Source organism: Sanguibacter inulinus, assembly GCF_013415325.1.
In the GTDB taxonomy this organism is placed as follows: domain Bacteria; phylum Actinomycetota; class Actinomycetes; order Actinomycetales; family Cellulomonadaceae; genus Sanguibacter; species Sanguibacter inulinus.
The window spans coordinates 1-43,361 of the sequence record NZ_JACBYE010000038.1 but is presented as its reverse complement, the minus strand read 5'-3'; the positions used below and the strand labels follow the sequence as shown (position 1 = coordinate 43,361).

Below are 43,361 nucleotides of genomic sequence, written 5' to 3'. Positions count from 1 at the left end.
GCCCCCGTGCCCGCCGACAGCGCCCCGGCCCTGCGCCCTGCGCTCGACCTCGGCTCCGGTGTCGTCGAGCTGACCCGCACGATCTGCGACATCCCGTCGGTCAGCGGTGACGAGCGCGCGATCGCCGACGCCGTCGAGCAGGCTCTGCGCGCCTACCCGCACCTCGAGGTGGTCCGCGACGGAGACGCCGTCGTGGCACGCACGCAGCTGGGGCGCGACGAGCGCGTCGTGATCGCCGGCCACCTGGACACGGTGCCGGTCGCCGACAACCTCCCGGTCCGCGTGGTGGGCGAGGGTCTGCACGCCGAGCTCTGGGGACGTGGGACCGTCGACATGAAGGGTGGGGTCGCCGTCCAGCTCGCCCTGGCCGCCGAGCTCGAGGCCCCGACCCGCGACATCACCTGGGTGTTCTACGACCACGAAGAGGTCGACTCGGCCCTCAACGGTCTCGGCAGGATCGCCCGGACCCGCCCCGAGCTGCTCGCCGGTGACTTCGCCGTGCTCTGCGAGCCGACGGCCGCGGGCATCGAGGGCGGGTGCAACGGGACGCTGCGCGTCGAGGTCCGTGTCCCGGGGGAGGCAGCCCACTCCGCCCGCTCCTGGATGGGCACGAACGCGATCCACGGTGCCTCCGAGGTGCTCGCGCGCCTGGCCGCCTACGAGCCCGCCTCGACCGAGGTCGAAGGGCTCGTCTTCCGCGAGGGCATGAACGCCGTCGGCATCCGCGGTGGGATCGCCGGGAACGTGATCCCCGACGAGTGCGTGGTCACGGTCAACTTCCGCTTCGCGCCCTCGCGCAGCCTCGAGGAGGCCGAGCAGCACACCCGCGACCTTTTCGAGGGCTTCCAGGTGACCGTGACCGACGCCGCGGCCGGTGCCCGCCCCGGGCTCGATGCGCCGCTCGCCGTCGACTTCACCGAGGCGGTCCTCGAGGTCACCGGGGGAGCCCCTGCCCCCAAGTACGGCTGGACCGACGTCGCCAGGTTCTCGGCCCTCGGTGTCCCGGCGGTCAACTTCGGCCCGGGGGACCCCGTCCTCGCCCACAAGGACGACGAGCACTGCCCGGCCTCGCAGATCCAGCTCTGCTACGAGGCCCTGCGGACCTGGTTGGTGCGCTGAGCCCGAGGGCCCGTGCCGTGCCTGGAGAGCGTTCACGGGGTGTCTGCGCGATGGTCACCCGACGCTCATCCGCGGGCGGCGGCGTCACGCCTGGTGAGGCAGGCGTCAGCACGTAGGCTCGGAGCATGACTGACGAAGGACTGGCACAGACCGGGAAGGGTTACCGGAAGGGTCCGGTGATCCTGCGGGGCGAGCAGATCCCCGCAGAGACGACAGACCAGCGCCTGCTCGACAGGCAGCACGACACCGAGTGGGTGCACTCCGACCCGTGGCGGGTCATGCGCATCCAGAGCGAGTTCGTCGAGGGCTTCGGTGCCCTCGCCGAGGTCGGCCAGGCCGTCAGCGTCTTCGGCTCGGCACGCACGCCCGTCGACCACCCGGACTACGAGCTCGGCGTCCAGGTGGGCCGCGGGCTCGTCGACCGTGGCTACGCGGTCATCACCGGTGGTGGTCCGGGCATCATGGAGGCCGCCAACAAGGGTGCCCGTGAGGCGGGCGGTCTCTCCGTGGGGCTCGGCATCGAGCTGCCCTTCGAGCAGGGGATGAACGAGTACGTCGACCTCGGCGTGAACTTCCGCTACTTCTTCGCCCGCAAGACGATGTTCGTCAAGTACGCCTCGGGCTTCGTGGTGCTCCCCGGCGGTTTTGGCACGCTCGACGAGATGTTCGAGGCACTCACCCTCGTCCAGACGCACAAGGTGACCGAGTTCCCGATCGTCCTCGTGGGCTCGGACTACTGGTCCGGTCTGTTCGACTGGCTGAGCACAGCTGTCCTGGACCGCGGCATGATCCACGCGAAGGACCTCGCGCTCTTCTCGATCGTCGACGACGCCGACGAGGCCGTGCGGATCGTCTGCGACCGCAACGAAGAGCTCCGGGCCCGTGAGCAGGCGGCTGCCGACGAGGCCGCTGCTGCCGAGTCGAGCGACGAGCCCGCCGACGAGGCCGCGCGCCCGGCGGCGGGGTGACCGGCGCGACGGTCCCGCCGCGCGCCGCGACGCTCGTGCTGCGGGGCCGCGAGGTCGGCGGCGAGGCGGCCGCGATCATGGCCATCGTCAACCGGACGACCGACTCGTTCTACTCCGGAGCCCGGCAGGCTGACGACGTCGACGCCCTGCGGGCTGTCGAGCGTGCGAGCACCGAGGGCGCCCAGATCGTCGACGTCGGCGGGGTGCGGGCCGGCACCGGGCCCGAGGTCACGGTCGAGGAGGAGATCCGCCGCACCGTCCCCTTCGTGGCACGCGTGCGTGCTGAGTTCCCCGACATGCTCGTCAGCGTCGACACCTGGCGTGCCGAGGTGGCGCGCGAGGCCGTCGGAGCCGGGGCCGACCTCGTCAACGACACCTGGGCCGGGCACGACCCGCACCTGGTCGAGGTCGCCGGGGCGCTCGGCGCCGGGATCGTCTGCTCGCACACCGGCGGGGCTGTCCCGCGGACTGACCCGTTCCAGGTGGCCTACCCGCTGCCGCACGACGCCCCCGACGACGCCGACCCCCGGGACGGCGTCGTCCACGACGTCCTCTCGACGCTCGCGGCCGCCGCGCGGCGGGCCGTGGCCTGCGGTGTGCCCCGCGAGTCTGTGCTCGTCGACCCGACCCACGACTTCGGCAAGAGCACCTGGCACTCCCTGCACCTGCTGCGCAGCACAGGCCGCCTGACAGGGCTGGGATTCCCCGTCCTCATGGCTCTCTCCCGCAAGGACTTCGTGGGGGAGACCCTCGACCTCCCCGCCGAGGAGCGGCTCGAGGGGACCCTTGCCGCGACAGCGCTCGCAGCCTGGATGGGCGCCACGGTGTTCAGGGCCCACGACGTCCGTGCGACCCGCAGGGCTCTCGACATGACGGCCGCGGTCCGCGGCGACCTGCCCCCGGCCCGCGTCGTCCGCGGGCTCGGCTGAGACGCGGGCGCAGCTCTGCAGAAGCCGTCCAGACGGCTTTACCCACAGGTGACCTGTGGGTCGCGGCGTGGCGTGAGGGCACGAGGGCGCAGGTCACACCCGGCGTGAACTAGAATATGGCTCTGAGACACACGGCGGTATCGACGGAAATGGAGAGCCACCAATGGCTGCGATGAAGCCCCGTACGGGTGACGGTCCCCTCGAGGTCACGAAAGAAGGCCGCGGGATCGTCATGCGCGTGCCTCTCGAAGGCGGAGGCCGCCTCGTGGTCGAGCTCAACGCCGTCGAGGCGAGCGAGCTGGGCGAGGCCCTGAAAGCAGTAGTGGGCTGACTCTTGGCTCCTCGCTCTACGTTCTCTGCTGCGTCCCTGGCCCGTGAGGGTGTCGGACGAGCAGTGCCTGAGGTCGTCCTCGCCGAGGGGACCCTCACGAGCTGCACCTTCCTCGACGACGTCGAGGCCGTAGCCGTCGCCGTCGGCTCACCTGTCGACGGCGACGACGAGCTCCAGCCGCGCGCCGGCACGGTCGACGCCTCCCTGCTCTACGGCATCGACCTCGCCGAGCTGGCCGAGCGCGCCGCGTTCTCCGGTGCTGCCGGCACGACCCACACCATCGACCTGCCACGGGTCCACGTCGGCTCCGCCGCGTCGCTCCCGTGGGCCGGTCTCCCGCACCGCATCGTGTTCGTCGGGGTGGGCCGCGAGACGACGAGCGACCTCCGGCGCGCCGGCGCGGCGCTGGCCCGGGCTGCCCGGGGACTCGGTCGTGTCCTCACGCCGCTCGCCGCGACGCCTCACGGGTCCGCGACCCGTGCCTTCGTCGAGGGGTATCTCCTCGGTGCGTACGTGCCCGTCAAGCTCTCGGCCGAGGCACCGGCTGACGGGCCGGCGCGCGAGCTCGTGCTCATCGGGGACGGCGACCAGTCGGCCCTCGACAGCGCCGTCCAGAGCGCCTGGGCCACCTGGTTGGTCCGGGACCTCGCGACGGTCCCCTCCAACATCAAGTCACCGGAGTGGTTCGCCGACCGCGCAGTCGACCTGGCGACCGCCGAGGGACTCACCACGACGGTCCTCGACGTCCCGGCTCTCGAGGCGCAGGGCTTCGGCGGGATCCTCGCCGTCGGCCGCGGCTCGTCGCGCCCGCCCCGCCTCGTGACCGTCACCTATGCCCCTGTCGACGGCGGCAGCGGTCAGCACGTGGTCGTGGTCGGCAAGGGCATCACCTACGACACCGGTGGTCTGTCCATCAAGCCGCGCGAGGCGATGGTCCCCATGAAGACCGACATGGCCGGGGCGGCCGTCGCTCTCGCCGCCGTGCTGGGAGCCTCGCGCTCGGGCAGCCCTCACTCTGTGACAGCCGTCCTGCCGCTCGCCGAGAACCACGTCGGGGCTGGCTCGTACAGGCCTGGTGACGTGCTCCGGCTCTTCGGCGGCACGACTGTCGAGATCGCGAACACCGATGCCGAGGGGCGTCTGGTCCTCGCCGACGCTCTCGCCTTCGCCGACGCGACCCTCGACCCTGACGTCCTGGTCGACGTCGCGACACTGACAGGTGCGGCGAGCGTCGGGCTGGGGCGCGGTCACGCAGCCCTCTTCAGCGCCGACGACGCTCTCGTCGCAGCGCTCGAGGCTGCGGGTCGCGAGACCGGGGAGCCCGTCTGGCACATGCCGCTCGTCGAGGACTACGCACCCGCTGTCGCCTCGACCGTCGCCGACCTCCGCCACGTCCCGGCCGACCCTCCGGGCGGGGGAGCGGTCACCGCAGCGCTGTTCTTGCGCTCCTTCGTCGGGGAGCGTCGCTGGGTGCACCTGGACATCGCGGGCCCCTCGCGGGCTGCTGCCCGCAAGCACGAGGTCTCGGCCGGAGCCACGGGGTACGGCGCCCGCCTCGTGCTGCGGCTGCTCGAGACCCTGGACTGACGGGCTGGCACCCCGGCATCCCGGCTCACCAGCCCTGCGGATGCAGGATCCCCGCAGCGCAAGAGCGCCCCTGCCGAGCTCGGCGGGGGCGCTCTTGGTCGTCCTGAGGTGAGGTCGTCTGAGGTCCGGGTCGTCTCAGACCAGGGTCGTCCCAGATCCGGGTCGTCTCAGGTCAGGCTCTCGTCGAGCGCTTCACGGAGACGAGCAGCCCGTCGCCGACGGGCAGCAGCGTCGAGAGCATGTGCTCGTCGTCCCGGACCGCTCGGCCCACGTCGCGGATCGCCGTGGTGACCTCGTCCCGTCGGGCGGGGTCGGCCACGCTGCCACCCCAGAGGGCGTTGTCGACCACGAGCATCCCGCCCTCGCGCAGCAACCGCCGGGCCTGCTCGACGTACAGCGCGCAGCTGGTCTCGGCGGCGCTGACCAGCACGAGGTCGTAGGCGCCGTCGGTCAGGCGCGGCAGGACGTCGAGCGCGCGACCAGAGATCGCCCGGGCGCGGGTGGCCCGGATCCCGGCCTCGGCGAAGGCGGCCTTCGCCGCTCTCTGGTGCTCGACCTCCACGTCGATCGTGGTGAGGACACCGTCGGGGAGCATCCCGCGGAGCAGCGCGAGGCTCGCGACACCCGTGCCGGTCCCGACCTCGACGGCCGAGCGCGCGCCGAGGGCGGCCGCCAGGACGGTGAGGGTCGCGCACGAGCCCGGGAGCATGCTGTGGCACCCGAGCTGGGCTGCGCGTCCACGGGCGCGCAGCAGGACCTCGTCCTCGGCGACGAAGTCCTCGGCGTAGGCCCAGCTCTGAGCTCGGTCGGCGGAGATGATGCCTCCAGGGTTGTCGTGGCCGGTGGTGTGACGTCTCAGATCGTACCGTCGAGACAGGACGCCGTGCCGTGAGCGCGCCGTCTCCTGTGCGAAGCAGGTGAAGGTTCATGCACCGGTGCGACACGCGGGCTCCGCCCTGGGACACTAGAGGGGTGCACGAACCCCACGACCATCCCACGCCCGAGGCCACGGGCACCGCAGCAGTCGACCCGGGCTGGCAGCCGCCCAGCTGGGAGTCTGTCGTGCGCGACCACTCAGCGCGCGTCTACAGGCTCGCGTACAGGCTGACGGGCAACCAGCACGATGCCGAGGACCTCACGCAGGAGGTCTTCATCAGGGTGTTCAGGTCGCTGAGCAGCTACACGCCAGGGACCTTCGAGGGCTGGTTGCACCGCATCACGACCAACCTGTTCCTCGACCAGGCGCGACGCCGCCAGCGCATCCGCATGGACTCGATGGGCGACGACTCCTCGACGTACCCCGCGCGCGGGGAGCTCTACGACCCCGTCCGCGGCTACGAGCACGCCAACCTCGACCACGACGTGCAGCGCGCCCTCGACGCGCTCGCCCCCGAGTACCGTGCCGCGGTCGTGCTGTGCGACATCGAAGGCCTCTCCTACGAGGAGATCGCGGTCACCCTGGGCATCAAGCTCGGGACGGTCCGCTCGCGCATCCACCGCGCTCGCTCCCAGCTGCGGCTGGCCCTCGCTGACCGTGCCCCGCACCGGCACGTCGTCGCTGGTGAGGACACGACCCCTGCTGACGGCACCTTCGTGCTGCACGGCGGTGCGAGGGCAGCAGGCGGAGCTGCGTGAGCGCGCACCTCGGCGAGTGGGTGAGCGCCCTCGTCGACAACCAGCTCGGCCTCGCCGACCGCGAGCGGTGCCTCGCGCACGTGGCAGCCTGCCCGCAGTGTGCCCGCGAGGTCGACGAGGCGCGGAGCGCGCGCCGCACGCTCTCCCTCGGCATCGCTGACGTCGAGCCCGCCCCAGACTTCATGAGCCGCCTGCTGGCCATGTCGGAGCCCGCCGCGCCCACGGCCGGCGAGGAGGTCGGCTTCGCCACGGCAGGTGCCGTCGAGCAGCGGTCCTCCGACGCGTCCAGCCTGGTCCCGCACGAGCCGCTCCCACCCCGCTGGCGTGCGCTGTGCGGTGACGTCGAGCCGAGGGGAGCGCGACGCGGACGCGCGGTCGTCGCGCTGATCCTCGGCAGCAGCATGGTGGCCGTCAGCCTCTTCACGCTGGGCGACCGGCCAGTCGTGGCACCCGACCGACAGCAGAACGACGCTCTCTCGGCGCTCGCAGCAGCTGCCCAGCTCCGCACCTCCGACGACCTCGTGCTCGACACGGCCTCAGGCGTCCTGGCCGACAGCCCGGGCTCGGGCGCGGACGACCACGAGGTCCTCGAGTGGATGTCGCAGCAGGGCTGGCCACGACCAGAGAGCCTGCCGGACGCCGTGACAGTCCAGGCGCTGCGCTTCACAGGAGCCGACGAGGACGTGCTCGAGGTCGACCTCGAGACGCCTTTCGGCGACGTGGTGGTCCGTGAGCAGCACGGCCGGCTCGATCAGGACAAGGTCTCAGACCTCAGGACCCTCGACGCAGGTGGGGCCCCGGTCTACGTGGTCTCGGAGTCGCCTCTGCACCTCGTGTGGCAGTCGTCGGACACCGTGGTCGACCTCGTGGCGCCCGGCTCTCTCGACGACGTGCTACAACTTGTGTCGACCTTCCCGGTCGACGAGTACGACGAGGGATTCCAGGCGCGCGTCGGGCGTGGGTGGACGACACTGACAGGAGTGCTCTCGTGACAGGTCCGAGGACAGACGACCACGGCAGCCACGACCACGGCGCAGACGACGACCGCGCGGACGGCCACGGCGCAGGCACGCGCAGCACCGACGAGGCGGCCGCCCCGACCCGGGCTGTCCCGCCGGTCCCGCTGCCCCCCGCGCACGCCGCTCCCTCGTACACCCCTGGTCAGGAGGGTGCGCAGGCCCGGGTCGACCACTCGCGCTATGCACCACCGGGGGCTGCGTCGACAGCCGCAGCCGGTGCAGCTCAGCAGCCCCAGGCTTCCGCGGACGACCGCGCCCGTGAGGCCGACCGCGCGGCGGTGTCCTTCGAGGCACCCGCGGGCAGCGAGGGCCCGGGGGCCCCGGCTGCGTCCGGGGCGGGCCTCGAGGGGCAGCCGTCCGTGCCGGCACCTGCTCCGGTGGCAGACCCGCTCGGTCCGCCCTCCTACGCTCCGGGTGCGACCCCGAGCGCCCACTGGTTCGACCAGGCACGGGCTGACCAGGCCGACCAGGCCGGCCGGGAGAAGTCTGCTGAGGCCTCGACGCTCTCGGGATGGCCGACCACCGACGGACCGCACGGTCGTCGACGAGGCCTCGGGTCTGCTGCGGTGACGGGGCTGCTCGTCGGGGCTCTGCTGCTGGGCGCCGTCGGCGGGATCGTCGGAGAGCGCGTGTGGGACTCGGTCTCCGGACCGTCGTCCCAGCCGCTGCCCACGGTCTCGGCGGACCCGAGCATCACCAGGCCCGACGGGTCGATCGCGGACATCGCGGCGACTGTCGCGCCGAGCGTGGTCTCTCTCTACGTGTCGGGACCCGACGGTCAGTCGACAGGCTCGGGTTTTGTCATCCGTGAGGACGGCTACATCCTCACCAACAACCACGTGATCGCGGGTGCGGTCGGGAACGGCGAGATCCGGGTGACCTTCGTCGACGGCTCTGAGTCTACGGCGACCCTCATCGGGCGCACGGCCGACTACGACCTCGCCGTCGTCAGGGTCGACCGCGAAGACCTGGTCCCGCTGGTGCTCGGAGACTCCGAGGCCGTGGCAGTCGGCGACCCCGTCATCGCGATCGGCGCACCGCTCGGGCTGGACGGCACCGTGACCACGGGCATCATCAGCGCCCTCAACCGACCGGTGTCTGCGGGCGACGTGACAGACCAGGCCTTCATCAACGCGCTCCAGACAGACGCAGCGATCAACCCGGGCAACTCGGGTGGTCCGCTCGTGGACGCCTCGGGTCAGGTGATCGGCATCAACTCCGCGATCGCCCAGCCGCCGGGCACCCTCACGAGCGCGGGGAACATCGGTCTCGGTTTTGCCATCGGCTCCAACCAGGCGCGACGCACGGCGCAGGAGATCATCGACACGGGGTCCGCCAGCTATCCGATCATCGGTGTGCTGCTCGACTCCTCCTACGACGGTGAGGGCGTGCAGGTGGTCCAGGACGCCCAGGGCGGGCAGGAGCCTGTCACCCCGGGCGGCCCGGCCGAGGCCGCAGGCCTCGCTCCCGGCGACGTGATCCTCTCGGTCGACGGACGCCCGGTGACCCAGTCCGACGAGCTGATCGTCGCGATCCGTGCGAAGGCCCCTGGAGACACCGTCGTGCTGAAGGTACGCTCGGGCGATGACGAGCGAGACGTGTCGATAGTGCTCGACAAGGCGACGAGCGGCGAGGGCTGACGTGTTCGGAATCAACGGCGGAGAGGCCATCATCATCTTGGTGGTCGCCATCCTGGTGATCGGGCCCGAGCGCCTGCCCAAGTACGCCGAGCAGCTCGCGGGACTGGTCAAGCGCGCCCGCGTGCTCATGGCGGACGCCAAGGAAAAGGTCAGCGAAGAGCTCGGTCCTGAGATCACCGACGTCGACTGGGCCCAGCTCGACCCCCGTCGTTACGACCCACGACGGATCGTGCGTGACGCGCTCCTCGACGACACACCCCCCACGCCCAAGACACCGCCGAAGATGTCGAAGACGCCGAACCCCACGAAGGCTCCCGGTACGCCGGCCCCTGCCGGCGGCGCGGGCTCGGAGAGTGCAGGCACCCAGGCTGCCGAGACCGCCGTCGGTGCTGCGACCGCTGCTGCCGCGGTGGCGAGCGCAGCAGTCCGTGCGGAGCGTCCGTCCGACGCCCAGACGGCCCAGGCTGGAGCCGCCCGGTGGCCCGAGCCGCAGCCCGTCCTGGCTGCCGGGGAGGCCGCACCCTTCGACACCGAGGCGACCTGATCGCGATTCGGTAAAGGCCGTGCTTCCTGCCAGAATGAGCAGATGGCCAACGACGTGCAGCGCCCACGGATCCTGTCGGGCATGCAACCTACGGACGACTCGCTCACCCTCGGCAACTACATCGGTGCCCTGACGCAGTGGGTGGCTCTCCAGGACTCGTACGACACGCTCTACATGATGGCGGACCTCCACGCCCTCACGGTGAACCCGGAGCCCGCACGGCTGCGTGAGCGCACGCGCCGCACCCTCGCCCAGTACCTCGCGGGCGGGGTGGACCCGGAGCGCTCGACGCTCTTCGTCCAGTCGCACGTCCCCGAGCACGCCGAGCTCGCCTGGATCTTGTCGTGCCAGACGGGCTTCGGCGAGGCCAGCCGCATGACGCAGTTCAAGGACAAGGCAGCGAAGCAGGGCACCGACGGCACGACTGTCGGCCTCTTCACCTACCCGGTCCTCATGGCGGCCGACATCCTGCTCTACGACGCGGAGCGGGTCCCCGTCGGCGAGGACCAGCGTCAGCACCTCGAGATCACCCGGGACATCGCCGAGCGTCTCAACACGCGCTTCGGGCACGACACCGTCGTGGTCCCCGAACCGCACATCGTCAAGGCCGTCGCCAAGATCTACGACCTGCAAGAGCCCACCTCGAAGATGAGCAAGTCGGCCACCGGCAAGGGCACCATCTGGCTGCTGGACGACCCGAAAGTCTCGGCCAAGCGCATCAAGTCGGCCGTGACGGACGACGAGGCCGTCGTCCGCTACGACCCGGCCGCCAAGCCCGGTGTCTCCAACCTGCTGACGATCTTCTCGGCGCTCACGGGCCGCACCATCCCCGACCTCGAGACCGAGTACGCGGACAAGCAGTACGGGCACCTCAAGGTCGACCTGGCCGAGGCCGTCGTCGAGTTCCTGACGCCTTTCCAGGAGCGCGTGGACTCGTACCTGTCCGACCCCGCCGAGCTCGACAGGGTGCTCGCTGCCGGGGCGCAGAAGGCCCGCGAGATCGCGAGCACGACGCTCGCCCGCGTCTACGACAGGGTCGGGCTGCTCCCCGCATCGGGGTCGCGGTCGTGAACCTGCCCGAGCGGCTGGGTGACCAGCGACGTATCGGCGTCTCGGTCGAGATCCCTGCGCCCTTCGGGGCGCAGCTCCAGGAGGCTCGCCGCAGGGCTGGTGACCCGCTCGCCGACCTCATCCCGCCGCACATCACGATCCTCGGCCCGACGGTCCTCGACCCGGGCCTCATGCCTGCTGTCGACGCCCACCTCGCGGCTGTCGCGGCGGCCGCGGAGCCCTTCGTCGTCAGGCTGCGCGGCAGCGGGACCTTCCGTCCGGTGTCTCCCGTGGTCTTCGTCCAGGTGGCCCAGGGGATCGCCGAGTGCGAGTCTCTCGAGTCGCGTGTCCGGTCGGGGCCGCTCGCCCAGGACCTCCGTTTCAACTACCACCCGCACGTCACCGTCGCGCACGAGGTGCCCGACGAGGCCCTCGACGCGGCCTTCGAGGCGATGGCGGGCTACGAGGCGACCTTCACAGTCGACGCCGTCTCGCTGTTCGAGCACGGCGACGACAGCGTCTGGCGTCCTGTGCGCGCCTTCCCGCTCGGCACCGCCTAGGACCTCGCAGGACCTCGAGGGGGCCCGGCCGTGCTGCCCCCGGATGCCGCTGAGCAGCCGACCTCATAGGCTCTGCTGGTGACCACCACCTCGAAGGACATCAGACGACCGGGGGAGGTCGCGACGGCGGAGCCGACGGAGCAGGACCTCGAACCGTCCGGCACGGACCGGCGCGCGGACAGTGAGGACGAGCGCGACGCCTCCGCGCAGAGCCCCAGCCTCATGGAGCGTGTGCAGGCGCTCCTCGCCTGGTGGAAGACCACCCGCCTCGCGCGTGCTCTGGCCCGCTACGGGCAGGTCAACGGTGCGCTGCTCTGCGGCGGGATCGCCTATTCGGCCATCTTCTCCGTCTTCGCGGGGCTGACCATCGGGTTCACGGTGTTCATGAGCGTCCTCGGCTCGAACGACGAGCTGCTCGACTCGGTCATCGAGTCGGTGAACTCCGCGCTGCCCGGCATGCTGCAGACGACTCCCGGTGACGAGACGACAGGCCTGATCAGCCCAGACTCCCTCGTCACCTCAACCTCGCTGAGCGTGGCGAGCATCGTCTCGGTTGTCGTGCTGCTCGTCTCCGCGATCTCGTGCATGGGCGCCGTCCAGGTGTCGGTCCGCGCGATGTTCGGCCTGCCGCCCGGGGTGGGCAACCCGGTGCTGGTCAAGCTGCGTCAGCTGGGCGGCTTCGTGGTCATCGGGATCGCGGTCCTGGCCTCGGCCGTGATCGGCATCGTGGTCGGCTCGGTGAGCACCTGGGTCCTCGACCTCCTCGGTCTGGAGGGCACCGGACGCTTCTTCCTGCCCGTCCTCGGGCTCGTGGTCGCCTTCCTCGTGGACGTCGCCACCTTCGTGCTCATCGTCCGCCTGCTGTCTGCTGTGCACCCCCCGCGCCGCGACCTGCTGCTGGGCGCTGTGGTGGCTGCTGTGGGCTTCGGTGTCATCAGGTTCCTGGGGACCTCCGTGGTCGCGAGCAGCGCGAGCACCAACCCGGTCCTGGCGTCCTTCGCAGCGATCGTCACGCTGCTCATCTGGATCAACCTGTCCGCGAGGATCTTGCTGACGGCTGCGGCAATCAGCGCAGACCTTCCGCTCGAGCTCCTCGAGAAGGTCTCGGACGTCGAGGCCGCCGAGCAGGCCATCGAGCGCGCGAGGGCCGGTGAGACGGAGCCGGTGTCGGCTGCCGAGGAGCGGCGAGCGGAGGTGCAGGCTGCGTCGGTGACCGTCAGGCGCCGCCTCGTGACCCTCGCTGCCGCCGGTGTCGGCGGGTACCTGATCGGGCGCCGTCGCGGCTGAGCAGCCCAGCGGCTGGGCCTGGCAGGCTCCGCGGTCCGGGGCAGGGTCCGCACCGGGGTGGAAGGCACGCCCGGTCCAGCGACCGGGGACGGCCGCGAGAGCACTCAGACGCAGAAGAGGTCGGCACCCGTGGGTGCCGACCTCTTCTGCATGCTCTGACGCGCTGCGCGCGGGCAGGTCCTTAGAAGGCGCGGGTGATCATCGCCCGCTTGACCTCCTGGATCGCCTTCGTGACCTCGATGCCACGAGGGCAGGCCTCGGTGCAGTTGAAGGTCGTGCGGCAGCGCCACACGCCTTCCTTGTCGTTGAGGATCTCGAGGCGCTGCTCGGCACCCTCGTCACGCGAGTCGAAGATGAAGCGGTGCGCGTTGACGATCGCCGCAGGGCCGAAGTACTGGCCGTCGGTCCAGAACACCGGGCAGGACGACGTGCACGCGGCGCACAGGATGCACTTGGTGGTGTCGTCGAAGCGCTCGCGCTGCTCGGCGGACTGGCGACGCTCGCCCGAGGGCTGGTTCCCCGTGGTGATGAGGAAGGGCATGATCTCGCGGTAGGAGGCGAAGAACGGCTCCATGTCGACCACGAGGTCCTTGATCACCGGCAGGCCCTTGATGGGCTCGACGAGGATCGGCTTGTCGGGGTTGACGTCCTTGAGGAGCGTCTTGCAGGCCAGACGGTTGCGCCCGTTGATGCGCATGGCGTCAGAGCCGCAGATCCCGTGCGCGCACGAGCGACGGAAGGTGACCGACCCGTCGTGCTCCCACTTGATCTTGTGGAGGGCGTCGAGGACACGGTCGGTGCCGTGCGCGGTGACGGTGAACTCGTCCCAGTACGCCTCCTCGCCGTGCTCGGACTCGGGGGAGTAGCGGCGGACCTTGAGGGTCACCTCGAAGCTGGGGATCTCCGGGACCGCGGAGGCGGGGGCCTCGTCGATGGTGGCAGTCATCAGTACTTACGCTCCATGGGCTCGTACCTGGTCTGGACGACGGACTTGCCGCCGAGCATGACCTTGTAGGTGTCGAAGACGCTCTGCTCCGAGAAGACGCCCTCGGTGCCGTCGACGCTCTCGACCGTGGCCGAGTCGTCGAGCGGGCGCCTGTACGCCATCGTGTGCAGCATGAACTTCTCGTCGTCACGGTCGGGGAAGTCCTCGCGGAAGTGACCGCCGCGGGACTCCTTCCGGTTGAGGGCCCCGATGACGACGACCTCGGCGATGTCGAGGAGGAAGCCGAGCTCGAGGGCCTCGAGCAGGTCGGTGTTGAACAGGCGGCCCTTGTCCTGGACCGAGACGTTCTTGTAGCGGTCCTGGAGGGTGCGGATGTCCGCCAGGCAGGTGCGCAGCGAGTCTTCGGTGCGGAACACCTGGGCGTTCGCGTCCATCGTCTCCTGCAGCTCGCGACGGATGTCGGAGACCCGCTCGCCGCTGGGACGGCCGCGCATCTCGTCGAGGGTCGCGATCACCGAGTCGGCAGCGTCCTCGGGGAGGTCGCGGAAGGTCGCGGTCTTGGCGTAGGCGGCGGCCGTGCGGCCGGCGCGCTTGCCGAAGACGTTGATGTCGAGGAGCGAGTTGGTGCCCAGACGGTTGGAACCGTGCACGGACACGCAGGCGACCTCTCCGGCCGCGTAGAGACCGCGGACGACGTCGGTGTTGTTGCGCAGGACCTCGGCGTCGACGTTGGTCGGGATGCCGCCCATCGCGTAGTGCGCGGTCGGGTAGACCGGCACGGGCTCGGTGTAGGGCTCGATGCCGAGGTAGGTCCGGGCGAACTCGGTGATGTCTGGGAGCTTCGCGTCGATGTGCGCGGGCTCGAGGTGGGTCAGGTCGAGCAGGACATAGTCCTTGTTCGGCCCGGCACCACGGCCCTCACGGACCTCGTTGGCCATCGACCGGGCGACGATGTCACGCGGCGCGAGGTCCTTGATGGTCGGGGCGTAACGCTCCATGAAGCGTTCGCCGTCACCGTTGCGCAGGATCCCGCCCTCACCGCGGGCGGCCTCCGAGAGGAGGATGCCCAGGCCGGCCAGACCTGTCGGGTGGAACTGGAAGAACTCCATGTCCTCGAGGGGGAACCCGCGGCGCAGCGCGAGGGCCATGCCGTCACCGGTGAGGGTGTGGGCGTTCGAGGTCGTCTTGTAGATCTTCCCGGCGCCGCCGGTCGCGAAGATGATCGCCTTGGCCTGGAAGATGTGGATCTCGCCCGTGGCCAGGTCGTAGGCGACCACGCCTGTCGCGTTGACCTCTTCGCCGTCCGGGACGTGCCCGGCCGAGAGGTCGTGGTCGACGATGAGGTCGAGGACGTAGAACTCGTTGAAGAACTCCACGTCCTGCTTGACGCAGTTCTGGTACAGCGTCTGCAGGATCATGTGACCGGTGCGGTCGGCGGCGTAGCAGGAGCGGCGGACCGCAGCCTCGCCGTGGTTGCGCGTGTGGCCGCCGAAGCGCCGCTGGTCGATCTTGCCCTCGGGGGTCCTGTTGAAGGGCAGGCCCATCCGCTCGAGGTCGAGGACCGCGTCGATGGCCTCCTTCGCCATGATCTCGGCGGCGTCCTGGTCGACCAGGTAGTCACCACCCTTGACCGTGTCGAAGGTGTGCCACTCCCAGTTGTCCTCCTCGACGTTGGCGAGGGCGGCGCACATGCCGCCCTGCGCCGCACCGGTGTGCGAGCGGGTGGGGTAGAGCTTGGAGATCACGGCAGTGCGGACTTCGCCGGATGCCTCCAGGGCCGCGCGCATGCCTGCGCCGCCGGCGCCGACGATCACGACGTCGTACTGATGGGTCTGCATCGGGGTCGATGCCTCCTCGAGGCGAGTATGAGGTGTGGGTACTACTAGCTGCAGAACGACGCGACGAGGTCGGCGGGGGCGCCGGCCGGGCACGGTTCGAAGGTGAAGATCACGAGGGTGCCGAGCACCGTCGTGGCCACGAAGGCTGTGTAGAGGGCGATCTTGAGCCACATCCGGACCAGGGGGCGCTCGGCGTAGTCGTTGATGATCGTGCGGACACCGTTGGTGCCGTGCATCATCCCCAGCCACAGCATGAGCAGGTCCCAGATCTGCCAGAAGGGCGAGGCCCACTTGCCACCCACGAAGGCGAAGTCGATGGCGTTGACGCCGTCGCCCACCATGAGGTTGACGAAGAGGTGCCCGAAGATCAGCACGAGCAGGACGACGCCCGATCCGCGCATGAACACCCAGCCGTAGAGCTCGAAGTTCGAGCGCGTCGACTTCTGACGCTTGTAGCTGTCGCGCGGGTCGGCGATGGCCGGTGCGGAGCTCATCAGTTACCCCCGAAGACGTGCATGAGGTGACGGGGCAGGAATCCTGCCATGGTCACGACGAACAGACCGATGACGACCCACAGCATCACGCGCTGGTACTTGGGACCCTTGACCCAGAAGTCCACCAGGATGATGCGGATACCGTTGAAGGCGTGGAAGACGATGGCGGCCACGAGGCCGGCCTCGCCGAGACCCATGATGGGCGTCTGGTACGTCCCGATCACGGCGTTGTAAGCCTCGGGGGACACACGGACGAGGGCCGTGTCGAGGATGTGGACGAGCAGGAAGAAGAAGATCAGCACGCCGGTCACGCGATGCGCGACCCACGACCACATGCCTTCGCGGCCGCGGTACAACGTGCCGGCAGGTGCACTGGGCACTGAGCGCCTCCTGTGGCGAGTCAGGGGGGCGGAACTGGCGAGTCCGGGGCTCCCGTTGTGGTGCCGGGCATCGTTACCTGGCGCCGTCTGTCGCTGTCCACTCTAGTGAAAGAACTGTGGTGGTGCGGTCCGTCGCGCCCCCGCACGGAGCACTGGTGCTCCGAATGTGATCTATCTCTCTCTGCGAGACGAGCCGGTCGAGGGCCCCGTGGAGAACTGCGCAGACGACTGCGGGTCCCGCTCGCAGCGCCGTCGAGGTGCGACGCGGGTCACTATGCTCGGACCATGTCATCTCCGTCGAGCCCCAGCACCCCGTTCTACGCCGTGATCCCCGCAGGCGGAGCCGGGACCCGGCTCTGGCCGCTGTCCAGGGCCGACGAGCCGAAGTTCTTGCACGACCTCACAGGGTCCGGTCGCTCGCTCATCCAGGCGACCGTCGACAGGGTCGCGCCGCTGACTGTCCAGGACGGCATCGTCGTCGTCACCGGCACAGCCCATGCGCCGAAGATCGCGGCCCAGCTGCCCGACCTCCCGGCCGAGAACATCCTCACCGAGACCTCCCCGCGCGACTCCATGGCAGCCATCGGTCTCGCGGCCGCCGTGCTGCAGGAGCGCCACGGCGACGTGGTGCTCGGGTCCTTCGCCGCCGACCAGGTGATCGCCGGGCGGGACGCCTTTGAGCAGGCTGTCCGCGAGGGCATCGCGGCAGCAGAAGAGGGCTACGTGGTGACCATCGGGATCGCTGCCTCCCGGCCGTCGACAGCCTTCGGGTACATCCACGGGGGAGAGGCCCTCGGGCTCTCCGGAGCGCCTAGCGCGCGCCACGTGCTCGGTTTCACCGAGAAGCCTGACGCCCTGACGGCCAAGCGGTATCTCGCGACGGGTGAGTACCGCTGGAACGCGGGCATGTTCATCACGCGCTCCTCTGTGCTGCTCGCGCACCTCGCCGAGCAGCGTCCCGAGCTCCACGACGGCCTGCGGACCATCGCCGCGGCCTGGGACACCCCTGAGCGTGACGCTGTCGTCGCCGAGGTGTGGCCCGGCCTCGAGAAGATCGCGATCGACCACGCCGTCGCCGAGCCTGTCGCCGCCAAGGGTGGCGTGGTCGTGGTGCCCGGGACCTTCGGCTGGGACGACGTGGGTGACTTCAACTCCCTCGCCGCTCTGCTCCCGTCCGAGGACGGGTCGGGTTCGAAGGTCCTGGGCGACCCGGGCCTGGTGATCCGCGTGCAGAGCGCCGGGTCGGTCGTCGTGCCTGGCGGCAAGCGCGTCGTGACGGTGCTCGGGCTCGATGACGTGGTCGTCGTCGACACTCCCGACGCACTCCTCGTCACCACCCGTGCCCGCGCGCAGCAGGTCAAGGAGATCGTCACCGAGCTGCACGACCGAGGACTCGACGAGCTGCTGTGATGGTCTGGCCGCGAGGGGGCCACGGTCGGTCATCCACACCCTGACTATCCAAATGTCCGAATCCTGCTAAGGTCCCTCAAACGGACATTCAGGATCAGGGGGCGGCATGCGTGTGGGATGGCGGATCGACAGCGCGGGCGTAGACGAGGTGATCGCGCGCACCGACGCCGACGCCAGGTCGCTGAGCAGCGAGCTCGGGACGGTCGCAGCGACCCTCGAGCAGGTGATCGGACAGCTGGACGACGTGGTCGGTGCCGCGCTCCGACGGTTCGACGAGCGGTGGCACGAGTCGGCTGAGGCTGTCGATCGCAGGACCGTCGCCGTGGTCGAGACGGCGCGGGCCGTGGTCCGGGACCATCTCTCGACGGACGAGGAGATGGCGGGCAGCTTCCATCGCGGCCTGCGGGGCGATGAGGTTATCGGCCGCCGCTTCGCCCCGAGGATCACGCAGTGACCAGGGCCTCTCTCGTGGGACTGCGGGAGGGCGGTTTCTTGGCTCTGGACGCGTCGGCGATCTCCGACGGAGCCGTGGACCTTCGCCGAGCCGCTGGACGCGTCGGTGACGACGGCGCACAGGTGTCGAACGGGTGGAGAGCCCTGACCGACGTCTACCAGTCGCCGGCCGCGACGGGACTCGTCACGGAGATGGAGCCTGTCGGGCAGGTGGCCTCTGAGATGTCCGGGGCGATGCAGTCGGCCACCGTTGCCCTCGACGACTACGCCCGAGCCATCAGCTCGCTGCAGGCCAGGCACCACTCTGTCGCCGTCGACGCGGGAGTCTTCGCGCGAGCGGCAGCCGCCAGCCCCGACTGGCGGATCGAGCCCACGCTCCGCGCTCAGCAGTCCTCGCTCCAGCGGTCTGTGGCGACCTTGGAGCGCGACTTCGACGACGCGCGACAGCAGTGCGTCGCGGTGCTCGACGGGATCGTGGCTCCGGCCGTCCAGACGACGGGCTCCTTCGCGAGGCCGGGGCAAGGGCCAGAGGGTGAGGGTAGGCCGGGAGACGGTTGGTGGGATCCTCGGCACCTGTTCACGAGCTCGTCGCTCGACGCCATGTCGCCTGCCGAGGTGAACGCGTGGTGGACCAGCTTGTCGCCAGCGGCGCAGGCGACGTACCTCACGACCTCGCCGCAGATGATCGGCGGGCTCGACGGTATCCCTGCCGCCGTCCGGGACTCGGCCAACCGTTCGAGGCTCGATCGCGAGCTTGCTCGCCTGACGGCGGAGCGTGACGCGATGGGGTTCTTCGAACGCAACGTGTCGGACCGCAGACGCAGCGACGAGCTCAACGAGCGGATCGACGCGATCGCTTCTGTCAGAGCTGTGCTCGATCGCGGCGGCCGTCAGCTGCTGCACTTCGACATCACTGGTCCGGAGGTGCTGGCAGCTGTCGCCATCGGCGACGTCGACAAGGCGAGGTACGTCGGGATTCTGGTCGGTGGGCTGACGACAAATGTGGAGAGTGGTCTGGCGAAGATGGATTCTGGAGCGCTGCGTCTGCGGGAGATGTCGAGGTCTGTCGGAAAGGTGAGAGGGTCTGACGTGGCAACTGTATCTTGGCTTGGCTACGCCGCACCGCCCGAGTTTCCCGACTCCGCAAATCCTGCGTTTGCGAGAGCAGGACAGGCGGGCCTCCGGTCTTTCACTGAGGGGCTGAGTGCGTCGAGCAACAATCCTCCCGACGGGGTGAGAGTGACCCTGGGGGTGCACTCTTACGGCACGCTCGTCGGGACGCTCGCCACTCAGGTCGATGACGGGAAGGTCGACAGCATCGTCGCCTACGGATCGCCTGGAATCGCGAAGACACTGCCGGACGATGTCGCCCGCTATTGGATGAGAAATGACAACGACCCGATCCGAGCAGCAGTGAACCTAGGGTGGTACAAATACCAGCCGAGTGCGGCTGACGGGTGGGTCGAGCTCGGGACCGCGTCGGCAGAAATAAATGGGATCAAGCTTGCCGAAGGTGTGGGGCACGACTATCTCGATAGGGGCACCACGACGCTGCACAACATCGCAGCTGTGGTCATGGCCTGTCCTGAGGAGATGGTTCTGCGATGAGGGAGACGACGGGCCGACGTCGTCGCCCGTGGGCTGGTGTCGTGGCGGGAGCGCTCTGTGTTCTTCTGATCTGGGGAGTGGTCGAGGTCGTGAAAGTTGTGCGTGACATGCAGGGCTATGGAAATCCATCGGCACAGGAGATTGAGGAGGCTCTGATGGAGATGAGGGCTCGGGCCTCTTTCGAAGAGATGCAAGGGGTGACCTCAGTTGTTCTGACTGAGATTAGGGCGGGCCTCGAGGGGGATTTTGGTCCGATCATATGGGAGCACGACGCCGTGGACTATGACATATTGGGGTGCACGAATGCCGAGAGCGAGAACCTCGGTGCGCGGTCCGAGCAATCGAGATCCTTCGGCTTCCTGTCTTTGGATGCGGCTCAGACCGAACGGGCGATCGAGATCGTCTCCTCAATCGCCCGGCGGAACGGATACACCCGCAGCGTGCGGAAGACGGCGGTGTCGGGCACCCAGTACATCGATCTGGCCACGGAGCGCGGCGGGCGTGTCACCTTGGTGACTGGAGACCCCATCGGGATCTCCGTATCCACGGACTGCTTCCTTACTGCTGAGCGCCTCGCAGAGCTGCAGAGCGACGACTGATGTGCTTGGACCTGAGCCTTCCGGGGCGCCAACAGAGTGCGGGCACCGTGGGAAGGCTCACTGAAGAGGCTGCGGTCGACGTGCAGGACCGCAGAGCGGTCGTCGCCATCGCTCCGACCTCCGTCGGGGATAACCTCGACCGGTGAGCACCTCTGGAACCCTCGTGTCTGCCGACCGCATCGCTGCCCTGACCCAGGGGCTGCACGACGAGCTCGTGGCGATCCGGCGGGACATCCACGCGCATCCCGAGGTCGCGCGCACCGAGACCCGCACGACGGCGGTGGTCGCCGAGCGGCTGCGTGCCGCCGGGCTCGAGCCTCGGATGCTCACAGGGACCGGCCTCACCTGCGACATCGGTCCCACACCGGCAGAGAGCGGGCACCGCCGTCTTGCTCTGCGCGCCGACATCGACGCGCTGCCCCTCGTCGAGACGACGGGTCTGCCCTTCGCCTCGACCACCCACGGGGTCGCGCACGCCTGCGGGCACGACGTCCACACGACTGTCGTCCTCGGCGCCGGGCTCGTCCTCGCAGAGCTCCACGAGGCCGGGCAGCTCGAGCGACCCGTCCGTCTGATCTTCCAGCCCGCCGAGGAGGTCCAGCCTGGGGGAGCGCTCGACCTGCTCGAGCAGGGTGTCCTCGAGGGTGTCGAGGAGATCTACGCTGTGCACTGCGACCCGAAGATCGACCTCGGGACCATCGGCTCGCGCATCGGCCCGATCACCTCGGCCTCCGACGAGGTCACCGTGACGCTGTCGTCGAGCGGTGGGCACACGTCGCGCCCGCACCTCACCGGTGACGTGGTCTTCGCCCTCGGGCAGGTCATCACCCAGGCGCCCGCTGTCCTCGGACGCAGGCTCGACCCGCGCTCCGGGGTCAACCTCACCTGGGGGGCTGTGCACGCGGGCCAGGCGCACAACGCGATCCCGACGACCGGCACCGTCCGCGGCACGCTGCGCTGCCTCGACGGACGTGCGTGGGAGCACGCGGCCCAGGTCATGCACGACGCCCTCGAGCAGATCTGCGCTCCATACGGTGTCGACGTCGACGTGGTGCACCAGCGCGGCGTGCCGCCTGTCGAGAACGACGAGCGCTGCACGACCGCTCTCGAGGCCGCGGCCCGCGAGATGATCGGCCCGCAGTCCGTCCAGCTCACCGAGCAGTCCCTCGGCGGCGAAGACTTCGCCTGGTACCTCACCAAGATCCCTGGAGCACTCGCGCGGCTCGGGACACGCACGCCCGGAGGCCACACCTACGACATCCACCAGGGCGACATGCAGGTGGACGAAGGGGCCATCTCGCACGGCGTCGCGATGCTCGCCCGGGTGGCGCTGACCGGCCGAGCCTGAGTTCTCGGGATGCGGACTGGTTTGCAGTTTGGTAACGAAGGGTCGGTGTGACCTCCCGGTAACACCCTGTTAACCGATCGACCACTAGTGTGCGTGTCACCAAGGGTCGTCCGGGCCCACCTGCGTGCTGCAACGGCGCCCATGTAGGTGGACCCGTCCGGAACGGCTCCTCGACAAGAACACCAGGAGTTCCACGTGAAGAGAGTTGTTCAGCTCGCAGCGGTCACGGCCGCCGCTGCTCTGGTCCTGTCCGCCTGCGGTGACGCACCCGAGGACGACGCGACCAGCGGCGCCGCAGCCGAGGGTGGCTCGGACTTCAAGGCCTGCATGGTCTCCGACTCCGGTGGCTTCGACGACAAGTCCTTCAACGAGTCGGGCTTCAACGGCCTGGCCGCCGCGCGCGACGCGCTCGGCATCGAGGTCGCGACCCAGGAGTCGCAGAGCGAGTCCGACTTCGCGCCGAACATCGACAACCTCATCACCGGCAACTGCAACATCGTCGTCACGGTCGGCTTCCTGCTGAGCACCGCGACGGGTGACGCCGCCAAGGCCAACCCGGACACCGAGTTCGCGATCGTCGACTCGACCGCCGCAGACGCCGACGGCGCTCCGATCGAGCTCCCCAACGTCAAGCCGCTGAGCTTCAACACCGCCGAGGCTGCGTACCTCGCGGGCTACGTCGCAGCAGGCATGTCCGAGACGGGCACCGTCGCCACCTACGGCGGCATCCAGATCCCGACGGTCTCGATCTTCATGGACGGCTTCGTCGACGGCGTCGCCAAGTACAACGAGGACAACGGCACCGACGTCAAGACCCTCGGCTGGGACAAGGACGCGCAGAACGGCTCCTTCACCGGTGACTTCGAGGACCAGTCGAAGGGCCAGCAGCTCACGCAGACCTTCATCTCTCAGGGCGCGGACATCATCATGCCCGTGGCCGGACCGGTCGGCGCGGGCTCGCTCGCCGCTGCGAAGGACGCCGAGGGCGTCTCGATCATCTGGGTCGACTCCGACGGTGCTCTCGTGAACCCCGACTCGGCTGACGTCATCCTCACCTCGGTGCTCAAGCAGATCGGCACCTCGGTCGAGGACGTCATCACCGCTGCCTCCGAGTCCTCCTTCTCGCCCGAGCCGTACGTCGGCACGCTCGAGAACGGTGGCGTGGACATCTCCGAGTTCCACGAGTTCGACAGCAAGGTCCCGCAGGAGCTCAAGGACCAGGTCGACGCGCTCCGTGAGGACATCATCAACGGGACGATCGTGGTGGAGTCCCCGAGCGCCCCGTGACGTACCCCTGAACGACCGGCCAAGCCGGCCCGACGCACGTCGGGCCGGCTTGGCCTCTTCTGGTCTACTGTCGCTGGCAGGTTGTCGGCGCGCTTGAAGGAGAACGCACGTGAAGTTGGAACTGCGAGGGATCACCAAGTCCTTCGGTCCGCTCGTCGCGAACGACCACATCGACCTGGTCGTCGAAGAAGGGCAGGTCCACGCCCTCCTCGGGGAGAACGGTGCCGGCAAGAGCACACTCATGAACGTCCTGTTCGGCCTGTACCAGGCCGACTCGGGCGAGATCGTCGTCGACGACACCCCTGTCGACTTCCGAGGACCGGGCGACGCGCTGCGCGCAGGGATCGGCATGGTGCACCAGCACTTCATGCTGGTGCCCGTGTTCACCGTCGCCGAGAACGTCATGCTCGGCAGCGAAGACACGAAGGCCGGGGGATTCCTCGACCTCGAGTCCGCACGCCGCCGGGTGCGCGAGCTGTCCGACAGGTTCGGCTTCGGCCTGGACCCCGACGCCGTCGTCGAGGACCTCCCTGTCGGAGTCCAGCAGCGTGTCGAGATCGTCAAGGCCCTGGCCCGCGAGGCCAAGGTCCTCATCCTGGACGAGCCCACAGCGGTGCTCACCCCGCAGGAGACCGACGAGCTCATCGAGATCATGCGTCAGCTCAAGGCTGCCGGCACGTCCCTCGTCTTCATCACCCACAAGCTCCGTGAGGTCAAGGCTGTCGCCGACGTCATCACGGTCATCCGTCGCGGCAAGGTCATGGGCTCCGCCGAGCCGACAGCCTCCGAGGGCGAGCTCGCCTCGCTCATGGTCGGCCGCGCCGTGTCCCTCGGTCTCGACAAGGCTCCCGCGACGCCGGGGGAGCGCACCTTCGTCGTCGACCACCTCACCGTGCTGTCTGCGACAGGTCAGGCCGTCGTCGACGACGTGTCCTTCGACGTCGCGCAGGGCGAGATCGTCGCGATCGCCGGTGTCCAGGGCAACGGCCAGACCGAGCTGTCCGAGGCGATCCTCGGGCTCGTGCCCAGCTCCGCGGGGACCATCACCCTCGACGGGCGCTCGATCACCGGGCTCAGCCCCGACAAGGTGCTCCGCGCAGGCGTCGGCTTCGTCCCCGAGGACCGCAAGGTCGACGGGCTCGTCCTCGACTTCTCCGTCGCCGAGAACCTCGTGCTCGACCTCTACGACAAGGCGCCCTACGCCAAGGGCATCGCACTCGACCTCACGGCGATCCGCAAGAACGCCGAGAAGCGCATCGACGAGTTCGACATCCGCACGCAGGGTCCCGGCGAGCACGTCGGACGCCTCTCGGGTGGCAACCAGCAGAAGGTCGTGCTCGCCCGCGAGCTCTCCCGTCCGCTCAAGCTGTTCATCGCGAGCCAGCCGACACGTGGTGTCGACGTCGGCTCGATCGAGTTCCTGCACCGCAGGATCGTCCAGGAGCGCGACAACGGCACCCCCGTGATCATCGTGTCGACCGAGCTCGACGAGGTCGTCGAGCTCGCCGACCGCATCGCCGTCATGTACCGCGGCAGGATCATCGGCATCGTCCCCTCCACCACCCCCCGCGACGTCCTCGGCCTCATGATGGCCGGCGTCCCGCACGACGAGGCGCTCGCCCAGGCCACAGTCACGCCGGCACCTCGAGACGACCAGACAGGGAAGACCCAGTGAACGACCAGCGCACCGATCCCGAGAAGAGCGTCCCTCCCGCTCTCCCGGCGAAGGACGTCGAGCAGCCGACCGCTGCGACCGGAGGCCGCGCCGCCCAGGTCCTGCGCGAGGTGACCACCGGTGGGTTCGGGGTGACAGTCCTGGCCTTCGTGCTGGCCCTCGTCATCGGCGGACTCCTCATCATCGCCGTCGACCCTGACGTCCGTGACACCGCGAGCTACATCTTCGCCCGGCCCGCCGACTTCTTCGGCGCCGCGTGGTCGTCGGTCAGCGACGCCTACACCGCGATGTTCCGCGGGGCCGTCTTCAACTACGACGCCCCCTCGGCTGCGCGCGCCCTGCGCCCGCTCACCGAGACCATGACCGTCGCGACGCCGCTCATCATCGCCGCGCTCGGCGTGGCCGTCGGCTTCCGCGCCGGCCTGTTCAACATCGGCGCCCAGGGGCAGGTGCTCATGGGCGCGGCCATCGGTGGCTACATCGGCTTCACCTGGTCGCTCCCGCCCGTCCTGCACCTGCTGCTCGCGATCATCGGCGGAATCCTCGCCGGTGGTGTGTGGGCTGGTGTCGCCGGGTTCCTCAAGGCCCGGACCGGTGCGCACGAGGTGATCGTCACGATCATGCTCAACTACATCGCGCTGTACCTGGTGGCCTACCTGCTCACCACGTCGTCCTTCACGCGTGAGGGCTCCAACCAGCCCAAGAGCCCCGGCATCCGGGAGAACGCCCAGCTGCCGCTGCTGCTCGGCGACCAGTTCCGACTGCACGCCGGGTTCCTCGTCGCGATCCTCGCCGCGGTCTTCGTGTGGTGGCTCATGACGCGCTCGACGTGGGGCTTCCGCTTCCGCGCCGTCGGGTCGAACCCGAGCGCCGCGCGGACTGCCGGCATGGCGGTCTCGTCGTCCTTCGTCCTCGTCATGGTCGTCTCGGGTGCCCTCACAGGTCTCGCCGGGGCCGTCCAGGTCCTCGGGACCGAGAAGGCTCTCACCGGCGGTATCGCCGGGTCGATCGGCTTCGACGCGATCACCGTCGCGCTGCTCGGCCGCTCCAAGCCCCTCGGGATCTTCTTCGCAGGTCTGCTCTACGCGGGCCTCAACGTCGGTGGCCGGGCGATGGAAGGTGCGACGGGCACGTCGATCAACATCGTCCTCGTCATCCAGTCCCTCGTCGTCCTCTTCATCGCGGCGCCGCCGCTGATCCGTTCGATCTTCCGGCTCCCGATCCAGCCTGCTCTCACGAAGGGTGCCAGCGCATGACCGCCACCGACGTCCTGGTCGGCGACGTGTCGACCGTGAGTGCGAAGCGCGCCTACAGGCTGCCCATCGTGCTCGGGGCCTTCGGCCTCCTGTCGCTCGTCGTCTTCGGTCTCCTCGGGCCCGCCGGCGCGACGACCACCTTCGGTCTGTCGACCTCGACGGACTTCGTGACCTTCGACCCCGTCGAGCTGCCCACCCGCACCACCGCCGTGATCCTCTCGGTCGTCGCGCTGCTGCTGGCCGCCTACTCCTACCTGCGGGTCCGTCAGGGCCTCAAGGTCGGCACCTGGGTGACGGGGCTCTTCGGGGTCCTCTGGGTCCTCACCTTCCTGGTGTGGGCTGTGGCCGACAAGAGCACCTCCCTCGTCAGCCTGCTGCAGGGCTCGCTCCTGCTCGCCGTGCCGCTCGCCTTCGGTGCGCTCGGCGGTCTGCTCAACGAGCGTGCCGGCGTGGTCAACATCGCGATCGAGGGACAGCTCCTCACAGGCGCCTTCGGTGCCGCGGTGCTCGGTTCCGTCACCGGCAACGCGTACCTCGGGCTCGTCGCGGCACCTGTCGCAGGTCTGCTCATCGGCTCAATGCTCGCGCTCTTCACCGTCAAGTACTCGGTCAACCAGATCATCGTCGGTGTGGTGCTCAACGTCTTCGCGGTGGGTCTGACGAGCTTCTTGTTCAGCTCGGTCCTCAAGGAGAACGCGGCGACCCTCAACTCGCCGCCGCGCCTGCCGTCGCTGCCGATCCCGCTGCTGTCCGAGATCCCTATCCTCGGCCCGGTGCTGTTCCGCCAGTCGATCATCGTCTACCTGCTGTACATCGCCGTCGCGGTCATCGCGGTCGCGCTGTTCCGCACGCGCTGGGGTCTGCGTGTCCGCGCGGTGGGGGAGTACCCCCAGGCTGCTGACACCGTCGGCATCAACGTCAACAAGATGCGCTGGGGCAACGTGCTCCTCGGCTCGGCGGTCGCCGGCCTCGGTGGGGCGTTCTTCACCCTCGGCTCGGTCGGTGCCTTCGGCCAGGAGATGACGGCGGGCAAGGGTTACATCGCGCTCGCCGCGATGATCCTCGGCCGCTGGTCCCCGGTCGGCGCACTCGGCGCCGCGCTGCTGTTCGGCTTCGCCGACAAGCTGCAGCAGGTGCTCGGTGTCCTCGAGACGCCGATCCCCAACCAGTTCATGCTCATGCTCCCGTACATCGTGACGATCTTCGCGGTCGCCGGCCTCGTCGGCCGTGTGCGTGGACCGGCTGCGGCCGGCGAGCCCTACGTGAAGGGCTGAGACATGACCACCGAGACTGCTGGCTCGACCACGAGCCGAGAGATCGACTGGGAGTCCCTGCGCGGGGCTGCCCGCGACATCATGTCCAAGGCCTACGCGCCGTACTCGAAGTTCCCCGTCGGCGCGGCCGCACTGGTGGACGACGGACGGGTCGTCACGGGCTGCAACGTGGAGAACGCCGCCTACGGCGTCGTGCTCTGCGCAGAGTGCGGGCTCGTCTCCTCGCTCGTCGCCTCGGGCGGAGGGCGCCTCGTCGCCTTCACCTGCGTCGACGGGCACGGGAACACCCTCATGCCCTGCGGCCGGTGCCGTCAGCTCCTGTGGGAGCACGGCGGACCGTCGCTGCTCGTCGAGACGATGCGCGGCATCGTCCCCATGAGCGAGGTGCTGCCCGACGCCTTCGGACCTGACGACCTCGTCACCCGGGCCGCCGACGCCTGAGCACGCTGCGGGCGGCGTCCAGCCTGGACGCCGCCCGCACCCGTCCCCCGGGACGGACCGCAGGACGAGCACGACCAGCACGACCGCACCACGAGCACGACCAGCACCACGAGCACGACCAGCACCACGAACACGCAGCGCCTGACCTGCGCCACACAGGGTCGTCCCGCCCACCGGCGGACAGCCCGACCGATGAACGGAGCCACCCACGTGCCACTCACCGAGGACACCCAGCGCAAGGCCGAGGCCTTCGACGCCGTCGACGTCATCCGCGTCAAGCGCGACAAGGGCACGCTGAGCCCGGAGCAGATCGACTGGGTCATCGACGCGTACACCCGCGGCGTGATCGCCGAAGAGCAGATGGCAGCCCTCAACATGGCGATCCTGCTCAACGGCATGGACCGCGAGGAGATCTCCCGCTGGACCGCCGCGATGATCGCCTCGGGCGAGCGCATGGACTTCTCCGCGCTGTCGCACCCGACCTCCGACAAGCACTCGACGGGTGGTGTCGGCGACAAGATCACGCTCCCGCTCGCGCCGCTCGTGGCCGTCTTCGGCGTGGCCGTCCCGCAGCTCTCGGGCCGCGGCCTGGGGCACACCGGCGGCACGCTCGACAAGCTCGAGTCGATCCCCGGGTGGCGCGCGGCGCTGTCCAACGACGAGATGATGCGCCAGCTCGAAGACGTCGGCGCCGTCATCTGCCAGGCCGGCTCGGGCCTCGCCCCGGCCGACCGCAAGCTCTACGCGCTGCGCGACGTCACCGGGACCGTCGAGGCGATCCCGCTCATCGCGTCGTCGATCATGAGCAAGAAGATCGCCGAGGGCACGGGTGCCCTCGTCCTCGACGTCAAGGTCGGGACAGGCGCCTTCATGAAGGACGAGGCCTCCGCACGCGAGCTCGCCCGCACCATGGTGGACCTCGGCACCGACGCGGGTGTCCGCACCGTCGCGCTGCTCACCAACATGTCGACCCCGCTCGGCCTCACCGCGGGCAACGCCCTCGAGGTCCGCGAGTCGGTCGAGGTGCTCGCCGGTGGTGGCCCCTCCGACGTGGTCGACCTCACTGTCGCCCTCGCCGTCGAGATGCTCGCCGGCGCAGGCCGCGACGTCGCAGCGGACGAGGTCCGTGCTGCGCTGTCCGACGGCCGGGCGATGGACCGCTGGCGCGCGATGATCAGCGCCCAGGGCGGGGACGTCGACGCGACGCTCCCCGTCGCGACCGAGAACCAGCAGATCCTCGCCGAGAGCGACGGTGTCCTTACCGGGCTCGACGCCCTCGACGTCGGCATCGCGGCGTGGCGCCTCGGCGCCGGCCGTGCGCGCCGCGAGGACGCCGTCCAGGCAGGTGCCGGTGTCGAGATCCACGCCAAGCCGGGCGACCGCGTCGTCGCAGGCCAGCCGATCCTCACGCTGCACACCGACACCCCCGAGCGCTTCGACCGCGCGCTCGAGATCGCCCGTCACTCGATCACTGTCGAGGCCGAGCCCCGCGGTGACGTCCACCAGGACCTCATCATCGCCAGGATCGACTGAGCCGTGCCGCAGCGGCCAGACCAGCCCGAGCAGCCCCGACCGCCTGCATGGTCGGGCGCCGCGGGCGAGCCTTTCTCCACGGGCGAGCCGGTCGCTGCGGATGAGCCGGTCCCAGCGACCGAGCTGGTCCCTGTGGAAGACCAGCGGCGTCCGCGCGCGGTGTACGGGGTCGGTGACGAGCCCGACGCCAGGTTCTCCCTCGCGAACGAGCGGACAGCGCTCGCGTGGGTGCGGACCGGCCTCGGGCTCGTCGCGGGCGGGGTCGCGCTGACCTCGCTCGCGACCTTCGCCGAGCTCACCGTGCTCCTCGACGTGATCGCCGCCGTCGCCTGCCTCGCCGGGGCGGCCGTCGCCGGCTACGGGTGGCGGACGTGGCGACGCAACGAGATCGCGCTGCGGACCGGGGCGCCGCTCCCGGCCCCGACGGCGCTCCCTGTGCTCGCCGGCGGGGTCGTGCTGATGGCCCTCGTCCTCGCGGGCTACGCCGTGGTGTCGGTCGTCTGATGCCGGCGCCGCACAGCGCCCGGCCCGACCTCTACGGCGCACAGCCCGAACGGACGGCCCTCGCCTGGCAGCGGTCTCTGCTCAGCGTTCAGCTCGGTTCGGTGCTGCTGACCCTGACCGCCGTGCGTGAGCAGGCGTGGGTGCTCGTGATCCTCGGAGCCGGGCTCACCACGGCCGTGGGGTGGTGGTTGCTGGTCCGCGGCCCGGCTCGCCAGAGCGTGGCGCGGCCGCGGCACGAGGGGGACTCCTCGGGACGTCCTGGGCCGGCCGGGGGTCTCCTGAGGCTCGTCGTGGCGGTGTCGCTGCTCGGCACGCTCGGTGTCACGCTCGCGCTCTCTCGTGCCTTCGGTGCGCTGTGAGCAGCAGACGACCGCGCACGGGTCGCCAGCTCTCCGAGCTGCTCTACCTCGTCGGCGGGGGCAGGGCTGTGCTGCCCGCCGGTCCCCAGGGGTCCGTCACCCCGGACGACCGTCGGGGCCGCGTGCGTGCCGTCGTCTCCTCGTTCGGGCCCCGGGGAGCCGTCCAGGTCGACGGCACGACCTGCGGCTCGGCTGCCCTCGTCGTCACCGCAGCAGCCGGTGACCGCGACATCGCACGTCGCCTCACGAACCCCGGTGCCTTCGACCTCGCCCAGCTCGCCGTGAAGGCGGCCAGCACCCGGCGCGCGCTCGCTGGTCTGAGGTGGCCCGGTGCCCTCGGCACCCCGCCGTGGTCAGCCGCGCAGGTCGCCCGGTTCGGGGACCTCACGTATACCCACAGGCTCGTCGTCGACAGCCGCCCGTCGCAGAGCCTGCCGCTGATCGACCTCGCCGTGGCCTGGGCGCGCTCGGGTGTGCCCGTCCCGCTGTACACAGGGGGCGACACCATGACAGGGCTCGCGACGGCTGTGCCCCGGCACGTCGTCGTGCTCACCAGCCCGGACGGTCACGCCCTCGAGGTCTACGAGCCCAGCTCAGGGCGGCTCCACCCTGTCGACGAGGACGGCCTGCGCACCGGAGGCGGGCGGCGACCCGCCTATGGGGGGTGGTCCCACATCACGTGGGTCCTGCTGCCTGTCGGCCCGCCGGGGGCGCGGGGCTGACGAGCGAGACGCGTGCCCAGTCGGACTCGCGCGGCTCGCCGTCGATCGCCTTGCGCGGCTCGCCGTCGAGCGAACCTGCGCGGCTCGCCGTCGGTCGAACCTGCGCGGCTCGCCGTCGGTCGAACCTGCGCGGCTCGCCGCTGTGGACGACGCCCTACGACCAGCCCCGCGACGGTACCGTGGGGGCATGACTTCCGCGCTGCCGATCGCCGCCCTGCCCAAGGTCCTGCTGCACGACCACCTCGACGGTGGTCTGCGTCCGGAGACCATCGTCGAGCTCGCCGCCGAGGTGGGTCACACGCTGCCCACCACGGACCCCGAAGAGCTCCGCCGCTGGTTCTTCGAGGCGGCCGACTCGGGCACGCTCGTGCGCTATCTCGAGACCTTCGACCACACGATCGCGGTCATGCAGACGCGTGACGGCCTCGCACGCGTCGCACGGGAGGCCGTCGTCGACCTCGCCGCCGACGGTGTCGTCTACGCCGAGCAGCGTTGGGCTCCCGAGCAGCACCTCACCGCGGGCCTGACCCTGCAGGATGCCGTCGACGCGGTCCAGGAGGGTCTCGAGCAGGGTGTCGCCGAGGCTGCTGCCGCCGGTCGCACCATCCGAGTCGGTCAGCTCATCACCGCGATGCGCCACGCGGACCGCTGGGAAGAGATCGTCGAGCTCGCTCTGGCCAACCGGGACCGCGGTGTAGTCGGCTTCGACATCGCCGGGGCCGAGGCCGGGTTCCCGCCCTCCCGCTTCCCGCAGGCGTGGCGCACCCTCAACGACGCCGGGTTCCCCACGACCATCCACGCGGGCGAGGCCGACGGGGTCGAGTCCATCTCCGAGGCCGTGCACCTCGGCCAGGCGAGCCGGATCGGCCACGGAGCCCGCATCGTCGAAGACATCGAAGACCTGGGCACCGACGCGCCGCGCTTCGGTCGGGTCGCGCACTGGGTCCGCGACAACCAGATCCCGCTCGAGCTGTGCCCCTCGTCCAACCTGCAGACCGGCATCGCTGCCACCATCGCCGAGCACCCGATCTCCGCCCTGCGCGACCTCGACTTCGCGGTGACGGTCAACACCGACAACCGCCTCATGTCGGCAACCTCCATGACGCGCGAGATGACGCTGCTCGTCGACGAGGCCGGCTGGACCCTCGACGACCTGCGCGACGCGACGCTCGCCGCCGCCTGGAGCGCCTTCATCCACCACGACGAGCGGCACGCACTCGGCGAGCAGATCCTCGCCGGCTACGCAGCCGTCGCGGAGCAGTGACGGCGGTCGACCCGACCGCTCAGCAGGGCCGCGAGAGCGTCACACGCCTCGCCTTCACAGTCACACCTCAGATCCCCGTCACGGTCGACCCGACCCGCGGGGACAGTCCCGAACCACGGAGAGAACGATGAGCCACGAGACCCTCACCCGCGACGAGCTCGCACAGTACGTCGACCACACGCTCCTCAAGCCCGAGTCGACCCAGGCTGACGTCGCCGCGCTCGCCGAGGAGGCGACAGCGCTCGGCACCTACTCGATCTGCATCTCGCCGTCGAAGCTGCCGATCGCCCTGCCCGCCGGCAGCACCGTCAAGATCGCCACGGTGTGCGGGTTCCCCTCCGGCGCCCACCAGCCCGAGGTCAAGGCCGCAGAGGCTGCGCACGCAGTCCTCGACGGTGCCCACGAGGTCGACATGGTGATCAACCTCGGTGCTGCGAAGGCTGGCGACTGGGACCAGGTCCAGGCTGACATCGCTGCGGTCCGGGCTGCCGCCACGCACCCGACGGTCCTCAAGGTGATCATCGAGTCGGCAGCCCTGACCGACGACGAGATCGTCAAGGCCTGCGAGGCGAGCGAGGCCGCGGGTGCCGACTTCGTCAAGACGTCGACCGGCTTCCACCCGGCCGGTGGGGCGAGCGTCCACGCCGTCGAGCTCATGGCCAAGACCGTCGGCGGGCGCCTCGGCGTCAAGGCCAGCGGCGGGGTCCGCACCGCCGCTGACGCCCTCGCGATGATCGAGGCCGGTGCGACGCGCCTCGGACTCTCGGGGACCGCAGCCGTCCTCGACGGGCTCGACGCGCCCGCCGGTTCTGCCTCGACGGAGCAGGCGACGGGTTACTGACACTGCCCACCGGGTAGCCGGGCAGGACCCACCGCGAGACCCGCACGACCTCGGTCGTGCGGGTCTCGTGCTGTCTCTGGCCACTCTCAGGGCGCGCTCCGGCGGCCGGGCGCACGCGCCGGCACCACGCCCAGCGATTGACACGAACCCGCAGGACTGCTGATACTCGACTGTCGGGAAGCGCTCTCCCGAGCCGCGCAGGTCATCGAGGACCGTGCGGGAGATCTGGGCGTCGAATCACCACCGAGCATGCGGCGACCTTCGCTGCCGGCAGCATTGAAAGGATTCAACGATGAATCTCGACCACCGAAGGACCGCGAGCGGGGTGCTCGCGGCCGCCGTCGCCTCGGCGCTCGTGCTCACAGGCTCCGCAGCCGGCGCGGCCTCTCTGGCAGCCGCCACGACGCCCACCCTGCCGGGGAGCCAGAGCAGCCTGGCAACCGCCGTCTCCGGTAGCGAGGGCACCCCCAGGCTCGAAGACCTCGACCGCGGGCTGGTGGCCGCGCGCACGGACGGTGGGGTGTTCCTCAGCTGGCGTCTGCTCGCCCAAGAGGTCACCGGCTCCTCGGAGGCAGGGCTCACAGGCTCAGACTTCGTCGTCTACCGAGACGGCGTCGCGCTCGACACGGTGACCGACAGCACGAGCTATCTCGACCCAGCCGGCACCGCTGGCTCTGTCTACTCCGTCGCGGCGCTGGTCGACGAGGTCGAGCAGCAGCGGAGCGACGAGGTGACGCCGTGGGCGGACACCTTCACCGACGTCCCGCTCGACCGTCCGGCCGACGGGGTCACCCCCGCCGGTGAGGCCTACACCTACGCGGCCAACGACATGAGCGTCGGCGACGTGGACGGCGACGGCACCTACGAGCTCGTGGTCAAGTGGGACCCTTCCAACGCGAAAGACGTCTCGCAGCGCGGCTACACAGGCCCGGTCTTCATCGACACGTACCGCACGGACGGCACCCTGCTGCACCGTGTCGACCTCGGCGTCAACATCCGCGCGGGTGCCCACTACACGCAGTTCCTCGTCTACGACCTCGACGGCGACGGTCGTGCCGAGATGATGCTCAAGACCGCGCCCGGCACACGCACGACCACCTACGACAGCACCGGGGCCGTGACAGCCGAGTCCTACGTGACGATGCCGCAGGCCGACGTCGACGCCGGCTACACGCACGACGACGACTACCGCATGAGTGCAGCCGACTACCGCGAGCACCTGGTCGACGTCTTCCAGGGGTGGAGCGAGCACCCGGAGGTCGTCGCCGGGGCCTGGCCGGCCACCCTCCAGGAGGCTCTCGCCCTCGACGGGGTCGAACCGCTCCCCGGCATGGACTACCCGCTGAGCCGCCAGGACGCCGAGGTCGTGGCCGACCACTTCATCGACGACTTCGCGCCGGCCCGCAGCTCTCGCAACGTGCTCCGTGACTTCGAGGGCTTCGTCCTCGACGGGCCTGAGTACCTGACGGTCTTCGACGGTGCGACGGGTGCCGAGCTCGAGACCGTCCCCTACGCACCCGGGCGCACCGACGACGGGCTCCTGTGGGGCGACTACGCGATGTCACGCATCGAGCCGGGCAACAGGGTCGACAGGTTCCTCGCGACGGTGGCCTACCTCGACGGCGAGCACCCGAGCGCCGTGTTCGCCCGTGGCTACTACACGCGGTCGACCCTGGTGGCCTACGACTGGGACGGCGAGCACCTCACCCAGCGCTGGGACGTCGACAGCGGCTGGACGCCCATGAGCAACCCCTTCAACGACTCCCCCCACGGGGTCGAGGGCACAGACCCAGCGTTCGGCACCCTCACCACCCAAGGATTCCACTCGCTGAGCTCGGCCGACGTGGACGGAGACGGCAGGCAGGAGATCGTCTACGGCTCGGCGACCATCGACGACGACGGGCAGTCCCTGCTCTACAGCAGCTATGACGTGCTCCCGCCGGGCAGCGCAGACCCGGGTGCCCTGGCCAAGCTGGGCCACGGCGACGCGATGCACGTGACAGACATCGACCCGGACCGCCCGGGGCTCGAGATCTTCACGGTCCACGAGGGCGGCGCGTACGCCCCCTACGGCTACGCGCTGCGCGAGGCGGCGACCGGCGAGGTGCTCTTCGGCGAGTACTCGGGCGTCGACACCGGACGCGGCATGATCGGTGACGTCGAGCCCGGCACCCGCGGCGTCGAGGTCTGGGCCGGCAGCCCTGTCGGGGAGACCCTGGGGCTGCAGGCCGCCGACGGCACGGCGCTCGGCGACGCTGCTCCAGGCACGAACATGAGCATCCTCTGGCAGCCCGACCTCACGCGGCAGATCGTCGAGGGGTCGGGGACGCAGACGCCCGTGGTCCGTGACTGGGCCTCGGGCGAGGCTCTTCTCACGGCGACGGGCACGCTGACCAACAACGGCACCAAGGGCACACCGTCCCTCGTGGCGGACATCCTCGGCGACTGGCGCGAAGAGCTCTTGGTGCGCACCGCAGACTCGTCGGCGATCCGCATCTACACGAGCGCCACGGTCTCCCAGACCAAGATGTACACGCTCATGCACGACCCGCAGTACAGGGCAGAGGTCGCCCGGCAGCAGACGACGTACAACCAGCCCTCGTACGTGGGCTTCTACCTCGCGTCGGGCATGACCGCGCAGGACTGGTCTCGGGTCCCGGTCCCGACAGTCGTCACCGAGCCGAGCCTCGTGGTCGACGCGACCGCGACCTCGGCGGTCTCGGGTGAGGCCGTCGCGCTCGACGTCAGGCTCGGCTCCGGGTACCCCGCAGTGCCCACAGGGCAGGTCGAGCTCGTGGTGGACGGAGCCGTGAGCGGTGCGCCGCTCGACCTGGTCGACGGTGCTGTGCGCGTCGACGTCCCGGTGCTCGCCGTCGGTGACCACAGCCTCACCGTCCGTTACCTCGGGGACCAGCGCTACACCGCCGTCGAGAGCGGCACCCTGCCGCTCTCGATCACCCGGGGCGCTGTCGACGTCGTCCTCACGACAGCCGGAGGACCGGCCGTGTCGACGGCGCAGGACGACCAGGCACGCGCGCTCGCGCAGGCTGTCGAGTCCGGGACCGTGTCCGTCTCGGTCGTCCCGCAGGCCCCGGCGACGGGTGTGCCGACGGGCACCGTCGAGGCGACCGTCGACGGCGTGCCCTCGGGACTCGTCGTCGAGCTCGCCGACGGGACAGCGGTGCTGTCGTTGGCAGACCTGCCAGCGGGGGAGCGGACGCTCCTGGTCGGCTACTCCGGCGACCCGGCGTTCGAGGGCGCGCAGTCAGCCCCGGTCATCGTCACCGTCGCGCAGGACGGGACCGTCCTCCCGGTCCCGACGGACCCGGCACCGGGGACCGACCCGGCTCCCGGGGCGGACGCGGCCCCGACCGAGGCGCCCCAGGCCGGTTCCGGTGCTGGGCAGCAGAGCAGCGGGCTCGCCGTCACGGGGACCGAGGTCGCCTCCCTCGGTGTCGCCGCGCTGCTGCTCGCTGCGGCCGGGTGGCTGGCGCTGCGCGCTGCCCGTCGCCGACGCGAGGTCTGACCACGCCGCTGTGCACCCCGGGCCTCCAGCCCGGGGTGCACAGCCTGAGTGCACAGCCTGGGTGCACAGCTCGGGGCGCGCAGCCACGTGAGCGAGATCGCTGCACCCCGAGAGCGATTCCGGGGTTAGGGTTGCCTTAGTCAACTGATGGAGGCATCACCGTGTCAGCAGAGTCATCCCTGTCGGGCCAGCCGGGATCCGGCGAGCCGCAGGTGCCGGTCACGGCCACCGACGCGCCCGTGACGCCTCCGGTCCGTGAGGGCCGCCCTGTCCGCGTCCCGACCCAGACCGTCGTGGTCCGCACCGAGCGTCTCACCCCGCACATGGTGCGCGTCGTGCTCGGTGGTCCAGGACTGGCGGGCTTCGACCCGACAGAGTTCACCGACCGCTACGTCAAGCTCTGCTTCCCGCCCGAGGTCGAGGGGCAGCGGGACAGGCAGCGCACGTACACGGTCCGCTGGTACGACGCCGCCGCGGGCGAGCTCGCGATCGACTTCGTGGTGCACGGCGACACCGGGCTCGCCGGACCGTGGGCGGCCTCGGCCCAGGCGGGCGACCCGATGCCGCTGCTCGGTCCGGGTGGCGCGTACGCCCCGGCGGCCGACGCCGACTGGCACCTGCTCGTCGGGGACGAGAGCGCTCTGCCCGCCATCGCCTCGGCCCTCGAGGCCATGCCTGCGGGAGCCCGCGTCAAGGTGTTCCTCGAGGTCGACGGACCCGACGGTGAGCTGCCGCTCACGTCGCCGGCGACCAGCGTGGACGGTGGCCCGCTCGTCACCTGGGTGCACCGAGGCGTCGCCGGTCACGCGGTGGCCGGCGCCGAGGACTCACCCCTCGTCGAGGCCGTGACGGGGTGGGAGTTCCCGGCCGGCGTCCCGCAGGTGTTCCTGCACGGCGACGCCGGCTTCGTCAGAGACATCCGCAGGTTCCTGCGCGGCGAGCGAGACGTACCGGTCTCGGCGCTCTCCGCCTCCGGCTACTGGCGGCGTGGCCGCACCGAAGAAGGCTGGCGCAGCGACAAGGCAGCGTGGAAGGCCGACGTCGACTCCGACGACGCCGCGCTCGCGGGCTGAGGCCCCTGGTCGACCGGGCGCCGAGACGTCCCATCCCCGCGGCCTCAGCCCGTCGTACCAGCAGCCGTGCCTGACCTCTCCACGAGGATCGCGAGCTGGACCCGACCGTCCAGGTCGAGCTTGGTGAGCACGTTGCTCAGGTGGGTCTTCACGGTCGCCCCGCTGACGAACAGCTGGCGCCCGATCTCGTCGTTGGTGAGTCCGGCGTGCACACCGAGGGCGATCTGCCGTTCTCGGTCGGTGAGCACGGCCAGCCGGCCCGCGGCTCCGTCGCGCACAGGGCCGTGGCGGTCGCTCGTCACGTGGTCGACCAGGTAGCGCGCGACGGCGGGCGAGAGCGACGCGTCTCCGGCCATGACGTCGTGCACGGCCACCTTGATCGCCGACGGCGAGGTGTCTTTGAGCAGGAACCCGCGGGCGCCCGCGTCGAGGGCGCGCAGCACCTGCTCGTCTGCCCCGAAGCTCGTCATCGCGACCACCTCGGGTGCTCCGGGCAGGGCACGGACCGCGGCGGTCGCCTCGACGCCGTGCACACGGCGCATCCGCAGGTCCATGAGGACGAGGTCAGGGTGGTGCGCCTGCACGGCCTCGACGACTGCGTCACCGTCGTCGGCCTCGGCGACCACCTCGATGCCGGGGTCGCTGTCGAGGATCTGGCGCAGGGAGCGGCGGACGAGCGGGTCGTCGTCGACGAGCAGGACGCGGATCACGTCTCACATGCTAGGCCGCGCGAGGACTCACCCGCGCACAGACCCGTGCGGGCCCTCGACGGGTCAGGCGCTGTGCACCACCCACGGCAGCCAGACGTCGACGACGAAGCGTCCGTCGTGCGGCCCGACCTGAGCGCGTCCGCCGAGCAGGCGGACCCTCTCGTGGATCCCCGTGACCCCGGCTCCAGCCCCGGGCACCCCGCCCGCTCGTGCCTCGCGGGGGAGCGGGTTCGACACGCGCAGGTGCAGCCCTGAAGCCGCAGACGCCGTGAGTGCGACGTCGAGCGGCAGGCTGGGGGCGTGCTTGCTCGCATTGGTGAGCGACTCCTGCACGATCCTGTAGACGGCGTGGGTGAACGGTGCGCTCGCCGACGTCGCATCGCTCACCACGACTGTCGCGACGACCGGGGTGCCGGCCTCGCGCGTCGTGGTGAGCAGCTCGGCGAGGTCGTCGAGGGAGAGCTGGACCGGCGGCTCCGTGGTCGCCGACCGGGCCGAGGCCGGGTCGCGCAGCACCCCGATCAACCCTCGGAGGTCGTCGAGCGACCTGTGCGCGTTCGCCTGGACGGCGCTCGCGGCCTCCTGGAGCTCGGGGTCACCCGCAGCGACCACCTCGAGCGCTCCTGCCTGCAAGGAGACGAGCGAGAGCCTGTGGGCGAGGGTGTCGTGGACCTCCCGGGCGATGAGGTCTCGCTCTTCCTGGCGCGTGAGCTCGGTGCGCAGGTGCTCGGTGGTCTGTGCCTGCTCACGGCTCTGAGCGCGCACCTCGGTGAGGTCTCGGCGAGCCCGTCGGTAGAGCCCGACGCCGACAGCCACGCCCAGGGCGAGGACGAAGACCAGCACGTGCGACCAGACCGGCGCGGCGACGACCTCCCCGCCGGGCTGCGTCGAGGAGAAGACCTGTCCTGCTGCGGGTCGCGACGCGTCGCGCAGCACCGCGGTGCCTGTCGCGAGCGTCACGAGCCCTCCGACGGCCAGCACCTCACGTCTCGGTCTCGTGGCGACGACGGACGCGAGCCCGACGAGCGCCACGAAGGAGTCCCCTGGGAGCAGCAGGGCGTAGATCGAGCCGACCACGGCGACCAGGACGGGATAGCGCCCGCGCACCAGGACGAGAGACGCGACCCCTGTGCCGAGGACCATCCCCGCACCGGCCCACGCGAGGCGCAGCCCCGAGGCCGGTTGAGGCATCGCCGAGTACGACGAGGCGACGAGCATGCTGGCCAGCGCGAAGACCACGAGGACGACGTGGAGCGCGACGGTGCCGGGTCTCCAGGCTCCTGGTGAGGCGGGGCGCTTCTCGGTGGGTGGCACAGCGTCAGCGTAGGGCCGGGCACCGACGTGGTCGTCGCCCGGGTGGGTGGTGTCGCGGGTGGTTCCTCACCCGGTCGGGGCTGCAGGACGCCCCGACCGGGCGATGCGACCGACCTGCCGGGAGCGGTCGGATAGGGGCACACCAGCACCCACGACACGAACGAGGCCGTCATGACCGCAGCACCCAGCTCCCAGCCGACCCCCGAGCACCCCCAGGGGCCGGGGCCGTACCCGTCAGTCCAGGTCCCGGCCGGGTACGTGCTGGCCACGGCACCGAAGAAGAAGGGCTTCGTCCGACGCCACAAGCTGCTCAGCCTCGTCCTGCTGGTGGTCGTCGTAGTGGTGCTCGCCCAGCTCGCCGGGGGCGGCGACGGGGCCCCGGCTCCTGCAGGGGCTCCGACGACCTCGCCGGCTGCCCCGGCCCAGGACGCCCCGCCCGGAGAAGATCCTGCTCCGCCCGCCGAGGCTGCCCCGCCCGCCGAGGCGGCTCCGGGCGTCGGCACACCTGTCGCGGACGGCAAGCTGCAGTTCACCGTGACCAGCGTCGAGGCAGGGGTCCCGAGCATCGGCGACGACCTCTTCGGCGTCACGGCCCAGGGGCAGTACGTGCTGGTCCACATGACGGTGACCAACGTCGGCGACGAGGCCCAGCTCTTCGACGCGAGCTCGCAGACGCTGCTCGACGGTCAGGGGCGCACGCACTCCGCAGACTCTGGCGCGGCGATCTACCTGCCCGACTCGAACAGCTTCCTCACGAGCATCAACCCGGGCAACACCGTCGACGGCATCGTGGTCTTCGACGTGCCCGCCGACGCGACACCGGTGTCGGTCGAGCTTCACGACTCCCCGTTCTCCGGGGGCGTCACGGTCGCGCTCGGCTGAGCATGCCCTCAGTGGTCGCGAGGCTGCGGGCAGACGGCAGGAGGGGTGGGCGAGTATCTCCTCGCCCACCCCTCCTGCTGTCAGTGCACCAGCTCGGTCCTGTCAGGCCGGAGAGATCCCGAGCGCCGACGACATGTCGGCGCGGATCGCCTGGAGCCGTCCGGCTGCGGTGTGCCGCGCCTCGGTGACCTCGTCGACGCTCGCGTCAGAGGCGACCGGGACGATCACCTCGAGGTAGCACTTGACCTTCGGCTCGGTGCCGCTGGGGCGCACGATGACGCGTGAGCCGTCCTCGGCGACGAGCCGCAGACCGTCGGTCGGCGGCAGCCCGTCGACACCGTCGGAGAGGTCGACGGTCTCGATCACGGCGGACCCCGCCAGGCTGGCAGGCGGGGACGTGCGCAGGCGCTGCATCGTCAGCGGGATCTGCGCGAGGTCGGTGAACCGGGCCGACAGCTGGTCGGTCAGGTGCAGCCCGTGCGCACGGGCCAGGTCGTCGAGGGCGTCGACGAGGGTGCGACCCTGCGCCTTGAGCCTGTCGGCGAGCTGGACCATGAGCAGGGCAGCGCTGATGCCGTCCTTGTCCCGCACGGTGCCCGGGTCGACGCAGTAGCCGAGGGCCTCTTCGTAGCCGAAGACGAGACCGTCCACGCGTGAGATCCACTTGAAGCCCGTGAGGGTCGACGCGTGGTCGAGACCGTGCGCAGCCGCGATCCGGCCGAGCAGACGCGAGGAGACGATCGAGCTGGCGAGCAGCCCGCTCGTCTCCCGCGAGGCGACGAGCTCCCCGAGGAGCGCCCCGACCTCGTCGCCGTGCAGCATCCGCCAGCCCTCGCGAGGACCTGTGTCACCGCCGGAGTTCGTGGCGAAGTCCTGCTCGGCACGGTGGTCCTTGACCGCCACGGCGCACCTGTCGGCGTCGGGGTCGTTCGCGATCACGAGGTCTGCCCCGAGGGTCTGCGCGTAGGCGAGCGACAGGTCGATCGCACCAGGCTCTTCGGGGTTCGGGAAGGCGACGGTCGGGAAGGCCGGGTCCGGGTCGGCCTGCTCGGGCACGAGGAACACGTCCTGGTACCCGGCTGCCCGCAGGACGTGGTCGACGACAGCACCACCGACACCGTGCAGCGGCGTGACGACGATGCTCAGGTCACGCGGGGCGGTGTCGTCCGCGAGGGCGCCGACGGCGTCGAGGTAGGCCGTGAGGACCTCAGGGCCGGCGATGCTCCAGCCCTCCTCGGCCCGGGGGACCTGGACAGCCGGCGGAGCTGCGGCGATCTTCGCCGCGATGAGAGCGTCGAAGGGCGGCACGATCTGCGCGCCCTGGCCCGAGCCCGTGACGGCGCGCCCGCCGAGGTACACCTTGTAGCCGTTGTCCGCAGGCGGGTTGTGGCTCGCTGTGACCATCACGCCGGCGTCGGCGTCGAGGTGACGCACCGCGAAGGCGAGGACAGGCGTGGGCAGCGCCGAGGGCAGCAGCACCACGTCGAGACCGGCAGCCGTGAACACCGCGGCGCTGTCGAGGGCGTAGGTGTGGGAGTTGTGGCGCGCGTCGTAGCCGACGACGATCTTCGGTCGTGCCGGAGCCGCAGGCTCGTGACGGTGCAGCAGACCGTGCTTGTGATCAGGCTGGGCATCCTGCTCGCCGAGCGAGTCGACGAGGTAGGCGGCCAGGCCTGCGGCGGCGCGCAGGATCACGGCACGGTTCATGCGGTTGGGCCCGGCCTGCATCGCACCGCGCAGCCCGGCGGTGCCGAACTGCAACGACCCGGAGAACCTGTCGCGCAGGTCCTCCAGGGCCGCCTCGCGGACGGTCTCGTCCTCGGAGCGGATGGTCTGGAGGACCGCTGTGAGCTCGTTGCGCGAGAACGCGTCGGGGTCGTCGGCGATCCACGCCTCGACCCGGCGGGTGAGCGAGGCGACGTCTTCAGCGCCGGAGCCTGCGTCCGCGCCCGTCGCGCCGCTCGTGCTGTCGATGCTGTCTGTGCTGTCGGTGCTCGTCATGTCAGATCTTCTTCACGATCTCGGCCAGCAGCGCGCTGATGCGCGGACCCGCGGCCTGGCCGGCTTCGATGACCTCGGCGTGCGACAGCGGCACAGGGCTGATGCCGGCGGCGAGGTTGGTGACGAGCGAGATCCCGAGGACCTCCATGCCGACCTGGCGGGCGGCGATGGCCTCGAGCGTCGTCGACATGCCCACGAGCGATCCACCCATGATCCCGGCCATGCGGACCTCGGCAGGGGTCTCGTAGTGCGGGCCGGGGAACTGGACGTAGGTGCCCTCGGGCAGCGTCGGGTCGACCTCGTGGGCGAGCCCGCGCAGCCGGCTCGAGTACAGGTCGGTGAGGTCGACGAAGGTCGCACCCTCGAGCGGCGACGTCGCCGTGAGGTTGATATGGTCGTCGATGAGCACCGGGGTGCCGGGCGTCCAGTCGGTGTTCAGACCGCCGCAGCCGTTGGTGAGGATCGCGGTCTTCGCGCCGGCAGCCGCGGCTGTGCGCATGCCGTGCACGACGGCGCGCACGCCCTTGCCCTCGTAGAGGTGCGTGCGGGAGCCGAGGACCAGCGCGTGCTTGCCGGTGGCCTCGATGCGGATCGAGCGCAGCGTGCCGACGTGGCCTGCGACGGCAGGCTTGCCGAAGCCGGGGACCTCGTCGCTCGAGAGCTCGGCGACGGTCTCGCCGAGCAGGTCCGCCGCGCCGCCCCAGCCAGAGCCGAGGACGAGGGCGATGTCGTGCGACTCGATGCCGGTCGCGCGCGCGATGTACGCCGCTGCCTCGCGGGCGTTCTCGAAGGGGTCGGCGTCGGCGCCGGGCTGGTGGGGGACAGGAGAAGTCGTCATGGACTGAGGTTATCCGTACCGCGGGCCTGCGACGAGAGGACACTCGCCGTGCCGGGGTCGCCGACCGGCACGGGTGCACCTGGGATAGTGGTGCCGTGACTCAGACACCCCCCGTG

At 70.4% G+C, this 43,361-nt stretch carries 40 protein-coding genes; 31 read left to right on the top strand and 9 right to left on the bottom strand.

Annotated features, from left to right (window positions below; all coding sequences use genetic code 11):
* Positions 1-6: 6 nt before the first annotated feature.
* From dapE to HZZ10_RS13925, 5 genes are all read left to right on the top strand, one after another.
* Positions 7-1,119 carry a succinyl-diaminopimelate desuccinylase gene (gene dapE, locus HZZ10_RS13945; protein WP_179913969.1) on the top strand — a complete coding sequence of 371 codons (1,113 nt, stop codon included), beginning with the start codon at positions 7-9 and terminating at the stop codon, positions 1,117-1,119.
* A gap of 125 nt (positions 1,120-1,244) precedes the next feature.
* A complete protein-coding gene (locus HZZ10_RS13940) occupies positions 1,245-2,087 on the top strand; it encodes an LOG family protein (RefSeq protein WP_179913965.1) in 843 nt (280 codons plus the stop codon).
* Positions 2,084-3,016, top strand: coding sequence for a dihydropteroate synthase (folP, locus tag HZZ10_RS13935; protein WP_056129514.1), 933 nt, complete (start codon positions 2,084-2,086; stop codon positions 3,014-3,016). Before HZZ10_RS13940 ends, folP begins: the two co-directional genes overlap by 4 nt.
* 163 nt (positions 3,017-3,179) lie before the next feature.
* Positions 3,180-3,347: a DUF3117 domain-containing protein gene (locus tag HZZ10_RS13930; RefSeq protein WP_082543807.1), complete on the top strand. Its 168-nt coding sequence runs from the start codon at positions 3,180-3,182 to the stop codon at positions 3,345-3,347.
* Positions 3,348-3,410: 63 nt separating this feature from the next.
* A complete protein-coding gene (locus HZZ10_RS13925; RefSeq protein WP_308507583.1) occupies positions 3,411-4,934 on the top strand; it encodes a leucyl aminopeptidase family protein in 1,524 nt (507 codons plus the stop codon).
* A 172-nt stretch (positions 4,935-5,106) separates the two neighbouring features.
* Here the strand turns inward: HZZ10_RS13925 and HZZ10_RS13920 are convergent, their stop codons facing one another.
* Positions 5,107-5,751 (bottom strand): O-methyltransferase, encoded by a 645-nt coding sequence (locus tag HZZ10_RS13920; protein ID WP_179913968.1) that lies wholly within the window; start codon positions 5,749-5,751, stop codon positions 5,107-5,109.
* Between the two features lie 155 nt (positions 5,752-5,906).
* On the opposite strand from HZZ10_RS13920, the gene sigE reads away from it, so the two are divergent.
* The 7 genes from sigE (at position 5,907) to HZZ10_RS13885 (ending at position 12,669) form a co-directional block, all read left to right on the top strand.
* Positions 5,907-6,569, top strand: coding sequence for an RNA polymerase sigma factor SigE (gene sigE, locus HZZ10_RS13915; RefSeq protein WP_082543808.1), 663 nt, complete (start codon positions 5,907-5,909; stop codon positions 6,567-6,569).
* Complete coding sequence (locus HZZ10_RS13910; protein ID WP_056129526.1) at positions 6,566-7,561, top strand: anti-sigma factor; 996 nt, start codon at positions 6,566-6,568, stop codon at positions 7,559-7,561. The genes sigE and HZZ10_RS13910 overlap by 4 nt, the downstream gene beginning before the upstream one ends.
* Entirely contained in the window at positions 7,558-9,228 is a 1,671-nt protein-coding gene (locus HZZ10_RS13905; protein ID WP_179913963.1) for a S1C family serine protease, read from the top strand. The genes HZZ10_RS13910 and HZZ10_RS13905 overlap by 4 nt, the downstream gene beginning before the upstream one ends.
* A 1-nt stretch (position 9,229) precedes the next feature.
* Positions 9,230-9,772, top strand: coding sequence for a twin-arginine translocase TatA/TatE family subunit (locus HZZ10_RS13900; protein ID WP_179913962.1), 543 nt, complete (start codon positions 9,230-9,232; stop codon positions 9,770-9,772).
* Positions 9,773-9,814: 42 nt separating this feature from the next.
* Complete coding sequence (trpS, locus tag HZZ10_RS13895) at positions 9,815-10,843, top strand: tryptophan--tRNA ligase (RefSeq protein ID WP_179913961.1); 1,029 nt, start codon at positions 9,815-9,817, stop codon at positions 10,841-10,843.
* Entirely contained in the window at positions 10,840-11,382 is a 543-nt protein-coding gene (locus HZZ10_RS13890; RefSeq protein WP_179913960.1) for a 2'-5' RNA ligase family protein, read from the top strand. The genes trpS and HZZ10_RS13890 overlap by 4 nt, the downstream gene beginning before the upstream one ends.
* A 78-nt stretch (positions 11,383-11,460) precedes the next feature.
* A complete protein-coding gene (locus HZZ10_RS13885) occupies positions 11,461-12,669 on the top strand; it encodes a YihY/virulence factor BrkB family protein (RefSeq protein ID WP_308507582.1) in 1,209 nt (402 codons plus the stop codon).
* A gap of 181 nt (positions 12,670-12,850) precedes the next feature.
* Here the strand turns inward: HZZ10_RS13885 and HZZ10_RS13880 are convergent, their stop codons facing one another.
* The 4 genes from HZZ10_RS13880 to sdhC are packed head-to-tail and all read right to left on the bottom strand — an operon-like array spanning position 12,851 to position 16,327.
* Positions 12,851-13,615: a succinate dehydrogenase iron-sulfur subunit gene (locus HZZ10_RS13880; RefSeq protein WP_056129534.1), complete on the bottom strand. Its 765-nt coding sequence runs from the start codon at positions 13,613-13,615 to the stop codon at positions 12,851-12,853.
* Positions 13,615-15,453, bottom strand: coding sequence for a succinate dehydrogenase flavoprotein subunit (sdhA, locus tag HZZ10_RS13875; protein ID WP_056129535.1), 1,839 nt, complete (start codon positions 15,451-15,453; stop codon positions 13,615-13,617). The genes HZZ10_RS13880 and sdhA overlap by 1 nt, the downstream gene beginning before the upstream one ends.
* A gap of 44 nt (positions 15,454-15,497) precedes the next feature.
* Positions 15,498-15,947 carry a succinate dehydrogenase hydrophobic membrane anchor subunit gene (locus HZZ10_RS13870; RefSeq protein WP_179913959.1) on the bottom strand — a complete coding sequence of 150 codons (450 nt, stop codon included), beginning with the start codon at positions 15,945-15,947 and terminating at the stop codon, positions 15,498-15,500.
* Positions 15,947-16,327: a succinate dehydrogenase, cytochrome b556 subunit gene (sdhC, locus tag HZZ10_RS13865; RefSeq protein ID WP_082543810.1), complete on the bottom strand. Its 381-nt coding sequence runs from the start codon at positions 16,325-16,327 to the stop codon at positions 15,947-15,949. Before sdhC ends, HZZ10_RS13870 begins: the two co-directional genes overlap by 1 nt.
* Positions 16,328-16,612: 285 nt before the next feature.
* Between sdhC and HZZ10_RS13860 the strand changes: the two genes are divergently transcribed.
* The 18 genes from HZZ10_RS13860 (at position 16,613) to HZZ10_RS13775 (ending at position 37,500) form a co-directional block, all read left to right on the top strand.
* Positions 16,613-17,737 (top strand): mannose-1-phosphate guanylyltransferase, encoded by a 1,125-nt coding sequence (locus HZZ10_RS13860; protein ID WP_179913958.1) that lies wholly within the window; start codon positions 16,613-16,615, stop codon positions 17,735-17,737.
* A gap of 106 nt (positions 17,738-17,843) precedes the next feature.
* On the top strand, positions 17,844-18,191 hold the full coding sequence (locus HZZ10_RS13855; protein WP_179913957.1) for a DUF6507 family protein: 348 nt from the start codon (positions 17,844-17,846) through the stop codon (positions 18,189-18,191).
* Positions 18,188-19,798, top strand: a complete 1,611-nt coding sequence (locus HZZ10_RS19870) for an alpha/beta hydrolase (RefSeq protein WP_179913956.1) — start codon at positions 18,188-18,190, stop codon at positions 19,796-19,798. The genes HZZ10_RS13855 and HZZ10_RS19870 overlap by 4 nt, the downstream gene beginning before the upstream one ends.
* Positions 19,795-20,397, top strand: coding sequence for an LppA family lipoprotein (locus HZZ10_RS13845; protein ID WP_179913955.1), 603 nt, complete (start codon positions 19,795-19,797; stop codon positions 20,395-20,397). The genes HZZ10_RS19870 and HZZ10_RS13845 overlap by 4 nt, the downstream gene beginning before the upstream one ends.
* Positions 20,398-20,539: 142 nt before the next feature.
* The gene (locus tag HZZ10_RS13840) at positions 20,540-21,745 is read left to right on the top strand and encodes an amidohydrolase (protein ID WP_179913954.1); all 1,206 of its coding nucleotides are present in this window, start codon (positions 20,540-20,542) and stop codon (positions 21,743-21,745) included.
* Between the two features lie 195 nt (positions 21,746-21,940).
* Positions 21,941-23,032, top strand: coding sequence for a BMP family lipoprotein (locus HZZ10_RS13835; RefSeq protein WP_179913953.1), 1,092 nt, complete (start codon positions 21,941-21,943; stop codon positions 23,030-23,032).
* 109 nt (positions 23,033-23,141) lie between these two features.
* The gene (locus HZZ10_RS13830; RefSeq protein WP_179913952.1) at positions 23,142-24,707 is read left to right on the top strand and encodes an ABC transporter ATP-binding protein; all 1,566 of its coding nucleotides are present in this window, start codon (positions 23,142-23,144) and stop codon (positions 24,705-24,707) included.
* On the top strand, positions 24,704-25,963 hold the full coding sequence (locus HZZ10_RS13825; RefSeq protein ID WP_179913951.1) for an ABC transporter permease: 1,260 nt from the start codon (positions 24,704-24,706) through the stop codon (positions 25,961-25,963). Before HZZ10_RS13830 ends, HZZ10_RS13825 begins: the two co-directional genes overlap by 4 nt.
* Entirely contained in the window at positions 25,960-27,237 is a 1,278-nt protein-coding gene (locus HZZ10_RS13820; RefSeq protein WP_056129559.1) for an ABC transporter permease, read from the top strand. The genes HZZ10_RS13825 and HZZ10_RS13820 overlap by 4 nt, the downstream gene beginning before the upstream one ends.
* Positions 27,238-27,240: 3 nt before the next feature.
* Positions 27,241-27,678: a cytidine deaminase gene (locus HZZ10_RS13815; protein WP_179913950.1), complete on the top strand. Its 438-nt coding sequence runs from the start codon at positions 27,241-27,243 to the stop codon at positions 27,676-27,678.
* A gap of 192 nt (positions 27,679-27,870) precedes the next feature.
* Positions 27,871-29,211 carry a thymidine phosphorylase gene (locus HZZ10_RS13810; RefSeq protein WP_179913949.1) on the top strand — a complete coding sequence of 447 codons (1,341 nt, stop codon included), beginning with the start codon at positions 27,871-27,873 and terminating at the stop codon, positions 29,209-29,211.
* A gap of 132 nt (positions 29,212-29,343) precedes the next feature.
* The gene (locus HZZ10_RS13805; protein WP_179913948.1) at positions 29,344-29,715 is read left to right on the top strand and encodes a YidH family protein; all 372 of its coding nucleotides are present in this window, start codon (positions 29,344-29,346) and stop codon (positions 29,713-29,715) included.
* The gene (locus HZZ10_RS13800) at positions 29,715-30,074 is read left to right on the top strand and encodes a hypothetical protein (protein ID WP_179913947.1); all 360 of its coding nucleotides are present in this window, start codon (positions 29,715-29,717) and stop codon (positions 30,072-30,074) included. Before HZZ10_RS13805 ends, HZZ10_RS13800 begins: the two co-directional genes overlap by 1 nt.
* Positions 30,071-30,796, top strand: coding sequence for a hypothetical protein (locus tag HZZ10_RS13795; RefSeq protein WP_179913946.1), 726 nt, complete (start codon positions 30,071-30,073; stop codon positions 30,794-30,796). The genes HZZ10_RS13800 and HZZ10_RS13795 overlap by 4 nt, the downstream gene beginning before the upstream one ends.
* 187 nt (positions 30,797-30,983) lie before the next feature.
* Positions 30,984-32,060: an adenosine deaminase gene (locus tag HZZ10_RS13790; RefSeq protein ID WP_179913945.1), complete on the top strand. Its 1,077-nt coding sequence runs from the start codon at positions 30,984-30,986 to the stop codon at positions 32,058-32,060.
* Positions 32,061-32,187: 127 nt separating this feature from the next.
* Positions 32,188-32,901, top strand: coding sequence for a deoxyribose-phosphate aldolase (gene deoC / locus HZZ10_RS13785; RefSeq protein WP_179913944.1), 714 nt, complete (start codon positions 32,188-32,190; stop codon positions 32,899-32,901).
* 292 nt (positions 32,902-33,193) lie between these two features.
* A complete protein-coding gene (locus HZZ10_RS19865; RefSeq protein WP_179913943.1) occupies positions 33,194-36,427 on the top strand; it encodes a rhamnogalacturonan lyase family protein in 3,234 nt (1,077 codons plus the stop codon).
* Positions 36,428-36,588: 161 nt separating this feature from the next.
* Complete coding sequence (locus HZZ10_RS13775; RefSeq protein ID WP_308507581.1) at positions 36,589-37,500, top strand: siderophore-interacting protein; 912 nt, start codon at positions 36,589-36,591, stop codon at positions 37,498-37,500.
* Between the two features lie 44 nt (positions 37,501-37,544).
* Here HZZ10_RS13775 and HZZ10_RS13770 read toward each other — a convergent pair whose 3' ends face one another.
* The gene (locus tag HZZ10_RS13770) at positions 37,545-38,210 is read right to left on the bottom strand and encodes a response regulator (RefSeq protein ID WP_179913942.1); all 666 of its coding nucleotides are present in this window, start codon (positions 38,208-38,210) and stop codon (positions 37,545-37,547) included.
* A gap of 63 nt (positions 38,211-38,273) precedes the next feature.
* Positions 38,274-39,524: a sensor histidine kinase gene (locus HZZ10_RS13765; RefSeq protein WP_179913941.1), complete on the bottom strand. Its 1,251-nt coding sequence runs from the start codon at positions 39,522-39,524 to the stop codon at positions 38,274-38,276.
* Positions 39,525-39,695: 171 nt separating this feature from the next.
* On the opposite strand from HZZ10_RS13765, the gene HZZ10_RS13760 reads away from it, so the two are divergent.
* Positions 39,696-40,406, top strand: coding sequence for a DUF4352 domain-containing protein (locus HZZ10_RS13760; protein ID WP_179913940.1), 711 nt, complete (start codon positions 39,696-39,698; stop codon positions 40,404-40,406).
* A gap of 102 nt (positions 40,407-40,508) precedes the next feature.
* Here HZZ10_RS13760 and HZZ10_RS13755 read toward each other — a convergent pair whose 3' ends face one another.
* Both HZZ10_RS13755 and HZZ10_RS13750 read right to left on the bottom strand, forming a co-directional pair.
* Complete coding sequence (locus tag HZZ10_RS13755) at positions 40,509-42,407, bottom strand: phospho-sugar mutase (RefSeq protein ID WP_179913939.1); 1,899 nt, start codon at positions 42,405-42,407, stop codon at positions 40,509-40,511.
* Between the two features lies 1 nt (position 42,408).
* A complete protein-coding gene (locus HZZ10_RS13750; RefSeq protein WP_056129571.1) occupies positions 42,409-43,245 on the bottom strand; it encodes a purine-nucleoside phosphorylase in 837 nt (278 codons plus the stop codon).
* Positions 43,246-43,361: the final 116 nt, after the last annotated feature.

Bases quoted from the DNA above. Each gene is read 5' to 3' on its own strand.
- HZZ10_RS13940 (WP_179913965.1), top strand. From the start codon at position 1,245: ATGACTGACGAAGGACTGGCACAGACCGGGAAGGGTTACCGGAAGGGT.
- HZZ10_RS13930 (WP_082543807.1), top strand. From the start codon at position 3,180: ATGGCTGCGATGAAGCCCCGTACGGGTGACGGTCCCCTCGAGGTCACG.
- trpS (WP_179913961.1), top strand. From the start codon at position 9,815: ATGGCCAACGACGTGCAGCGCCCACGGATCCTGTCGGGCATGCAACCT.
- HZZ10_RS13880 (WP_056129534.1), bottom strand. From the start codon at position 13,615: ATGACTGCCACCATCGACGAGGCCCCCGCCTCCGCGGTCCCGGAGATC.
- sdhA (WP_056129535.1), bottom strand. From the start codon at position 15,453: ATGCAGACCCATCAGTACGACGTCGTGATCGTCGGCGCCGGCGGCGCA.
- HZZ10_RS13870 (WP_179913959.1), bottom strand. From the start codon at position 15,947: ATGAGCTCCGCACCGGCCATCGCCGACCCGCGCGACAGCTACAAGCGT.
- HZZ10_RS13860 (WP_179913958.1), top strand. From the start codon at position 16,613: ATGTCATCTCCGTCGAGCCCCAGCACCCCGTTCTACGCCGTGATCCCC.
- HZZ10_RS13855 (WP_179913957.1), top strand. From the start codon at position 17,844: ATGCGTGTGGGATGGCGGATCGACAGCGCGGGCGTAGACGAGGTGATC.
- HZZ10_RS13845 (WP_179913955.1), top strand. From the start codon at position 19,795: ATGAGGGAGACGACGGGCCGACGTCGTCGCCCGTGGGCTGGTGTCGTG.
- HZZ10_RS13820 (WP_056129559.1), top strand. From the start codon at position 25,960: ATGACCGCCACCGACGTCCTGGTCGGCGACGTGTCGACCGTGAGTGCG.
- HZZ10_RS13815 (WP_179913950.1), top strand. From the start codon at position 27,241: ATGACCACCGAGACTGCTGGCTCGACCACGAGCCGAGAGATCGACTGG.
- HZZ10_RS13810 (WP_179913949.1), top strand. From the start codon at position 27,871: ATGAACGGAGCCACCCACGTGCCACTCACCGAGGACACCCAGCGCAAG.
- HZZ10_RS13800 (WP_179913947.1), top strand. From the start codon at position 29,715: ATGCCGGCGCCGCACAGCGCCCGGCCCGACCTCTACGGCGCACAGCCC.
- HZZ10_RS13790 (WP_179913945.1), top strand. From the start codon at position 30,984: ATGACTTCCGCGCTGCCGATCGCCGCCCTGCCCAAGGTCCTGCTGCAC.
- deoC (WP_179913944.1), top strand. From the start codon at position 32,188: ATGAGCCACGAGACCCTCACCCGCGACGAGCTCGCACAGTACGTCGAC.
- HZZ10_RS19865 (WP_179913943.1), top strand. From the start codon at position 33,194: ATGAATCTCGACCACCGAAGGACCGCGAGCGGGGTGCTCGCGGCCGCC.
- HZZ10_RS13760 (WP_179913940.1), top strand. From the start codon at position 39,696: ATGACCGCAGCACCCAGCTCCCAGCCGACCCCCGAGCACCCCCAGGGG.
- HZZ10_RS13755 (WP_179913939.1), bottom strand. From the start codon at position 42,407: ATGACGAGCACCGACAGCACAGACAGCATCGACAGCACGAGCGGCGCG.
- HZZ10_RS13750 (WP_056129571.1), bottom strand. From the start codon at position 43,245: ATGACGACTTCTCCTGTCCCCCACCAGCCCGGCGCCGACGCCGACCCC.